Annotated in this window: 53 protein-coding genes and 6 pseudogenes; 38 read left to right on the top strand and 21 right to left on the bottom strand. The window is 68.5% G+C overall.

Features of this window, described 5'->3' with window-relative positions:
* Positions 1-830 precede the first annotated feature (830 nt).
* From ACZ5VD_RS41860 to ACZ5VD_RS41800, 13 genes and pseudogenes are all read left to right on the top strand, one after another.
* Entirely contained in the window at positions 831-1,463 is a 633-nt protein-coding gene (locus tag ACZ5VD_RS41860) for a hypothetical protein (protein ID WP_468685721.1), read from the top strand.
* Positions 1,464-1,597: 134 nt separating this feature from the next.
* The gene (locus ACZ5VD_RS41855; protein ID WP_468685715.1) at positions 1,598-1,885 is read left to right on the top strand and encodes a transposase; all 288 of its coding nucleotides are present in this window, start codon (positions 1,598-1,600) and stop codon (positions 1,883-1,885) included.
* A 2-nt stretch (positions 1,886-1,887) separates the two neighbouring features.
* Positions 1,888-2,793, top strand: a complete 906-nt coding sequence (locus ACZ5VD_RS41850; protein WP_468685713.1) for an IS3 family transposase — start codon at positions 1,888-1,890, stop codon at positions 2,791-2,793.
* Positions 2,794-2,960: 167 nt separating this feature from the next.
* Positions 2,961-3,254 (top strand): annotated as a pseudogene (locus tag ACZ5VD_RS41845) (transposase); the annotation flags it as partial.
* A gap of 835 nt (positions 3,255-4,089) precedes the next feature.
* Positions 4,090-5,592, top strand: coding sequence for a DUF1996 domain-containing protein (locus ACZ5VD_RS41840; protein ID WP_468685712.1), 1,503 nt, complete (start codon positions 4,090-4,092; stop codon positions 5,590-5,592).
* Positions 5,593-5,866: 274 nt separating this feature from the next.
* A pseudogene (locus ACZ5VD_RS41835) lies at positions 5,867-7,000 on the top strand (molybdopterin-dependent oxidoreductase); the annotation flags it as partial.
* Between the two features lie 170 nt (positions 7,001-7,170).
* Positions 7,171-8,361, top strand: a complete 1,191-nt coding sequence (locus ACZ5VD_RS41830) for an RNA-guided endonuclease InsQ/TnpB family protein (protein ID WP_468685710.1) — start codon at positions 7,171-7,173, stop codon at positions 8,359-8,361.
* A gap of 38 nt (positions 8,362-8,399) precedes the next feature.
* The gene (locus ACZ5VD_RS41825; RefSeq protein WP_468555261.1) at positions 8,400-8,819 is read left to right on the top strand and encodes a hypothetical protein; all 420 of its coding nucleotides are present in this window, start codon (positions 8,400-8,402) and stop codon (positions 8,817-8,819) included.
* 82 nt (positions 8,820-8,901) lie between these two features.
* Positions 8,902-9,525 (top strand): hypothetical protein, encoded by a 624-nt coding sequence (locus ACZ5VD_RS41820; RefSeq protein WP_468555260.1) that lies wholly within the window; start codon positions 8,902-8,904, stop codon positions 9,523-9,525.
* Between the two features lie 53 nt (positions 9,526-9,578).
* Positions 9,579-10,262: pseudogene (locus ACZ5VD_RS41815) on the top strand (NAD-dependent epimerase/dehydratase family protein); the annotation flags it as partial.
* Positions 10,156-10,605 carry a hypothetical protein gene (locus tag ACZ5VD_RS41810; protein ID WP_468685724.1) on the top strand — a complete coding sequence of 150 codons (450 nt, stop codon included), beginning with the start codon at positions 10,156-10,158 and terminating at the stop codon, positions 10,603-10,605. The pseudogene ACZ5VD_RS41815 and the gene ACZ5VD_RS41810, both read left to right, overlap by 107 nt.
* Positions 10,602-10,733, top strand: a complete 132-nt coding sequence (locus ACZ5VD_RS41805) for a hypothetical protein (protein WP_468685722.1) — start codon at positions 10,602-10,604, stop codon at positions 10,731-10,733. The genes ACZ5VD_RS41810 and ACZ5VD_RS41805 overlap by 4 nt, the downstream gene beginning before the upstream one ends.
* Positions 10,734-10,868: 135 nt before the next feature.
* Positions 10,869-11,441, top strand: a complete 573-nt coding sequence (locus ACZ5VD_RS41800; RefSeq protein ID WP_468685708.1) for a DM13 domain-containing protein — start codon at positions 10,869-10,871, stop codon at positions 11,439-11,441.
* 11 nt (positions 11,442-11,452) lie between these two features.
* Here ACZ5VD_RS41800 and ACZ5VD_RS41795 read toward each other — a convergent pair.
* The 3 genes and pseudogenes from ACZ5VD_RS41795 to ACZ5VD_RS41785 all read right to left on the bottom strand — a co-directional run.
* Positions 11,453-11,749, bottom strand: a pseudogene (locus ACZ5VD_RS41795) (redoxin domain-containing protein); the annotation flags it as partial.
* 87 nt (positions 11,750-11,836) lie between these two features.
* Positions 11,837-11,983 (bottom strand): DUF317 domain-containing protein, encoded by a 147-nt coding sequence (locus ACZ5VD_RS41790; RefSeq protein WP_468685706.1) that lies wholly within the window; start codon positions 11,981-11,983, stop codon positions 11,837-11,839.
* A 94-nt stretch (positions 11,984-12,077) separates the two neighbouring features.
* Positions 12,078-12,377, bottom strand: a pseudogene (locus ACZ5VD_RS41785) (MFS transporter); the annotation flags it as partial.
* A 103-nt stretch (positions 12,378-12,480) separates the two neighbouring features.
* Between ACZ5VD_RS41785 and ACZ5VD_RS41780 the strand changes: the two are divergent.
* Entirely contained in the window at positions 12,481-13,137 is a 657-nt protein-coding gene (locus ACZ5VD_RS41780; RefSeq protein WP_468685704.1) for a lipoprotein, read from the top strand.
* A 322-nt stretch (positions 13,138-13,459) separates the two neighbouring features.
* Here ACZ5VD_RS41780 and ACZ5VD_RS41775 read toward each other — a convergent pair whose 3' ends face one another.
* A complete protein-coding gene (locus tag ACZ5VD_RS41775; protein ID WP_468685703.1) occupies positions 13,460-14,782 on the bottom strand; it encodes a protein kinase domain-containing protein in 1,323 nt (440 codons plus the stop codon).
* 75 nt (positions 14,783-14,857) lie between these two features.
* Positions 14,858-15,469, bottom strand: a complete 612-nt coding sequence (locus ACZ5VD_RS41770; RefSeq protein WP_468685701.1) for a hypothetical protein — start codon at positions 15,467-15,469, stop codon at positions 14,858-14,860.
* A gap of 336 nt (positions 15,470-15,805) precedes the next feature.
* On the opposite strand from ACZ5VD_RS41770, the gene ACZ5VD_RS41765 reads away from it, so the two are divergent.
* The 7 genes and pseudogenes from ACZ5VD_RS41765 (at position 15,806) to ACZ5VD_RS41735 (ending at position 22,180) form a co-directional block, all read left to right on the top strand.
* Positions 15,806-16,300, top strand: coding sequence for an SDR family NAD(P)-dependent oxidoreductase (locus tag ACZ5VD_RS41765; RefSeq protein ID WP_468685699.1), 495 nt, complete (start codon positions 15,806-15,808; stop codon positions 16,298-16,300).
* A gap of 79 nt (positions 16,301-16,379) precedes the next feature.
* Positions 16,380-17,203 (top strand): annotated as a pseudogene (locus ACZ5VD_RS41760) (ISAs1 family transposase); the annotation flags it as partial.
* 325 nt (positions 17,204-17,528) lie between these two features.
* Positions 17,529-18,458, top strand: coding sequence for a hypothetical protein (locus ACZ5VD_RS41755; RefSeq protein WP_468685698.1), 930 nt, complete (start codon positions 17,529-17,531; stop codon positions 18,456-18,458).
* Positions 18,459-18,518: 60 nt separating this feature from the next.
* Positions 18,519-18,986, top strand: coding sequence for a hypothetical protein (locus ACZ5VD_RS41750; RefSeq protein ID WP_468685696.1), 468 nt, complete (start codon positions 18,519-18,521; stop codon positions 18,984-18,986).
* A 193-nt stretch (positions 18,987-19,179) separates the two neighbouring features.
* Positions 19,180-19,749 carry an SMI1/KNR4 family protein gene (locus ACZ5VD_RS41745; RefSeq protein WP_468685694.1) on the top strand — a complete coding sequence of 190 codons (570 nt, stop codon included), beginning with the start codon at positions 19,180-19,182 and terminating at the stop codon, positions 19,747-19,749.
* Positions 19,750-20,322: 573 nt separating this feature from the next.
* Positions 20,323-20,508 (top strand): hypothetical protein, encoded by a 186-nt coding sequence (locus tag ACZ5VD_RS41740; RefSeq protein WP_468554582.1) that lies wholly within the window; start codon positions 20,323-20,325, stop codon positions 20,506-20,508.
* A 337-nt stretch (positions 20,509-20,845) separates the two neighbouring features.
* On the top strand, positions 20,846-22,180 hold the full coding sequence (locus tag ACZ5VD_RS41735) for an aminotransferase class I/II-fold pyridoxal phosphate-dependent enzyme (protein ID WP_468685693.1): 1,335 nt from the start codon (positions 20,846-20,848) through the stop codon (positions 22,178-22,180).
* Between the two features lie 77 nt (positions 22,181-22,257).
* Here ACZ5VD_RS41735 and ACZ5VD_RS41730 read toward each other — a convergent pair whose 3' ends face one another.
* The 6 genes from ACZ5VD_RS41730 to ACZ5VD_RS41705 form a co-directional block, all read right to left on the bottom strand.
* Positions 22,258-24,213 (bottom strand): APC family permease, encoded by a 1,956-nt coding sequence (locus ACZ5VD_RS41730; protein ID WP_468685691.1) that lies wholly within the window; start codon positions 24,211-24,213, stop codon positions 22,258-22,260.
* A gap of 401 nt (positions 24,214-24,614) precedes the next feature.
* Positions 24,615-24,692, bottom strand: a complete 78-nt coding sequence (locus ACZ5VD_RS41725; RefSeq protein ID WP_412775406.1) for a 50S ribosomal protein bL37 — start codon at positions 24,690-24,692, stop codon at positions 24,615-24,617.
* A 31-nt stretch (positions 24,693-24,723) separates the two neighbouring features.
* Positions 24,724-25,542 (bottom strand): SDR family NAD(P)-dependent oxidoreductase, encoded by an 819-nt coding sequence (locus tag ACZ5VD_RS41720; RefSeq protein WP_468685689.1) that lies wholly within the window; start codon positions 25,540-25,542, stop codon positions 24,724-24,726.
* A 321-nt stretch (positions 25,543-25,863) separates the two neighbouring features.
* The gene (locus ACZ5VD_RS41715) at positions 25,864-25,992 is read right to left on the bottom strand and encodes a hypothetical protein (RefSeq protein ID WP_468554586.1); all 129 of its coding nucleotides are present in this window, start codon (positions 25,990-25,992) and stop codon (positions 25,864-25,866) included.
* 20 nt (positions 25,993-26,012) lie between these two features.
* Positions 26,013-26,759 carry a cation:proton antiporter domain-containing protein gene (locus ACZ5VD_RS41710; protein WP_468685687.1) on the bottom strand — a complete coding sequence of 249 codons (747 nt, stop codon included), beginning with the start codon at positions 26,757-26,759 and terminating at the stop codon, positions 26,013-26,015.
* Positions 26,657-26,974: a cation:proton antiporter domain-containing protein gene (locus tag ACZ5VD_RS41705; RefSeq protein ID WP_468685684.1), complete on the bottom strand. Its 318-nt coding sequence runs from the start codon at positions 26,972-26,974 to the stop codon at positions 26,657-26,659. The genes ACZ5VD_RS41710 and ACZ5VD_RS41705 overlap by 103 nt, the downstream gene beginning before the upstream one ends.
* Before the next feature lie 299 nt (positions 26,975-27,273).
* Between ACZ5VD_RS41705 and ACZ5VD_RS41700 the strand changes: the two genes are divergently transcribed.
* Together ACZ5VD_RS41700 and ACZ5VD_RS41695 are read left to right on the top strand one after the other, a co-directional pair.
* On the top strand, positions 27,274-29,775 hold the full coding sequence (locus ACZ5VD_RS41700) for an ATP-binding protein (RefSeq protein WP_468685682.1): 2,502 nt from the start codon (positions 27,274-27,276) through the stop codon (positions 29,773-29,775).
* Positions 29,776-29,843: 68 nt separating this feature from the next.
* Positions 29,844-30,593, top strand: coding sequence for a DUF4118 domain-containing protein (locus ACZ5VD_RS41695; protein WP_468554590.1), 750 nt, complete (start codon positions 29,844-29,846; stop codon positions 30,591-30,593).
* Between the two features lie 74 nt (positions 30,594-30,667).
* On the opposite strand, the gene ACZ5VD_RS41690 is transcribed toward ACZ5VD_RS41695, so the two are convergent.
* Positions 30,668-31,225 (bottom strand): hypothetical protein, encoded by a 558-nt coding sequence (locus tag ACZ5VD_RS41690; protein WP_468554591.1) that lies wholly within the window; start codon positions 31,223-31,225, stop codon positions 30,668-30,670.
* Positions 31,226-31,514: 289 nt separating this feature from the next.
* On the opposite strand from ACZ5VD_RS41690, the gene ACZ5VD_RS41685 reads away from it, so the two are divergent.
* From ACZ5VD_RS41685 to ACZ5VD_RS41655, 7 genes are all read left to right on the top strand, one after another.
* Complete coding sequence (locus ACZ5VD_RS41685) at positions 31,515-33,353, top strand: APC family permease (RefSeq protein WP_468685680.1); 1,839 nt, start codon at positions 31,515-31,517, stop codon at positions 33,351-33,353.
* Positions 33,354-33,647: 294 nt separating this feature from the next.
* On the top strand, positions 33,648-33,737 hold the full coding sequence (gene kdpF, locus ACZ5VD_RS41680; protein WP_018566520.1) for a K(+)-transporting ATPase subunit F: 90 nt from the start codon (positions 33,648-33,650) through the stop codon (positions 33,735-33,737).
* A gap of 7 nt (positions 33,738-33,744) precedes the next feature.
* Positions 33,745-35,409, top strand: coding sequence for a potassium-transporting ATPase subunit KdpA (kdpA, locus tag ACZ5VD_RS41675; RefSeq protein WP_468685678.1), 1,665 nt, complete (start codon positions 33,745-33,747; stop codon positions 35,407-35,409).
* Positions 35,406-37,541 carry a potassium-transporting ATPase subunit KdpB gene (kdpB, locus tag ACZ5VD_RS41670; RefSeq protein WP_468685676.1) on the top strand — a complete coding sequence of 712 codons (2,136 nt, stop codon included), beginning with the start codon at positions 35,406-35,408 and terminating at the stop codon, positions 37,539-37,541. Before kdpA ends, kdpB begins: the two co-directional genes overlap by 4 nt.
* Before the next feature lie 4 nt (positions 37,542-37,545).
* Positions 37,546-38,214, top strand: a complete 669-nt coding sequence (locus ACZ5VD_RS41665; RefSeq protein WP_468685675.1) for a potassium-transporting ATPase subunit C — start codon at positions 37,546-37,548, stop codon at positions 38,212-38,214.
* A 124-nt stretch (positions 38,215-38,338) separates the two neighbouring features.
* A complete protein-coding gene (locus ACZ5VD_RS41660) occupies positions 38,339-39,022 on the top strand; it encodes a response regulator (RefSeq protein WP_468554596.1) in 684 nt (227 codons plus the stop codon).
* A 91-nt stretch (positions 39,023-39,113) separates the two neighbouring features.
* Complete coding sequence (locus tag ACZ5VD_RS41655) at positions 39,114-41,660, top strand: DUF4118 domain-containing protein (protein ID WP_468554597.1); 2,547 nt, start codon at positions 39,114-39,116, stop codon at positions 41,658-41,660.
* Between the two features lie 83 nt (positions 41,661-41,743).
* On the opposite strand, the gene lysA is transcribed toward ACZ5VD_RS41655, so the two are convergent.
* The 5 genes from lysA to ACZ5VD_RS41630 all read right to left on the bottom strand — a co-directional run bounded on the left by lysA (position 41,744) and on the right by ACZ5VD_RS41630 (position 45,033).
* On the bottom strand, positions 41,744-43,120 hold the full coding sequence (gene lysA, locus ACZ5VD_RS41650) for a diaminopimelate decarboxylase (RefSeq protein ID WP_468554598.1): 1,377 nt from the start codon (positions 43,118-43,120) through the stop codon (positions 41,744-41,746).
* 13 nt (positions 43,121-43,133) lie between these two features.
* The gene (locus ACZ5VD_RS41645; protein ID WP_468685673.1) at positions 43,134-43,550 is read right to left on the bottom strand and encodes an SAV_915 family protein; all 417 of its coding nucleotides are present in this window, start codon (positions 43,548-43,550) and stop codon (positions 43,134-43,136) included.
* A gap of 475 nt (positions 43,551-44,025) precedes the next feature.
* Positions 44,026-44,352 carry a DUF1048 domain-containing protein gene (locus ACZ5VD_RS41640; RefSeq protein WP_468554600.1) on the bottom strand — a complete coding sequence of 109 codons (327 nt, stop codon included), beginning with the start codon at positions 44,350-44,352 and terminating at the stop codon, positions 44,026-44,028.
* 1 nt (position 44,353) lies between these two features.
* Positions 44,354-44,710 carry a DUF1048 domain-containing protein gene (locus ACZ5VD_RS41635; RefSeq protein ID WP_468554601.1) on the bottom strand — a complete coding sequence of 119 codons (357 nt, stop codon included), beginning with the start codon at positions 44,708-44,710 and terminating at the stop codon, positions 44,354-44,356.
* Positions 44,707-45,033, bottom strand: coding sequence for a PadR family transcriptional regulator (locus ACZ5VD_RS41630; RefSeq protein ID WP_468685671.1), 327 nt, complete (start codon positions 45,031-45,033; stop codon positions 44,707-44,709). The genes ACZ5VD_RS41635 and ACZ5VD_RS41630 overlap by 4 nt, the downstream gene beginning before the upstream one ends.
* 491 nt (positions 45,034-45,524) lie before the next feature.
* On the opposite strand from ACZ5VD_RS41630, the gene ACZ5VD_RS41625 reads away from it, so the two are divergent.
* Genes ACZ5VD_RS41625 through ACZ5VD_RS41615 form a run of 3 tightly spaced genes read left to right on the top strand, consistent with a single transcriptional unit; the run spans position 45,525 to position 49,427 of the window.
* A complete protein-coding gene (locus ACZ5VD_RS41625) occupies positions 45,525-47,291 on the top strand; it encodes an ABC transporter permease (RefSeq protein ID WP_468685669.1) in 1,767 nt (588 codons plus the stop codon).
* 34 nt (positions 47,292-47,325) lie between these two features.
* Positions 47,326-48,744: an ABC transporter ATP-binding protein gene (locus ACZ5VD_RS41620; protein ID WP_468685667.1), complete on the top strand. Its 1,419-nt coding sequence runs from the start codon at positions 47,326-47,328 to the stop codon at positions 48,742-48,744.
* Entirely contained in the window at positions 48,741-49,427 is a 687-nt protein-coding gene (locus ACZ5VD_RS41615; protein ID WP_468685665.1) for an MgtC/SapB family protein, read from the top strand. Before ACZ5VD_RS41620 ends, ACZ5VD_RS41615 begins: the two co-directional genes overlap by 4 nt.
* A gap of 11 nt (positions 49,428-49,438) precedes the next feature.
* Here the strand turns inward: ACZ5VD_RS41615 and ACZ5VD_RS41610 are convergent, their stop codons facing one another.
* Positions 49,439-49,846: an ArsR/SmtB family transcription factor gene (locus tag ACZ5VD_RS41610; protein WP_468554606.1), complete on the bottom strand. Its 408-nt coding sequence runs from the start codon at positions 49,844-49,846 to the stop codon at positions 49,439-49,441.
* Between the two features lie 56 nt (positions 49,847-49,902).
* Here ACZ5VD_RS41610 and ACZ5VD_RS41605 point away from each other — a divergent pair, with 56 nt between their 5' ends.
* Positions 49,903-51,216 carry a magnesium and cobalt transport protein CorA gene (locus tag ACZ5VD_RS41605; protein ID WP_468685664.1) on the top strand — a complete coding sequence of 438 codons (1,314 nt, stop codon included), beginning with the start codon at positions 49,903-49,905 and terminating at the stop codon, positions 51,214-51,216.
* An 81-nt stretch (positions 51,217-51,297) separates the two neighbouring features.
* Here ACZ5VD_RS41605 and ACZ5VD_RS41600 read toward each other — a convergent pair whose 3' ends face one another.
* The gene (locus ACZ5VD_RS41600) at positions 51,298-52,203 is read right to left on the bottom strand and encodes a hypothetical protein (RefSeq protein WP_468685662.1); all 906 of its coding nucleotides are present in this window, start codon (positions 52,201-52,203) and stop codon (positions 51,298-51,300) included.
* Positions 52,204-52,555: 352 nt separating this feature from the next.
* Between ACZ5VD_RS41600 and ACZ5VD_RS41595 the strand changes: the two genes are divergently transcribed.
* Positions 52,556-53,326 carry a transcriptional regulator gene (locus tag ACZ5VD_RS41595; protein WP_468685660.1) on the top strand — a complete coding sequence of 257 codons (771 nt, stop codon included), beginning with the start codon at positions 52,556-52,558 and terminating at the stop codon, positions 53,324-53,326.
* Positions 53,327-53,358: 32 nt separating this feature from the next.
* Positions 53,359-53,613, top strand: coding sequence for an ArsR/SmtB family transcription factor (locus tag ACZ5VD_RS41590; protein WP_468685658.1), 255 nt, complete (start codon positions 53,359-53,361; stop codon positions 53,611-53,613).
* Positions 53,614-54,039: 426 nt separating this feature from the next.
* Here the strand turns inward: ACZ5VD_RS41590 and ACZ5VD_RS41585 are convergent, their stop codons facing one another.
* A complete protein-coding gene (locus ACZ5VD_RS41585) occupies positions 54,040-54,528 on the bottom strand; it encodes a helix-turn-helix domain-containing protein (protein ID WP_468685657.1) in 489 nt (162 codons plus the stop codon).
* Between the two features lie 116 nt (positions 54,529-54,644).
* Positions 54,645-55,109 (bottom strand): hypothetical protein, encoded by a 465-nt coding sequence (locus ACZ5VD_RS41580; protein ID WP_468685655.1) that lies wholly within the window; start codon positions 55,107-55,109, stop codon positions 54,645-54,647.
* Between the two features lie 483 nt (positions 55,110-55,592).
* On the opposite strand from ACZ5VD_RS41580, the gene ACZ5VD_RS41575 reads away from it, so the two are divergent.
* Positions 55,593-55,814 carry a hypothetical protein gene (locus ACZ5VD_RS41575; RefSeq protein WP_468685653.1) on the top strand — a complete coding sequence of 74 codons (222 nt, stop codon included), beginning with the start codon at positions 55,593-55,595 and terminating at the stop codon, positions 55,812-55,814.
* 127 nt (positions 55,815-55,941) lie between these two features.
* On the top strand, positions 55,942-56,476 hold a 535-nt coding region (locus ACZ5VD_RS41570; protein ID WP_468685652.1), incomplete at its 3' end, for a tyrosine-type recombinase/integrase.

Here is a 56,476-nt window from a genome sequence, read left to right as displayed (position 1 = left end):
GTAATATCACTGATAGGCGCTATGTCGGCGCTCGCACTGTCAACCGCACAACCAGCGTCCGCTAGTGCGGCTGACGCGGCACGTCCAGGTAGTGTTCTGGCTGTGGTGTGCGGCTACAACGACGATGTTAACGGTCGTGCAATCTTCCGAAACTGTGGATGGAACACCCTCCACATTCGGACTGTCGCCTGGCTCGGCAGCGAGAGCTGGCAGTGTGTTCCGCCGTATCAGGATCACGACCTCGGCCCGTCATGGTTCATCTCGAGTTCCGAAATCGTCGGAGTCTGCTGATAGTCGGGTTAAGGTTAAGGGCTTTATAGTCCTCGCCGTAACAACCCGATCTGGATTTACGAGCCGCAACGGAGAAGGGCGATTCCGCTGTTCGGGGCCAACGGCATCGCACTGGAGTGAGTGTAGGCACTGGGGCACTGTGGTGGCCCGGGCAGCGGAGGTCCTCGGGCCCGCACAGCGGGCCCGAGGACCTGTCCGGCAGCAGTCAGGCTGCCGCCCACTCCATCCCGAGGCCGGCCAGTGCGGCGACCTTGTCAGCGGTCAGCTTGACCCGGCGGCTTTAGTGTCATGCACCTGAAATGACGGCCTGAAGTCTGTTCCTGGTTTTCAGTTGATGGCGGAGCGATCTTGGTGAGGTAGTCGGCGAGGGAGTTGAGGATCTCGTCGGCAGACTTGGTCCAGGTGAAGGTGTCGGCATACACCCGTATCTGCTCAGGACGGTACAACCGAAGGTGCTCAGCTTGGCCACGACGAGAGGCCCGGCGAAATCCGGAGGCGCTTCGGGCGAGGGATGCGGAACACTTCGCCGGGTGATCGTCATGCAGCCCGTCCTGGAGATCTACACCCCTGACGGCTTCGACCTCTGGCCCATCGCGGAGATCGAGCCGCTCAGCTTCCTGCCTCTCAGCGGTGATCTCTCACCCGCCGAGGTCGGGACGGCGGTGATGCGCGTCGCGGGCTGCAATGACATCGACCCCGAGGGCGACCGCCCGCCTCGTCCGGCCGACGCGCTCAGCTCATTCCTTCACGGACTGCTGACCTTCGAGTGCCTCTTCGCGGCTGGCGGCCTGCGGGTCACCGACAGCTCCACAGGCGTCACCTTCGCACCCGGCTGCTGCGACGGCCTGGACGACTGGCGCGACTGGCACCAGTTCGTTGACGACGGCACCCTGCTCGGCTTCGGTCACGAGCCCGTTTCACCGGTTGCGGAGCGTGCGGGCGACACAATCCGGCTCACCGTCAACGCCGAACAGAGCAACAGCCCGCTGATCGAACTGTCCGACACCGAGCTCCGCCAGCTGCTCGCTGGTGCCGAACGCGACCTGGCCGACTTCCTCGAACTGGCAGCAGACTGGGCCTCCGAACACCTGTCGGCCCACTGCGCTCCCGTCACAGCCGCCCTCGCCCGCGTTCTCGATCTTCCCAGGCCGGCCATACCGGCGGAGCCGTAGTACGGCGGCCCGGCCGTTCGCCAATGCCACAGGCCTGGGGGCTGTCATCGTGTGCGATGCGGTGAGCACGTTCGCGTGTACCTGTCCCTCCCCTCGTAGCGTGAAGACCTTGACTGCAGGGGAAGTTGGGAGTCATGGCGGAGAAGCGACGGAAGTTCGATCCGGAGTTCCGTGAGGGGGCCGTACGGATCGTCACGGAGACCGGCCAGACGATCGCCGAGGTCGCCGAAGACCTGGGGATCAACGAGACCACCCTGGCGAGCTGGGTCTCCCGCGCCCGTCGGGCAGGGACCGCACCGGCCGGCGGGAGCGACGAGCTGGAGCGGTTGCGGCGGGAGGATGCCCAGCTCAAGCGGGACAACAAAGAGCTGGGCATGGAGCGTGATGTCCTCAAACGCTGCATGGTCCTGTGGGTGAAGTAGCCGTGGCGGACCCGACTCAAGTGGTCGGGGTGATCAGCGGCTTCAGGACCGAGCACGGCATTTCGCACCGCGTCTCCTGTCGCGCCCTGGGCGTGAGCGAGTCGTGGTTCTACAAACACCGCACCCAGCAGCCCACCCGGCGTGAGCTGCGCAGACAGCATCTGATCGAAGCGGTGAAGGAGGAGTTCGACACGTCCGGCGGCACCTACGGCTCGCCGAAGATCTGGATCAGGCTGGTGAGGCAGGGCTGGCGGGTCTCGGTGAACACCATGGCGAAAATCTTGGCCGAGCTGGGCCTGGTCGCGCGGAAGGTGCGCAGACGGCGGGGGCTGACCCGGCCGGGCAGACGGCCGGCCGCCCCGGACTTCGTGCGCCGCGACTTCACCGCCGAGGCACCTGACCTGGTCTGGTGCGGGGACATGACGGAGATCGAAACCGGTGAGGGCAAGCTGTACCTGGCCTCAGTCATCGACCTGTTCTCCCGCCGCCTGCTCGGGTATGTGATGGGTGCCCGTCACGACGCCGAACTGGTCGTCGCCGCCCTGCACATGGCCGCGACGACCCGGGGCGGCGACGTGCGCGGCGTCATTTTCCACACGGACCGTGGGAGCGAGTACGCCTCGCGGAGGTTCAGGCGGGCCTGCCGCCGGTTGGGCGTTTTCCAGTCCATGGGCCGTGTCGGATCGTGTTTCGACAACGCCGTCAGCGAGGCGTTCAACAGCGTGCTCAAGGTCGAGTACGTCCACCGGCACGCCTTCGCCACCCGCGCCGAAGCCCGGATCAGGATCGCGACCTGGATCACCGACTTCTACAACACCCGTCGGCTACACAGCGTGTGCGGTTTCAAAAGCCCGATCGACTACGAACGTAACTACCAGGCCAGCCTCACCGAGGAACTGGCTGCATAGGAAGGTCTCCACGTTCGGAGGGGATTGACACGGATGTCACGTCTGCCCAGTGCATGTCGCCATGACTTGCAGTGAAGACCTTGGCCTCGGTCGGCACGGTTCCGTCGCTGACCCAGTTCAGACGGCGGGTCACCAGATCCTGCCGGACTGAGACACGGTCCGTTGTGCGGTTGAACAGCGAGGCGTCCTTCGCCGCGCCTGTGCGGGGTCAGTCCCGTCGAGCGTTCTTCGGGACGCCGGCAGTTTCGTCGTCTCAACCGCGGCGGCGACCGTCAGGCCAACGCCGAGCCCGACCGCATCGTGTTCACCCGTCTGCGGGTCGACCCGCGCACTCAGGACTACTACGAGCGCCGGATCGAGGAGGGCAAGACCCGGCGCGAAACGTCCGTTGCCTCAAACCCTATGCGGCCCGCGAGGTCTTCTACCTGGTCAAACAGCTACAACCAGCACCCCGCTCATAGGGGCTGTGATACGGCGGAGCCCTGTTGGGAACCATCCCGACGGGGCTGCTGCGCTGAGCCGTGAGACGACGAAGTCCCACCGGAACGTTCCGGTGGGACTTCGTCGTCGCGCCTGTCAATGCCCCTGCTTCGGCCTGGGCCTTGCTGCCGGAGCTCGGCGCGTGGCTGCGGGCCGTGATCGAAAGTTTGCCGGAGGCGATCGTCGCCGGTCTGCCCGTCGGTGCCGCCGAGGGCCTAGCCAGGTGCCACACCCGGCGTCCCGCGGGCGGCTGGTCGGCATGTCGTGGATGCGCGCGTACGGCACCATCGCCCTGGTCAGCGCCGCACGAGTCCTGTCTGGGAGGAGAGGGTGCGGTGTTGTAGGAGGAGCGCTGCGAGGTGGGTCGGGAGAGCCACCGCCAGGCCCGCCTGTGCGGCGTCGGAAGACCGGGAGGCGGGCAGTGCCCCGACGCGCGAATCTTACGAGAGCCTGACGAGGCACCCCGAGTTCTCTCATCGCGCCTGTCTCATCCGTAACTCTGGTGACGAAGTCGCAGTGGGGCGGCGGCGCTTGCGGCTTCCGAGGAGCCCTCAGTGCTCACGGTAGTTCGCGGGCGGCGTCCACGAGGCCTGCCGAGGCGGCTTTGCCCCTGTCGGGGCCGGCCGGGGGCCCCTCGCCGGCCCAGCCGGGAGGCGCTTGTGACTTCGTGTGCAGCACCCCCGTAGTGCCTGGCTGTCGTTCAGAGAGGTGCGGAGGGGCCCAGAACCGCGAACGACATCGGCATCGAACACGCAGCTGCGGTGAGCGGAAACGGCACTGAAGCGGCGCACGACCCAGAGATCTCAGAGGAATCCCATGCGACATAACACGCGCAAACGATCGAAGGCGACCCGACGGGCCATCGTCGCCGTGGCGGCGACCGCCCTGGGGGCAGGAGGACTGGTGGCGGCGAACGTGTACGCCTCGGCCGGCGAGAGCGGGAGTGCCAACACGACCAAGAGCTCGCCCCAGGGTCGACCGAATCAGGCCATGGGCGCGGGGGCCGCCACGATCGACTGCCCTGATGTCGGTGCCGAGTTGCGGCAGGTTCCTGGCCAGGCACGGGCTGAGGTCGACAGGGAACTCGCGCTGCTGGACCAGCAGGTGGCGGATGCCTACCAGCGGCTTCAGAACTCGAGCCGGGCCATACAACAGGACAGCAACTTCGCCAACAACGCGATCATGGTCCCGCTCAAGGACAAGCGGACGGCGACCATCGACCGCATCGCCATCGCCATCGGCCGTACAGCCGACCGGCCGCAGGGCCTGGAGCCCCTGGCCGCATGCACCCTCCGTGCCACCGGAGACCTGGACGACACCGGCAACGGAGAGGGCGGCGACAATCAGGACGGCCAGGGCCAGGGGAACGGGCAAGAGGAGCCCGCCGACAACGGGCAGGCCGGGAACGGTCCGGTTGCCGCCGACTTCGTGGACATCACCACCGTCCAGCCCAACGTCAGCAGCCCCCAGCGGCAACAGAACGCCTCGCTCGGCAAGTTCACCACCGAGTGTGGAGTGAACGCGAACAAGCTGTACAACAGCGACAACATCATCGTCGCGCCCGGTGTGGACAACGGGGCGCATCACACGCACGACTATGTCGGCAACCAGGCGAACGACGCCTTCGCTGACAACGAGGACTTCGCGGTGGGCGATACCACCTGCCAAAACCAGGGTGACAGGTCGTCGTACTACTGGCCGGTCCTCCGCCTTCAGGACGGCACCCAGGAGTTCGACGCCGGCCAGCCGGGCGGTGGTGCCGAGGGCAATACGGGCAAGATTCTCACGGCCTCGCAGGTCACCCTGGAGTACGTGGGCAACGCGAGCAGCAAAGTCGTGGCAATGCCCAAATTCCTGCGGATCATCACCGGCGACGCCAAGGCGTTCACCAACGGAACGGCCAACGCCAACGCCGCATGGAGCTGCACGGGCTTCGAGGACCGGCAGCTGACGGAGAAGTACCCGATCTGTCCCGAGGGCAGCAAGCTGGTCCGGACGTCCACGTTCCAGAGCTGCTGGGACGGCCAGAACATCGACAGCGCCAACCACCGCGCGCACGTCGCCTTCGCCGACCCGAGCACCGGTGCTTGCCCGAAGGGCTTCCAGGCCATTCCACAGCTGGTGCAGCGCCTGGTGTACGACGTGGACCCGCCGAGCCTGAACGACAACGGCCGGTCGAGCGCCTTCTACGCGGTGGACGGCTTCCCGGAGCAGATGCACAAGCCGATCACCGACCACGGAGACTTCGTCAACGTCTTCGACGAGCAGCTGATGAACACCATGGTCGAGTGCATCAACACCGGCCGCGAATGCCAGTGACGGTGATGCACTGAGCCACTGCTCGGGCCTGTCTGCGGCGACCACCTTGCGCAGGCGGGCCCGCTCGTCGGCCAGTTGACCCGCGGCTCGACGGTTGAGCCGACGCGGGCAGCGTTGCGACTGGCTCGATGTGCGTCGTACCGGGGGCGGTGTTCGCGACCGTCTGTGGGGCCGTTTTCCCGTTGACTGCCGGGCTTGCCGCCGGGAATACGTCCGTGTTCTGTAAGGGGCTCGGGCGTTCCGAAGGGGCCTGGCGACGGGTGAGATGAGGTGTATGGAACAGCGCTTCTCTCTGCCGGTTTTCAGGGGCAGGCTGCACGATGCCCGGACGGCGGTCTCGATCGGACGCTGGCTCGGCCTCGCGTTCGTGGTGTGCTTCGTCACCGGCCTGATCAGTCACGTGATGCAGCATCCGCCGGGGTGGCTGGCCGACGGCCAGCCGAGTCGCCCGGCGTGGGGCTACCGGTTCACGCAGGGGCTGCACGTCGCGTCCGGCATCGCGGCGATTCCACTGCTGCTGGCCAAGTTATGGACGGTGTATCCGCGACTGTTCGCCTGGCCGGCGTTGCGTTCGGTGAGGCACGCGCTGGAGCGGCTGTCGGTGGCCGTCCTGGTGGCCGCGTCCGTCTTCGAAGTGGCCACCGGCCTGCTGAACACCGCACAGTGGTACCCGTGGCCGTTCTCCTTCGTGCCGGTGCACTACGCCGTGGCCTGGCTGCTGGCAGGGGCGCTGGTACTGCACATCGCGGTCAAGGCGCCCGAGATCCAGGCGCACTGGAGCCGACGGTCGTCAGGGACACTGGCCCTGCCGGAGGAGGACGGGGCCAACCGGCGTTCGCTGCTGACCGCGGTGGCCGCGGCGGTGGGGGCGGTCACCGTGACCACGGTGGGCCAGTCCTTCACGCCGCTGAAGGACCTCGCTCTGCTCGCGCCCCGCCATCCGGACCACGGCCCACAGGATCTGCCGGTGAACCGCACCGCCGCCGCGGCCGGGGTCGGACTGATTCCGGCCGGGCATTACCGCCTGACGGTCGCCGGACCGCGGCCGTACACGCTGACGCTGGAGGAGCTGCGTGCCCTGCCACAGCACGAGGTGGAGCTGCCGATCGCCTGCGTGGAGGGGTGGAGCAAGTCGGCGCACTGGACGGGCGTGCGGGTCGTGGACCTGCTGGAGCGGGCGGGCGCCCCGACGCACGCGCGGGTGCGGGTGGTGTCGTTGCAGACCCGGGGCGGCTACCGGATCTCGGAGTTGGGGCGCCGGCACGCCCGCGACCCGCTGACCCTGCTCGCGCTGTGCCTGAACGGGCAGGAGCTTTCCCCCGATCACGGTTACCCGGTGCGCCTGATCGCCCCGAACCGGCCCGGGGTGCTGCAGACGAAGTGGGTCGGCCGACTGGAGGTGCTGTCATCGTGGCGTTTCTTCGTGGATGCCCCCGGCTTCAGCCGGGGGAGGAAACGAAGCTTCTGCGGAGCAGGGCAGGAAAAGCGGGTCCGCCCCCGGGGGCGGACCCGCGTTGGCCGGTTACCGGCCACCGGCCAACACCCGTTGCCTGTATGGAAGCTGATAGCTTGTGGGGTATGGCGCGGCAGGTCAAGCGGGCGTTCAAGTACCGCTTCTACCCCACCGACGGACAGGCGGCTGAGCTGTCGCGGACGTTCGGCTGCGTCCGCCTCGTCTACAACAAGGCGCTGGAGGAACGCACCCGCGCCTGGCACACCGAGCAGCGCCGGATCTCTTACGCGCAGTCTTCTGCCGCGCTCACGCAGTGGAAGAAGACTGAGGAATTCGCCTTCCTCACCGAGGTGTCCTCGGTCCCGCTCCAGCAGGCCCTGCGGCACTTGCAGACGGCGTTCGCCAGCTTTTTCGCCAAGCGGGCGAAGTATCCGCGTTTCAAGAGCCGGAAGAAGTCTGGTGCGTCGGCCGAGTACACCCGTTCCGCCTTCACCTGGCGTAAGGGGTGTCTGACGCTGGCGAGGATGCCGGGGTCGCTGGACATCCGCTGGTCGCGTCCACTGCCCGGGGGAACACAGCCGTCCACGGTGACGGTCTCCCGTGATGCGGCGGGGCGGTGGTTCGTGTCCCTGCTGTGCGAGGACCGCATCACCCCGGCGCCCGCCACCACGGCGGCAGTGGGCCTGGATGCCGGAATCACTTCCCTGGTGACCTTGTCCACGGGCGAGAAGATCACCAACCCGGAGCATGAGCGGCGTGACCGCGAGCGCCTGGCCCGCGCCCAACGGGAGCTGTCCCGTAAAGCCAAAGGCTCGGCGAACCGGGAGAAAGCCCGGCGTCGTGTCGCCAGGATCCATGCGCGGATCACTGACCGGCGCCGTGATTTCCTGCACAAGCTGTCGACTCGTCTTGTCCGTGAGAACCAAACGGTCGTGATCGAGGACCTCTCCGTCCGCAACCTGCTCAAGAACCACAGCCTGGCCCGCGCCATCTCTGATGCCTCCTGGAGAGAACTGCGCTCCCTGCTGGAATACAAGTGCGCCTGGTACGGGCGTGAACTCGTGGTGATCGACCGCTGGTTCCCCAGCTCGAAGCTGTGCGGGGTGTGCGGCAGGGTTGCGGCGAAGTTGGCGTTGGACGTCCGTACCTGGACGTGTGAGTGCGGTGCTGTGCATGACCGTGATGTGAATGCGGCACGCAACATTCTGGCCGTCGGGCTGACGGTGTCTGTCTGTGGAGCCGGCGTAAGACCTCAACGGAGCACTCCGGGCGGGCAGTCGGCGGTGAAGCAGAAACCCCTACAGCGCGAGCCGTAGGAATCCCCCTCCTTCAGGAGGGGGAGGAAGTCAAGAGGGTGAGCGTGATGCGGGTGCTGACCGGCGCGGCCGGTGTGACGCTGATGGGCGGCGGAGCGTCCCTGCTCCTGGACGTGCGCGACCTGCCGGGTGTGCTGGTCTGGCTGGGCGGGGCCGTGGTGCTGCACGATGTGGTGGTCGCGCCGCTGGTGCTGCTGGTCGGGCTGGTGGCTGTGCGCGGTGGCGTCCGCGGGGCGGTGCGCGGGGCGCTGCTGGTCGCCGGTGCCCTGACGGCGGTGGCGCTGCCGGTGCTGCTGCGCCCGGGGAAGTCAGCCAACTCATCGGTGCTGCCGCTGGATTATCCGCGTAACTGGCTGCTGGCGCTGGTGGCCGTGGCGACGGTGACCGTCCTCTTGCTCGCCGTGCGGGAGACACGTCGCATCCGGCGGCGGTCACCTGCTCAAGTCCCTCCCTGCTGAAGCCTGTTGCACCGTCTTACGGGTGTCTTACGCGTCGTCGGCAGTGGCGGTGCAGGGCGTGACAGGCTCGTAGGGTGGCGCGATGCGAACCCTTCGTATGACGGCTCTGGTGACCGCGCCGCCCCTGCTGCTGGCCGTGGCCGGCCTGACGCATCCGCGCCATCTGACGGCGGCGACGGCCGACCACTGGGCCGGGCTGCACATTGTCCTGTTGCCCGCCTTCCCCCTTCTGGTGCTCGGCCTGCTGGTCCCGCTGTGGGGCAGGCCGAGGCGGGATGTGGAAGGTGCCCTGACCGTTCTCGCATGGGCCGGCTGTTTTGGCTACGCCGCCTACTACACCGGACTGGACGCGGTGGCCGGCATAGGCGCCGGGACGGCGGCGGGCACGGGCGTGCGCGGGGTGGTGGGGCGGCTTTTCGCGACCGGCGATGAGCTGGGCCGGGCAGGGGTGTACGCGCTGGCGGTCGCGGCGCTCGCCACGGGCCTGGTGCTGTTGCACCGCCACGGTGTGCGTGTGCTGCCCGGTGTCGTGGTGGTGCTGGGGGCGTGCTGGTCGTTCGCCGACAGCCACATCTTCTGGCCGCGGGGCGTGTTGACCATGCTCGGCTTCGCCGTGGGATTCGGCCTGCTGATGGTGGCGTCCGGGACCGGTGGCGTCAGGCAGTCGCGGGCGCGGGCCACGGCGGGAAGCCTTACGAACTCCTGACGGATCCCCGCCGCGGGATCCGGGCATGGGCGCGCGGCCGTAGCGTCGGCCGCATGTTGATCCTGGTCACCGGAGGTGTGGGCTTCATCGGCTCGCACATCGCCACCGCCCTTGCCGGCGCCGGGCACGAGGTGCGCGTGCTCGACTCGCTGCTGTCCGCCGCCCACCGCACGGCTCCGTCCATTCCGGACGGGGTGGACTGGCGGCACGCCGACGTCCGCGACCGGCGAGCGGTCGCTGACGCTCTGAGGGGTGTGGACGCCGTCTGCCACCAGGCCGCGATGGTCGGGCTGGGCAAGGACTTCGCCGACGCTCCCGACTACGTGGGCTGCAACGACCTGGGCACGGCGGTGCTCCTGGCCGGGATGGCGCAGGCAGGAGTGGGCCGACTGGTGCTGGCGAGTTCGATGGTGGTGTACGGAGAGGGACGGTACGAGTGCTTCCGGCACGGTGTCGTGCGGCCGGGGCCGCGCAGGGTGGCGGACCTGGCCGAGGGCCACTTCGAACCACCGTGCCCGGAGTGCGGTGACCCGCTCTCTCCGGGACTGGTGGCCGAGGAGGCGCCGGCAGACCCGCGCAATGTGTACGCGGCCACCAAGATCGCCCAGGAGCGTCTCTGTTCTCGGCTACTTGCCCGCCTACCTCCACGAGGAGGGCTACGCACCAGGCCACGTACGGCGCTTCACCCTGCTGTTGCCGGACGCCACCGCCGGAATGGTCGTGGTCGTGCTCCTCGCACTGACCGCCCTGTACGTCTGGCTGCGCGGCGACCCCGCCCGCCCCTGGCGCGGCGCCCTGCTGCTGACCGGCGTGACCCTGCTGCTGGTCTTGCCCGGCTACCCCTGGTACTCGCTGCTCGTCGTCGCTCTCGTCGCCCTGGACGGCCGCTGGGAATGGCTGGCCGTCACCATCGCCGGCACCATCCTGTACCTCGCGGGACGCCTGCTGCCCGGCTTTCCCCTTCAGGCATGGGCCTACGGCGCCGCCGCTCTGACCGTGGCCGTCGGAGCCTGCCTGCGCTCCGACCGGATACGCCGGATGGTGCGGCGCCGGCGCGAGTGGCTGCCGATCGCCGTGTGAGGTGCACCGCCCACCGCGGACTGGCGGCCCTGCTCAAACGGGCCGGAGGCGTTCCGGCCCACGGCAACCAGCGCACCCAGTGGGACGCCGGCTGCCGGGCGGGGGCGGACAACCCCGAGCACCGCTGAGCAGGAATCCCTCTGTTCTCGATCCCCGTCGTTGATAGTGCGACGTAAGGATTCCGTCATCAGCTGCGGGCTGCGGGATGGCCGTCAGTCTCCGTTGAATGGGAGAGAACGGAAAATCTCAGGAGGCGAGCGGGGATGGAGCGCGTGCGAAAGACCTTGACAGGGCCGTTGGCCATCGTGGTGCTGGTGGTGGCGGTCGGTGCAGCCGGCTTCGGGCTGTACTGGTTCCAGCCATGGAAGCTGTGGCAGGACGAGACCGTCCGAGAGGCCCTGCCCGAGGTGGCGGAGACCTCCGCGCCTCCTGCCCTGGCGCCGTCCGACGAGCCCTCCGCGCCGCCCTCTCCGGCCACCGGCCCGCAGATGCTGGCCAGTGGTGAGCTGATCAGCCATGAGCACGCGACATCAGGCACGGTGAAGCTCGTGCGGCTGGCCGACGGCTCCCATGTCGTCCGGCTGGAGAACCTCGACACCAGCAACGGGCCGGACCTGCGTGTCTGGCTGACCGACGCGCCGGTGAAGCAGGGGAGGGCCGGGTGGCATGTGTTCGACGACGGGAAGTACGTCAGCCTCGGCAAGCTGAAGGGCAACAAAGGAAGTCAGAACTACGCCCTCCCCCCTGACGTGAATCCGTCGGGTTACACCAGCGTGAGCATCTGGTGCGACCGATTCGACGTGTCATTCGGCGCCGCCGAGCTCGCCCGCGGCTGACAGCGGCACAGTCATAGCCGGGCCGGGACCCAGCCCAGGGCATCGAGGGCGGCCAGGACATCGGTGGGTTCGGCGCGCCTGGTGTAGTCGGCGTCGACGAAGGCCCAGCGGATGACGTCCTCCCGGTCGATGACATAGGTGGCGGGCAGCGGCAGGGTTCGGGCGTAGCCACCGTTGACGCGCTTGAGGTCGAAGCCGAGCCGGTCGTAGACGGCTGCGAGGTCGTCGGGGAGGTCGAAGGCGAGGCCGTATTGCTTGGCGGTTTCGGAGCCGACGTCGCTGAGGATTCTGAAGGCGAGCTGGTGCTTCGGTTCGTCCATCGGATCCAGCGTCCGTCGACGGTGTGCGTCCAGCCGGCGTCTGTGAGGGGTTTGGTGGCGGCGGTGACGGTCTTGTCAGTGATGGGGCTGCCGAGGGGGGGTGTCCCAGCCGTCACCAATTGCGAAGTGGGTCACCAGGGTCTGGAGTATGGGGGCGGGGGTGGTGTCAGTCGCGGTGAGGTGCCACATGCGTGCAGAGACGGGTGTCTCGTAGGCGGCCACGGTCCAGGCGGTGTCGCGGGGGTGGGCGTCGTGGACTGGCTCGATGCGCAGGGTCTGCGCTCGGGCAGGTGGAGCGCGGTCGCCAGGTGTCTGGCGGGGTGGCGAGCAGGGAGCCGGCGATGCCGTCGGCGGTGGTGGCGACGATGACGGTGGAGGTGGCGCGGGCGCGCTGGTGGGGCGCGGCGAGGTCGGCTCCGGCTTACCGGGCTTGGAAGTTGGACGTGGTGCCGGCGCCGTAGAGGAAGAGGAAGAGGGAGACGAAGAGCAGTGCGGGGCTGTCGAGGGCGGCCGCAACGACGACGCCTGCGCCGCCGAGCGCGCCGGTGAGATATCCGGCGGCCAGTCCGGGGCGACGGCCGAGGCGCTGGGAGAGGCGTCCGATAACGACGGCGGCGCCGGGTCACTCCGGAATCCCTAGCGAACCCGGAACGGTTCAGGCCGAACCCTTGAAAAACCAAGGTGTTGACGCGCGGCGCCGTGGGATACGTTGACCGCGCTTGCTGGACAACACAAGAGTGGAGCTGGGCATTTTGCGGAATCTGTTGCCGAGAGCGGTTGCCACGGCGCTGGTGATCGCCGTGGTGAGCGGTTGCACGTCATCAGCAGGCAACGAAACCGACGGGAAGAGGAGTTCGGGGCTGCCGAAGGCCGGCGCCTCGACCGCGGCCAAAGGGACAACCGGCAGGACGATCGGCGCGGCACGCACGCCATGCGCGTCGATGCCTGTCTCGTTCAACATCGACGTCGGCTGGAAGCCCGACGCCGTGGAGGACGCCATCCTGCGGCAGGGTGGCGTTACGGCGGTCTGTGAGGTCGACGCGAAGCCGGCAGGGCACCTCGGGTTCCTTCGTGTCTGGACCGGGGCCGGCAGGGCCGAAACGTCACGCGCGGCACTCAAGGCATTCGTGGCGGACTCGGGCGACAAACCTTCGAAGATGGTCTACACCGACGTCAAGGCCGGCGGGCTTGAGGCCACCGAAGTCTCATACGAGGTGTACAGCGAGCTCATGGAGGAGGGGAGGAAGCAGCGGGCGTTCGCCGTCATCGCCGCGGGCAGCGTGGTCGTGGTGAATATCGGCGGCCTGGACAGTGGGGAGCACGATGCCATGCTCCCTGCGTACGAGCTGGCGAAGAGGACTCTGAAGGCCGGCTGAGCAGGCGCAGCGACGGTGTCTGCTGCCTGTATTCCTGGACTGTGTCGTCGTCGTTGCGGCCGCAGGTGATCAAGGCTTGTGGCTCGCTCCGGTTCAGCGGTGATGTCGGTTCGGGAGCTGAGTCACTGGGCGTCGGTAGTCGACACCAGCAGGCGCATTCTCGTCATCGTCACTTGTTATCCGGCCAGTTCCTTGAGAGGCCGCAGCGTCGACCTGGCCAAACGGTTCGTTCAGGACGGCTTCGGGGGCGCGTACCGCTCCACGAACTGCTGCACCTTTTCCACGTAGCCGCGTTGAACTGCCGGGATTCCACCGGCCTCGTTCACCGTGCTCGCGGACGTGCGGTAGGCAGCTGCCAGCACCAGCGCAGGGTCGTCGTGGAAGTCGCCCCGGAGGCGAAGGGGGGAAGCCAGCACAGCATCCTCCCGACTGCGGGAATAGCCACTGCGGGTGAGAAGGCCGCGTCCGGTGGGCTGTTGGGGGAGTGGAACTGGGGCACGCGAGGGGTCCAGCGAGCGATGCCGAATTCGTCCTTGGCCGGATCGCTGAGGGCAGGATCGAAGTTGCTCTCGACCTTGAGCATGGCGGCAATCAGGGCCGGGCTGACGCCTGCTGTATCGCGTGCCGTACCTGCTTGCGCGATCAGCTTGCGGTACTTCGACGGTATGCCTGTTCCGGTGCTCAGCAGGTCGGGTCGGTATGCCGTGGGGCTCGGTGACGACGCCGGGCCGCGATCCGGTCCTGATTCGGCAGCGAGGATCGCGGCCGTCGCTAGGACGGCGGCGGTGGTCAGTCCAGCGACCCCGAGTAGTAGTCGTTTTGGCAGAGCCCGCCGAGCGGCCGCGCCCTCGACCCACTTCTCGCGCTCGCCCGTTCCCGTCGTCAGCGCCGTAATGCGTGCGAGCAATGAGGGAGCGTCGTGCCGGGCACGTCGCTCGTGGTCTGGTTGGAGGCAGTCCTCGATGAGATCGCGCCAGCCGTCGGAGATGCTGTGGGCGAGTTTTATTTCGCCGGCCCCCGAGGCGTAGGCGGCTGCCGCTGTGGCGCGGGCAGACCCGGTGGAGCCGGGGAAAGGCATCCGACCGGACAGCACTTGGTGGGCCGTAATGCCGAAGGCCCAGATGTGTGCTGTAGTGCGAACGGCGGTGCCGTGCTCGCCCAGCCCTTCGGTCCAGCGCTCGGGCGGGACATAGTCAGGGGAGCCGGCAGGAGGCAGATAGGCGTGAGTGCCGTCGAGTTCAGCAGCAAGACCGAAGTCGGCGAGTTTCGCTGAGCCGTCCTCCATGACCAGTACGTTCTGGGGTTTCAGATCCCCGTGCACCCAGCCTGCACCGTGCCTGTGCGCCAAGCCTTCGCAGATCTGCTCAAGCAGGTCTGCGCCGTTGTCCAGTGGAGCAGTTCCGCAACGGTGTGGCAGATTCGCCAAAGAGTCAGCCGCACGTTCCATGACAACAGGGACAGCTCCGTCGAGCCGTGGGCGTGCGGGGGCATCGATGACCAGCGACTGGAATGTGCGGATCAGCCGTGCGTGTCTGAGGGACCCGTGGACGCGCAACTCCCTGCTGACCATGTCCTCCAGGTGTTGGAGGTGACGAGTGGTCAGGGTGCCGGTGGGGAGGAACTTCAGAGCGGCCGACCGCCGCAACTCGGGCGCGGCTCTGTCAGGCTGCCGGGTGCGTTCAGCGCCGCACTGAGTGGGCTTTGGTCGGTCGACCGTGCGCTACCGGAGAAGGTGTGGGCGGTTTCTCTCCAATCGGCGCAGGCCGACTGCATAGCGTAGCCAGGCGACCCCCACGACGAACGGGAATGCCAGTCCGCATGCGGCCTGCACGATCCCCAGCGCGATGCCGAGAGGCCCGTAGTCGTCGAGGTCGAGCTCGAAGCCGAGTACGGGTAGCCAGAAGAGTCCGACGAAAGCGGCCCAGGCGTGCACCATCCACGCTCGGGTGGCGATGCGACGGGCAGCCCGAGCTTGTTGGAGGTGGCCGTACCCGTAGACCAGCCATACGACGCCCAGCCCGCCGACTGTCAACCACATGGATTCTTCTGTCCAGGCATCAGACCGACCGAACGCAAGGGTGCCGCTCACCGCCGCGGTGAACTGCAACAGGCCACCCGCCGCGAACGCCCGGGCGGCTTGCGGTCCTTCGACCCGAGCAAGGGCCCTGCCCATCACCAGTGAGAACAGAGCGTTAACCAGGGCAGCACTTCCGAGGAAGATGACAAGGCCGATGAACAGGTGCACCTGGTCATCGGAAGACGAGGTGGAGATTCCGTCACCTACCAGGGCGGCGGCAGTGGGCAGCAGCAGCAGCCACAGGACGCCGTTCACCATTACCAGGCGAGGCAGGACGCCGAGCTGCCTGCTCGCTGGAGTTGTCGGCGGCACGGGAGCTTGCGCAGCTGGGGATCCCCCACTGACGTGCATGGATGTCTGCCTTCCCGGGGCGGCTCGTAGCGCCTTAGCCCAGGCGGCATCCTAGGGCGGGCCGGGCCACTACGCACCCTGAGCGCAGCGAGGTTGACACAAGAGAGGACACGTGTATTCAGGCCCGTGGGATCGTCCGGCCCGCGCCTGGGGACGTGCGGAGGGCAAGGCAGTTGCGCCACCCGATGGTGTCCTGGTCCCGCTCGCGGGTCCGCGTACCCTGTGACGCCATAGGGTCCCTTGAGGACTCCGAGCTGCCAGGACCTCCTCGACCCGGCCGAACTCCCGGTCGCCGAGGACCACGTCACCGCCAACCTGCTCGGCACGATCCGGATGACGTACGCCTTCCTGCCGCTGCTGGTGGGCAAGGACGACGCGGTCGTCATGAACGTCACCTCGGCGCTTGCGTTCGTCCCGTATCGGAGCACCCCGACCTACAGCGCGACCAAGGCCGCGCTGCACTCCTTCTCCGAGAGCCTGCGCATCCAGGTCGGTGGTGGCGACGCAGGCATCCAGGTGATCGAGGTCGTCCCGCCGGGCGTGCGCACGACTCTGCTGGGCCAGCAGGACAGCGACCAATCCATGCCGTTGGACGACTTCCTCACCGAGACCCTCGACCTGCTGCGCGAGCAGCCCGACGCGACAGAGCGTTTCGTCGAGCGCGCCAGGTTCATCCGCGACGCGCAGGCCAACGGCTCCTACGACGACGTCCTCGCAATGATCAGCGGCAGCTGACCGACCTGTTGTTTCCGACGGGAAACAACAACACGCGAGTCCGTCGCCTTGCGGGTGTTTCACGGCTGGCCGATTCCTTGATCAGGTGATGCCCGACGATGGAATCGAGCGCGAACAGCGCCGAGCGCATCGGGCGGCTACCTGTGCCGAGCCAGTGCGGCCCAGGCGCCGGGCGATCGCGGTGGACGGCAAATGCCTGCGCGGCGTGAAGCGACCGGATGGCAGCCGGGTCTTCGTGCTGTCCGCGGTCCGCGGTCCGCGACGGCGACGGCGACGGCGTCACGCTCGCCTCGAGCGAGGTCGGCGCGAAGACCAAACGAGAGCCCCGAGTTCGCACCCTGCTCGATCAGATCGACGACACGGATCTCGTGGAGAGCGCCGTCACCGCCGATGCCCTCCACGTCCAACGCGACCACACCACCTATTCGCACGTCCATGCCCTGGCCCTGGAAGGACATTCCCGTGGTCCACCGCGACGATATGCGAGGGCACGGCCGCAACGGGGAACGGATCGTCCAGGTCGTCACCGTCGCGGGCCTGCTCTTTCCGTACGCCGTCCAGGTCCTGCGGATCAAGCGCCGTCGCCGTCTCTACGGCGCGAAGAAGTGGTCCAGCGAGACCGTCTACGCCATCACCGACTTGGCCGCCGAAGAGGCGAACGCAGCCGCGATCGCGTCCTGAGCTCGCGGGCACTGGACGGTGGAAAGCACCGTCCGCCGGGTCCGAGATGCTGTCTCGAATAGGACAAATCCCAGCTCAGAACCTGCAACGTGCCCGCCGTACTCGCTGCCGTCCGTGAGCTGATCCGCAGCGCACTCAAGCTCGCCGGATACATCAACACCGCCACCGGACGCCGAGCCCATACCGACCGCCCGCGTCCTCACTCTCTACGGCATCACATGATCAAATCGGACGGGGCCGGGCAAACGCCGGGGCTCTGGCACCACACGTGCCCGCCGCCTCGCGCGAATTCCGGTGTGCGATGGCCGCTCCTTGTGGGGCGAACGACCGGCACACTCAGTGACCGGGCCGGGCTACTGTGCCCGTGGCTGGGGCTGACACCGACCATGACGGGCGGGCGCCACCTCACTTTCGCATTCCCGTTCATGCCCTGGACGGCAGACATCGGCAAGGCCATTTGATCAGTCAGGGGCGACGGAACCACCGACCACAGCGGAAGTCTCTTGAGTACGGCACTCGCGCCAAACACGGGAAGGGCGGACCTCGGATGAGGCAAAAGATCCCCATTGCTGTCGCCGCCGTGGTGGCCGGCTGCTTTATAGCCGGCTGCGACGTCACATCGCCTGACCGGTCGCATTCCGCCGATCCGGGGCAGGGGAAGGCAGCAACTGTTGCCGATGCGGAACTCCGGGATCTCACCGTCGAGGACGAGATCGAGGTGGAGCGCGCCGAGCAGAGACTTGTCAAGGCGTGCATGGCAGAACAGGGTTTCCCCTACTGGGAGTTCCCGGTGCCCGGCGTCGATGAGCGCAGAGCGGGCCGCTATGTGACGGACGACGTCAGGTGGGCCAAGAAGTACGGGTACGGCCGCCTCTTCGGTGAGAAGGCGAAGGAAGTTCGTTTGACGCACCCGACCGTCACCTACCAGAACAAACTGGCCAAGGAGGAACGGGCCGCCTACTCGAAGGCGCTGGACGGCGACTGGCGTGACGCGATGACAGTCGAACTTCCCGGTGGCACGGGCACCATTGAGACCCCTCGCGGAGGGTGCTCCAACGAAGCACGAAAGCAACTCTACGGTGACCCCGAGACCTGGTTCACCGTCCGTAGGACCATCACCGGCCTGATGCCGCTCTACGTGCCCGACGTCATGAAGGACAAGCGCTTCACGGAGTCCCTCGAGAAGTGGTCGCGCTGCATGGAGAAAGCCGGCCGGCCCTTTGACAACCCGGACAAGCTCCGCGCGAAGCGGGATGCTCTTACCGAGGGGATGCCGTCCACAGAGGCTAACAAATTCGACACGGAACTGGCCGTCATCGATGCGACCTGCGCCAAGGAGACATCCCTGGGTGAGATCGCACGCTCACTCGAAATCACCTATCTGGAAAAGGTGCTGGAGCGGTACGGCAAGGAAAATGCTGAATATCGAAAGATGCGCCTGAACGCCTTGATGCAGGCCAGGAAGACCCTTTCCTGAACAGAACTTCCACAGACTCGAATCTGCGGATTAAAAAAGAAAAATCAAAGGAGACTTGCCATGCGCAAACTGCCCTCACTCGCAGCCATCGCGACTCTGGCCGGCGTCGCGGTTGTCGCTCCCGCCCCCGGCGCTTCGGCTGCCCCCTCGTGCTCCGACAACTACCGCAGTGCTGAGGCCGGCTATATGTACGCCTACAATGGTGCCTACTGCGAAGGGCTTCTCGGCCGCGCCGTCGGGGACGACAGGGACTGGGGCGACAGCGCCAGCAGCTTCCAGGGAAGCGACGACAATAGGGCCGGCTCCATCCTGAACAAGGGTGAGTATTCAGTGGTGAAGTTCATGCAGTTCCCTCGCTCCTTCGACGGCTTCAACCCGCACGTCTGTCTTACTCGCTCCGAGGGCTACGCTTCGAACCTCAGCGACGACTACTGGATGGAAGACAGTTCCCACCACGGGAGCGTCAACAACGACATCAGCGCTCACCAGTGGGTCGGCCTGGACTCCTGTTCGGCCTTCGCGAAGTAACCCACACCCCAGGGCTTCGGCATAGTCGGTTGATGCCCGGTTGCTGACGTCTCGTCGTGTCGGGTGGAGTCCGATGCAGAACAGGCACGGACGTCCGTGATCATGGAGCTCTCTGCGCTCTGTAACCTTGGACTCCCCGTGCCTGCCGACGCGACGCAGCCGTATAAGGCGTCCACGCAGAGAGTAGTGGGGAATGAGTGTGGTGGAGAGCTGGTCCCGCGTGATGAGTCTTCTTCGGGAGCACGCCCCGGCCGATCATGCGGATCTGCCCGGGCCGGCCACGGAAAAGATGCTCGCGGCCGCCGAGGAACGGATGGGCATCGCGCTTCCGCGGGACCTGCGGGCGTGGCTGCTGCAGAACAATCTGGATCTTCCTGAGGAAGATGTGGACGACGATGTGCAATCTTGCGGTTTCGCCGGGTTTCCGGACGAGGGAAGCTTCTTTCTGGGCATCCGGGCGATGGAGAGGCTCTACGCGAACCGCTACATGCCCGGTGGGGTCAACCCTCCGGATCAGCCGGACAATCCGTTCTGGCGCAATGAGTGGATCCCGTTTCTGTCGGACCGGGACGGCTGGATGGGGAAGTTCATGGACGTGCGGGACGGGCGTGTCGGCAGGTGGTTCGTGGGTGACATCACGATCACGGGCGAGTACCCATCACTGGCTCACTATTTCGACTCCGTGGCAGAGATGCTGACGAAGGTCGCCGATGGAAGCCATCCAATCTGCTCGGTCGCTGAAGGACGACTTGTCTGGTCGTGAAGCCAAAGCACCCCCCGGTTGTTCCGGGGGAGGCAGAGCTTCAGCGTTGTCCGGCCTCACCGTTTTGATCATGTGAGGCCGAGGAGGGCGAGAGTCCGGGTTTGGTCCCGGGCTGCTCGTCGGGGTCCGGAGGCGATGTTCCGGGCGCCGGCCAGGCGAAGGGCTCCGATCGTAAGGTTCCTGTTGCAGGTGGCCATTGCTCTGGGTGCGTTCTCGGTCCGCACCTGGGAGGCGTCCTCGGCGAACGTGACGTCCCTGACGTGGTGCAGGGGTCAAGGCCCGCACACTGAACAGACAACGGAGCCCCCTCGGACCGTGACCTCGACACTCACAGTCCGCGCAGGGCTCCGTTCCCCATGTCAACCCACCCGACCAGACGCAACAGCCTTAACTTCCCGGTCTTGGCCTAAAGGTCGTGCCGGTCCGGGGAATTCGACGCACGCCGCTTCCGCCCGAACCTGGTCGTGGACACCCTGGGAGGGCCGGGTTTCCCGGAGGATGCCTGGCTGGGGTCACGACTGCGGGTGGGGGAGGCAGGCCCTGTTCCGGGTCGTGATGCCCACTCCGCGCTGCGTGATACTTACCCTCGGTCACGACCAACTGCCGCCGGACCTCGGCATCATGCGCGCGGTCGCCCGCGACCACCGCATACCGGTCTTCTACCTGGGCCGGCTCTCGTGCCTCGGCGTGTACCTGGATGTTCTGGAAGCAGGGACGGTCAGAGTGGGCGACCTGATCTCATTGCAGGAGACTCACTGACCAGCTGCCGGAGCCAGGTTCCTCGCCGCCAGGACGGGCTCCTCGTGTTCGACGGCAAGGGTGCTCACGAAAGTGAGACCGCACCACCTGGTGGGACACCAGCTGGGTGTGGGCTGCGCTGGCGCGCTCCCGAGGACGAGAGGCGAGCCCTCCCCGTGGGGCCTCCGCGCCGACATCCGCGTAAGGAGGTCGACAGGAGGTCGACAAGACATCCAGCGAGACGATCAAGAAGGCGTCAGGGAACGGTTTGCGGCGTTCGCGCCGCCGTAGCGTCGTGAACGGTCCGGCTGCTCCGTGCTCCGGGCTGTACGTCTGTCCGAAGGAAACAGTGAGCAACATGACGACAACCACGCCCGGCGCCCCCACAACCGCTGCGGTCGACAGGAACATCGATGCCCGCGAGAAGGACATCATGCGCTTCCGCACCGTGTCCGGGCCCGACCTGACCACCCGCAACGACGCGTACCTCGCCTGGCAGCAGGATCGTGAACAGGCGGAGCTGTGGCCCTACTTCCGCCGCTACGACACCTCCCTCACCCCGCGCGCTACCGCCGTCTCGGACCGCGGCGTGGTCACACGCGGCCCCAACTTCGGTGGCCAGGACTATCTCTCGCTCACCACGCACCCCGCGGTCCACGAGGCCGCCCACCAGGCGCTGCGCGACTACGGTCCGATCACCGCCGGGTCACCCGCCCTGGTTGGCGCGAACCCGCCGAGCAAGGCGCTGGAGGCAGGCCTCGCCGAGGCGCTGCGTACCGAGCACGTCATGCTCTTCCCCACCGGCTGGGCCGCAGGTTTCGGCACGATCCGCTCCCTGATGCACCGCCGTGACCACATCCTGCTGGACAAGCTCTCGCACGACTCGCTGCGCCAGGGCGCCGCAGCCAGCGGGGCCACCGTCGAGTTCTTCCGGCACCTCGACAACGGGGCCGTCCGCCGACACCTCAGTGGCATCCGGGCCACCGACACGAAGAACGCCGTCCTGGTGGTGACGGAGGGCGTGTTCTCAATGGACTCCGACACCCCGCACCTGGCGGAACTCGTCGTGCTCTGCCGCGAGTTCGACGCCAAACTGCTGGTGGACGTGGCGCACGACTTCGGGGCGATGGGCGAAGGCGGTGGCGGCCAGCCTGAGGTGTACGGGGTGCTGGGGCAGGTGGACTTCGTCGTCGGCGCGTTCTCCAAGTCCTTCGCCACCACGGGCGGCTTCATGGCCACCAACTCGGCATCGGCGCGCGAGTTCGTCCGGATGTTCGGCGGACCGCAGACCTTCTCCAGCGCGATCACCCCGGTGCAGACCGCGGTCGCCCTGGCCGCCCTCGACATCATCCGGTCGCCGGAGGGCGTTCGGCGACGGGAAGCCGTCACCCGCAACGCCGCCCGGCTGCGCGACGGCCTGACGGCCCGGGGGCTGGAGGTCATGGGTGACGTGATCTGTCCCGTCGTCCCCGTCCTCATCGGTCACACCGCCGCCGGACGGATCGCCTCCGGGCTCATCGCGAGGGCCGGGCTGATAGCCCACCTCGTCGAACAGCCCGCGGTCGCCTCCGACGCGGCCCGCTTCCGTATGCAGGTCATGGCGGAGCACGCCGACGCCGACATCGACGCCGCGGTCGACATCCTCGACACCTGCATCCGGCAGGCGCGTGAGGTTCTGGACACGACGCGCTGACGGGGCTGTTCCGGCGCTCGGCGACCTCCACCGAACAGGTGGGCCAGCCGCCGAGCGCCGAGGGCCGGACCCGGCGGTCAGCCCACGTGCACCCGCGGTCGCCGGGCCCGGTCCGGTTCGGCCTCGCGCAGGACCTCTCGGGTGACCGGGGCGACCTCGCCCTGGCCGAAGAGGAAGAAGCGCAGGAAGTTGGCGAAGGGGCTGCCCTCGGTCCACTCGAAGTAGATGTGCGGGATGCAGCCGGTGGTGTCGCGGACGTGCAGGACGAGGGCGGCCAGGGCGTTGGGAATGGAGGACGACTGCAGGGTGAGGACGCGGTAGCGGCCGTGCAGGACCTCGCCCCGTACGGTCAGGTCCGCCTCGAACTCGGAGGGGTCCAGGACGGTGACCTCGACGAAAACGAAGTCCTCCTGGGCGGGGACGTCGTTGTCGTGGCGGATCTGCTCGATCTTCTCGCGGTACTCGGCGATGTCGCGGTTGTCGGGCTCGTTGGCGATGAACCGGATCCGGCGGCTGGCGATGTCCCGTACGAACCGCTGGGCCATGTCGTCCAAGGTCACGCTGGTGACGCGGAGTTCGAAGGCACGGGCGAGGCGCGAGAGGAGGGAGACGAGGATGATGCCGGCGATGAAGCAGGCGCCGATCTTCACGCCGTCCGGACGCTCGATGACATTCGCGACGGTGACGTAGAGGAACACCACCGAGATCACGGTGAAGCCGATCGTCCAGTTGCGCTGGCCGGCCTTGCGGGCGGCGATGGTCACGGCGATCGCGGCGGAGCTGATGAGGACCAGGACGCCGGTGGCGTAGGCGCCGCCCTGGGCGTCGACGTCGGCGTCGAAGATCCAGGTGACCAGGAAGCCGATCAGGGTGAAGACGATGACCATGGGGCGGACGGCGCGGGCCCAGTGCGGGGCCATGCCGTACCGGGGCAGGTAGCGGGGCATCAGGTTGAGCAGCCCGGCCATCGCGGAGGCGCCAGCGAACCACAGGATGGCGATGGTGGACACGTCGTAGACTGTGCCGAAGGTGTTGCCCAGGTACTCGTGCGCCAGATACGCGAGCGCGCGTCCGTTGGCCTCGCCGCCCGACTCGAACTCCTTCTCCGGGATCAGCAGCGTGGTGATGAAGCTGGTCGCGATCAGGAACACGCTCATGATGAGCGCGGCCGTGGTCAGCAGCTTCTTCGTGCCGCGGATACGGCCCTTCGGGTTCTCCTCGGTGTCCTCGGGATCGCCCTCGACGTGCGGCATGACGGCCACACCGGTCTCGAAGCCGGACAGTCCGAGCGCCAGCTTCGGGAAGACCAGCAGCGCCACACCCACCATGGCGAAGACGTTTCCGTGCTCGGCGGTCAGGGCGGTGGACCAGTCGCTGATCACATGCCCCTCGGTGGCCACGTGCCAGAGCCCGGTCATCACGACCACGACGTTGAGCGCCAGATAGAGGCCCACCAGCGCCACGGCGGCACCGATCGCCTCCAGGAAGCCCTTGAGGAACACCGCGCCGAGCAGGGCGACAAGGATCATGGTGATCAGCACCTGCCTGTCATGCAGCGCATCGGCCAGATGCGGGTTCTCCACCAGGTGGGTGGAGGCGTCGGCGGCCGACAGAGTGATGGTGATCAGGAAGTCGGTGGCAGCGAAACCGAGCAAGGTAAGGACGAACAGCTTGCCCTTCCAGAAGGTCAGCAGCCGCTCCAGCATGGCGATCGAGCCCTCGCCGTGCGGGCTCTCCTCGGCGACCCGCCGGTACACCGGCAGAGCGCCCGCCAGGGTGACGACGACCAGCACGATGGTGGCCACGGGCGACAGCAGCCCGGCGGCGAGAGCCGCGATGCCCGGCTGGTATCCGAGCGTGGAGAAGTAGTCGACGCCGGTCAGGCACATCACCCGCCACCAGCGCTGGCCCTTGTGCACGGGCTCCGGCTTGGCGGGCCGCGGCGCCGCCTGCCGGCCCTTGCCCATGTCTGACAGGCCCTCCAGCATCCAGGCGCGCAGACGACTGGGAGGAGGGTGTTCGGTGGTGGCCATCGGCGTACTCCTGATGTCCGGCTCGGCGTGCGGTTCCGGCCATCACACGGACGGCGGCATCAGCGTATGCAGAGAGTGACGCGCAGGCCCACGGATGAGTCCGCTGAGGGCGTCAAGCTTCCGTTAAGAGGGGCGGTGTGACCATGGGTGGCACGCCAAGGTGACGACGTCCCGGCTTCGGGGAGCGGCCTGGGCCATTCGGGGGACATTGCGGGCCGCAGGTCGGCCGCGGACACCCAGCGTCATCGCGTACGCCCGTTTCACGGGCCCGGGGGCCTTGCGCATGCCTTTCTGTTCGATCACCGACACCTCTGCGCGTCGCTGAGGGGACAGGGAAGGGCGGGCGGGGACGGCGCGGCCGTATGGCCGGCCCTGTATCTCCGCCCGTCCTTCCGGTCGGGTCAGCGCCGGCCGGGCCTGTGGCCGTGGTTCGACTTCTTCTTGCGGCGGGCCCTCTTCTTCCGGGCGCGCTTCGACATGTGCATCAATTCCTTTTCGTACGGGGAGAGTTCAAGCAGCGCGGCCGACGAGCAGGTCGGCCAGTTTGCTGAGACGCCTCACCGTGCGGTCCTCCGCTGCGGCCGGTGCCGGGGCGACCCGCTCGCCGCGGTCGTAGTACGCGCCGTTGACGATCTCGACCGCCGGGTCGCACAGGCGGACCACGGATGCCGCTCCCTCGGCCGGCGTGACGCCCTCGTGGGAGTAGAGCCGGAGCAGCGCCGTGTCGCAGACGCCCGGGTGCACCGAGACCGCTGTGACACGCGGGTCGGCCGCGAACACCGTGAGCGCGAGCTGGGACTGGGCGTACGCGGCGAGCCTGGAGTAGCGGCGGGCGCGGTTCGGGTCGCTCCACTGGATGGACCCGGTGCGGTGCAGCGACGAGGAGACGTTGACGACTCGGCCGCCGGGGGAGTTGGTGAGTGCCGGTTCCAGCAGGCACGTCAGCAGGTAGTGGGCGAGGAAGTTGACCTGGAAGGCGATCTCGTTCCCGTCGGCCGTGACGGTGTGCCGCTCGGGCGCCGCCATGCCCGCGTTGTTGACGAGGACGTCGAGGTGCGGGTGGTCGAGGACGATGTGGTCGGCCAGGGTCTCGACCTCGTCGAGGTGGGTGAAGTCGGCTGCGTACGTGTGCAGTTGGGTGGCGTCGATACCCGCTGTGGCGACGAGCAGGTCGGCGGCGGCACGCGCCTCCTCGGCGATGCGGCCGTGCAGCAGCACGCTGGCGCCGCGCTCGGCGAGCTGCCGGGCCGTCTCCAGGCCGATGCCGCAGGTGGCGCCGGTGACGAGGACGATACGGCCGGAGAGAGGGGAAAGGGTGGCGTCAGACATGGTCCATCCAGGAGTGCGCGTACGGAGTCACGTACGGGTTCGGGTCCCCGTACGACTGGCGTACGGGCATGAGAAAGGGCGCCGGACAGGTGTCGCGGCGCCCCAGGGGCTACGGAAGTCGCGTCAGCGGACGGCGGACGCGGGCGTTTCCGGGCAGCGGGGCACATGACGGGACGCCCGATGGGGCGGCCGGTCAATGAGGAGCCACTCGCTGTTCATGCTGTCGATGGAACCCGTGCGAGCCGTCCCGGACAAGCCCAGCTGGCCATCCCTTACGCGCCCCTGACGTGCGTGGACGGTTCCTTGACGGGGTCTTGCTCCTTACCCCGGTCCGGGCACCCGCGATATCAGCAGGTCGATGAGCTTGATGCCCAGGAAGGGGAGTAGCGGCCCGCCGAGCCCGTACAGCATGAGGTTGCGGCGGAGCAGGTCGCCCGTGGCCGAGGGCAACGCTCGTGAGCCATGCGTCTCTAGGTGTCCGTCAGCCGTGTCTCCTCCAGGTCCAGGGAGCGTTGCAGCCGACGGCGGGTCGTGTCGCTGATGCGGTGGTCGTGGTACAGGCGCTGGAGTTCAGCCTCCTCGACCGTGATGAGGTCGCGGCGGAGCTGGCGGTAGGTGAGGTCGGCGGATTCCGTCGGCGCGCCGTCGCCGTCTACCTGGGTGAGGCGGTCGCGGGCGGCGTCGAGACGGGCCGTGAGCCCGCGGCGGAGGCGGTCGAGGACGACGTCCGGGACCGCCTCCAGCTCGGAGATCTCGTCCAGGCGGCCGGGACCCGCGTTCGCCAGGCTGCAGCGGGCCTCGGCCTCCTCGCGTTCCGTGTGGTCGGGTTCGAGGGCGATGCCGGAGCGGCGTACGACCGGGGCGAGGGTGAAGCCCTGGACGACGAGGGTCACCACGACGACCGAGGTGGTCAGTACCAGGACGAGAGGGCGTTCCGTGAGCGCGGAGCCGTCGTCCGTCGTGACGGGGATGGACAGCGCGGCCGCCAGCGGGACCACGCCCCGGGTGCCCGCCCAGGTGAGCACCATCGGCACCCGCCGGTTCATGCGCTGGATGCCGCCCTTGCGCTGGACCACCGCGGACAGGGGGGCCAGCCACAGCATGCGCATGGCGATCAGCGTGGCGGCGACGGCGAGCGCGTACAGGGGCCAGGCTCTGTCGTCGTCGGACAGGGCCCGCACCTGGGCGGGCAGTGCGAGTCCGACAGCTCGCGCCACGACAGTTCCTCGGCGCTCGCGTACAGCAGCGGGGGCAGGACGACCAGGCCGATGATCTCGAGGTCGATCCCGATCTCGGGCGTGCCGGGCAGCAGGGCGACGGTGAGGCCGGCGACCACGAGGAGGGAGGGGGCCGGGATTCGCCACCGGCGGGCGAAGGTCGCCACCAGGGTGGCGAGTACGACGAGAGCCAGGACCGTTCCTACGCTGCGCATGCCGTCCCCTTGGCCGAGATGAGGAGACTTTGTGGCTCCCCGCCGACCAGACTTCCCGGCACACCTCCTTCACCCTATCGGGCCATCGCCCGTCAAGGCGGTGTCAACGTCCTCGTGACCGGCGCCAAGGATGCGTCAAGGAACGCGCCGAGGACCTCGGACAAGCGCTTCGGTAGGGGCAGTAACCCCTTCCCCCCGGGGAGTTGATCGCCAGTGAGCGGAGCACGTCGGCTGCGATGAGTGACGTACGGACCAATACCAGTGAGGTACGGACCGGCAGAGGTGAGGTACCGGCGGGTGTGGGTGACGTACGCCCCGGACGCCTCAAGGTCTACCTCGGTGCCGCCCCGGGGGTGGGGAAGACCTATCGCGTGCTCGACGAGGCGCGGCGCAGAGCGGCACGCGGCGCGGATGTCGTGGTGGGGTTCGTCGAGTGCCACGGGCGGCCCGGCACGGAGGGGATGGTCGACGGGCTGGAAGTCGTCGAGCGGGCCTCCTGCGTCTACCGCGGCGGGGAGTTTGAGGAGATGGACCTCGCCGCGGTCCTCGCGCGCCGCCCGCAGGTCGCGATCGTCGACGAGTTCGCCCACAGCAACGTCCCCGGCGGCGGCCGCAACCCCAAGCGCTGGCAGGACATCGAGGAACTGCTCGCGGCGGGGATCGATGTCATCAGCGCCCTCAACATCCAGCATCTCGCATCCCTCAACGACGTCGTCGAGAAGATCACCAGGGTGCCGCAGCACGAGACGGTGCCTGACGAGGCCGTACGACGGGCCCATCAGGTGGAGCTGGTGGACATCCCGCCCGAAGGGCTGCGTCGCAGGATGGCGCATGGCAACATCTACGCCCCCGAGAAGGTCGACGCGGCCCTCGCCAACTACTTCCGCCCTGGGAACCTGACGGCGTTGCGACAGCTCGCCCTGCTCTGGGTCGCCGACCGCGTGGACGAGGCCCTTCAGTCGTACCGCTCCGAGCACGGCATCGGCGGGGTGTGGGAGACCCGGGAGCGAGTGGCCGTGGCCCTGACGGGCGGACCGGAGGGCGACACACTGATCCGCCGGGCCGCCCGGATCGCCGACAGGTCGGCCGGCGGTGATCTCCTCGCCGTCCACGTCACGCGCAGCGACGGCCTCGCCGCCGGCACCTCGCATGCTTCCCTGGCCCGGCAGCGGCGGCTGATCGAGGACCTCGGCGGCAGCTACCACTCCGTGGTCGGAGACGACGTCGCCAGCGCCCTGGTGGAGTTCGCGCGCGCGGAGAACGCCACCCAGCTCGTCCTCGGCACCAGCCGCCGTGGCCGTCTCGAACGCTTCGTCACCGGACGCGGCACCGGCGAGACGGTGGTCGAGCTCTCCGGCGACATCGACGTCCACAAGGTCACGCACGAGCGGGCGGGGCGCGGCACGCTGCTGCCCTCCCGGCGCCGGACCCTGTCGACCGTACGGCGCACAGCGGGCCCGGTCGCCGGACTGCTGCTGCCCGTGGCGCTCACCTTCCTGCTGGACCTGGACATCGCCAGGGACAATCTCAACCTCACCAGCGAGGCCCTGCTCTACCTGCTCACCGTGGTGGGGGTTGCCTGCATAGGCGGGGTCATGTCGGCGGTGATCGCGTCGCTGACGGCGTCGGTGCTGCTCAACTACTGGTTCATCCCGCCCGTCGGACAGTTCACGCTCGACGATCCGAACGCGTTCGTCGCCCTGTCCGTCTTCGCGGTGGTGGCCGCCGTGGTCGCCGCCGTCGTGGACCGCTCTCTACGCCTGTCCCGGCGCTCCGCCCGCGCCACCGCCGAGGCCGAGACGATGTCCTCGCTCGCGGGCACCATCGTGCGCGGCGGCGCGACGATACCCGCGCTGGTGGAACGCACCCGCGAGACCTTCGGCATGACCTCGGCGGAGCTGGCGGACGAGCCGCCCGGAGAGGACGGCGTGACGGCCGTACCCGCGGGCCCCGGCGCCTTCCTGGTCCTGCGGGGCCGCACCCTCCCGTCCTCCGAGCGGCGGGTCCTGGCCGCCTTCGCCGCGCACGTGGGGTCGGCGGTCGAGCGGGCCCGCCTCGCGGAGGCCGCCGCCGAGGTCGAGCCGGTCAAGGCCGCCGACCGGATGCGTACGGCACTGCTGCGGGCCGTCGGCCACGACCTGCGCACCCCGCTGGCCGCCGGCTGGGCCGCCGTCACCTCGCTGCGCAGTCGCGACGTGGAGTTCTCGCCCGAGGACCGGGACGAACTCCTCGCCACCGCCGACGAGTCCATGGCCCGGCTGAACCGTCTGATCGAGAACCTCCTCGACCTCAGCCGCCTCCAGGCCGGCGCCCTCCCTCTGGACCTGCGCGCCACCACTCTGGAAGAGGTACTCCCGGCCGCGCTCGCCGACACCCCCGAGGTCGAGGTGGCGGACCTGGAGGAGGTCCCGGTGATGCTGGCCGACCCGCCGCTGCTGGAGCGGGTGATCGCCAACCTGGTCGGCAACGCCGCCCGCCACAGTCCGGCGGGGCGCAAGGTGCTGCTGACCGCGAGCGCCCACGCCGGCCGGGTGGAGGTCCGGGTCGTCGACCGGGGCCCCGGCCTTCCACCGACCGACCGCGACCGACTCTTCGAGCCGTTCCAGCGCCTGGGCGACACCGACAACACGACGGGGCTCGGCCTGGGCCTGGCACTCTCGCGGGGCCTGGCGGAGGCCATGGACGGCACCCTCACCCCGGAGGACACTCCCGGCGGCGGCCTGACCATGGTGCTGTCCCTGCCCTTGGCCGAGCGGGCGGAGCATCACAGTGGTACGCAGACCGTAGGAGGCGGCGTATGAGCTCCGGAAGCGGCGTACGAGGGCATGGGCCCTCAGGCGCTGTGGTGAACGCAGGAGGAGACGGTGTGATGACCGGTTATCCGCTCCGGGACAGGCTCGCCCTCGCGGCGGGGCTCGTGGGACCGTTCCTGGTGGCACTCGCACTCGTGCCCTTCCGTACCGATCTGTCCCGCACCAACGCCGCGCTGATTCTCGTCGTGGCCGTCGTCGCGGTGGCCGCTCTTGGGAGCCGGGTGGCCGGCGTGCTCGCCGCGCTGTCGGCGACGGCCTGGTACGACTTCTTTCTCACCCGCCCGTACCAGACCTTCGACATCAACGCCTCCGGCGACATCGAGACGGCGGTGCTTCTGCTGATCGTCGGCCTGATCGTGTCCCAGCTCGCGGCCCGTGCCCGCCGCCTGGAAGTGATCACGGTGACGGATGCCGACCACCTCCGGCGCATCCACGAGACCGCCGCACTCGTCCAGTCGGCCAACTCCGCGGACACAGTGGTCGACCACGTCAGGGGCCAGCTGACCGAATTGCTCGGCCTGCGCGCCTGCCGCTTCGAGTACGGCACCCTCATGGGCCGGCCGCCCCGCCTGGAGCAGGACGGGAACATCACGGTCGGCCGCCGGCGCTGGGACGTCGACGCCGGCGGCTGGCCGGACGGCGAGATCGAACTGCGCACGTACGGCAACGGCCACTACCTCGGCCGTTTCATGCTCACTCCTGGCCAGGGTCCTGTCCCGCCGCTGCAGGCCCGCCTCGTCGTGGTCACCCTTGCCGACCAGACGGGCGCTGCCCTGGACACGGCAGGGCCGGTTCAGGACGGCTGACGCCTGGGCAGGCAGACCGACGGCAGGACATCAGGGAAACCGGCGGCTCCGGAGCCGCTCCGGCGGCGACGGGCTCAGTCCAGCCCAGAGATCCTGAACACCGTCAGGGCCGTCGCACGGTCGATCTGCTCGGACAGCCGACGCAGCGCTGTCACCCCGCAGAGCAGTGACCCGCGGGCTGCCGACTTGTGGGCGTCCTCGTGCAGCTGGCGCCACAGCTCAGGATTGTTCATCAGAACCTGGGGATCGATCTCGACCCGGCCGCCGAACTCGTCCCGCAGGACGAGTCGCTGGGAGACGCCGTCCAGGCAGCGCACCGACACCAACCGGTCGGTGCGGACCCGCCGCTCGCGCAGCAGCGCGCGCGAGGACAGCCAGCCCTGGCCCGCGGCGACCCTGGGCGGGAAGAGGATCACGAACAGGAGCGCGGCGAGACCGGCCCACAGCCCGCACCGTACGGTCGCGAGGCTGCCGTCGCCCCAGTCGATCAGCAGGAGAAGAGCGAGAAGCATGGTCGAACACTGGACCGCGCCGCGTAGCTCCCCGGCCCAGCGGCGGTCGTACGTCACTTCCGCGGCGGGCTGTGCGTGTGAGTGGACCGAGTCGTCCCGCGCGTCATGGCTGCGTCCCATAGGACCGACGGTAGGCATCCGGGGGGCCGGGATCCCGCCCTTTGACGCGACGCTGACGGGTGCCCTGCTCCTCCTTGACGCCCGCAGCGATGCTGGCCGAGGGGCGGGACATCACCGCGACGGAAGTCGCGCGGGTCACATGGCCGTCAAGGCAGCGTCAAGGTTGGGGGCTTCGGCGCGAAGAAGGCGCAAGGAGCGGTCCCACACGGCGGGAATCGGACAGAGCCTGGGCACACCCGCGCATCGCCTCCCCGCGTGCGCGGGCCCTTCGTCCAAGGAGCACGCGTCCATGTCTGTCCTGACCATCGAGCCGGGCGAGGCCCCCGCCACCGAGGAACCGCCCGATACCGGCGAACGGCACCGGCTGACCGCTGTCACCGGCCTGGCCGCTCTCTCGCTGGACGCGATGGCATCGGTGGCGTACGGCCCCGAGGCGATCGTCTTGGTGCTGGCCGCCGCCGGCGCGCGCGGGCTCGGGTTCACGCTGCCGGTGACGCTGGCGATCGCCGGGCTGCTGGCGGTGCTGGTCGCCTCGTACCGGCAGGTCATCGCGGCCTTCCCGGATGGCGGGGGTTCGTACGCCGTGGCGAAGACGCACCTCGGGGCGCGCACCAGCCTGGTGGCCGCCGCCTCCCTGGTCCTGGACTACGTACTCAATGTCGCCGTCGCCGTGACTGCCGGTGTCGCCGCCCTGACCTCGGCGTTTCCCTCCCTGTACGGTGACCGGCTGGTGCTGTGCCTCGTGGTCCTGGTGCTGATCACCGCGGTGAACCTGCGCGGGATCGTGGAGTCGGCGAAGGCGTTCATCGTGCCGACCGCCGTGTTCGTCGTCTCGATTCTGATCCTGATCGCGGTCGGGCTGTTCCGGTCGGCGCCCGTCAGTACGGCCACCGCGGCCGGGCATGCCTCCGTCCTCGCGGACAACGCCACCACCGTCGGGGCCCTGCTCCTGCTGAAAGCTTTCGCCTCGGGCTGTTCGGCGCTCACCGGTGTGGAGGCCCTCGCCAACGCTGTGCCGTCCTTCCGGGTGCCACGGGTCAAGCGGGCGCAGCGTGCGGAGGTGGCGCTGGGTGCCGTGCTAGGGGTGATGCTGATCGGGCTGTCGGTGCTGATCTCGCGCTTCCACCTTCAGCCGGTCGAGGGCGTCACCGTCCTGGCTCAGCTCGCGGACGCCTCGCTCGGGCACAACTGGGCTTTCTACGTCATCCAGTTCGCGACGATGATCCTGCTGGCTCTGTCCGCGAACACCTCGTTCGGCGGTCTCCCGGTGCTGCTGAAGCTGCTCGCCCGGGACAACTACCTGCCGCACGTCTTCGCGCTGAAGGCGGACCGCCAGGTCCACCGGCACGGCGTACTGGCGCTCGCCCTGATCTCCGCCGCGCTGCTGGTTTTCTCCGGCGGTGACACCAACACCCTCGTGCCGCTGTTCGCCATCGGTGTCTTCGTCGGCTTCACGATCGCCCAGGTTGGCATGGTCCGGCACTGGCGCGGGGAGCGTGGGGGAGGTTGGCGGGGCAAGGCGCTGCTGAACGGCTTCGGTGCCGTCCTGACGGGCGTGTCGGCCGTGGTCGTGACGGCGACGAAGTTCGAGGAGGGCGCCTGGCTGGTCGTGATCGCCCTGCCGCTGCTGGTCGCCGCCTTCACGGCCGTGCACCGCGCCTACGGCCGGATCGGCGAACGGCTGGGCCTGGGCAGGATCCCCGAGCCGCCGCACCGTGACCGTTCCGTGGTGATCGTGCCCGTGTCGAACCTGTCCCGGCTGACCTGCGAGGCCATCAACGCCGCCGCCTCCCTCGGCGACGAGGTGCGCGCGGTCACCGTCTGCCACTCCGACCCCGAGGACCGTGCCCACGCGGCCGCCCTGGCCCGCGACTGGGCGCGCTGGGACCCCGGGGTGCCGCTGATCCCGCTCACCTCCGAGCGCCGCTCCCTGGGCCGCCCGATCGCCGTCTACGTGGGCGAGACGGCCGCTGCCGAGCCCGGTGCCCGAGTGACCGTGCTGATCGCCGAGGTCGAGCCGGACCGACTGTGGCAGCGGCTGCTGCAGAACCAGCGCGGCGCCGTGGTCGCCCACGCCGTGCGCAAGGACACGGACGCGGTGATCTGCCGACTGCGATTCCGTATCTGATCCGTCGCCCCATGGCCCGCACCTCACGGTCGTGGCCGACGGCACGTTCAGGCGCCCGGGGGATTGGTTGCCGCAGATGGATCAGCCCGCCGTAAGAGTTCCGTCAAAGACGCACGAACCTGCGTATGGGAGGCGTCAACGACAGCCGAATCCGGCCAGACAGGCGCTTTCCTCTAACAGTCCGCTCGATCCGAACCTCATCTAGGAGCTCACGATGGCCGATCTGGCCTTCGTCGTCATCACGATCGCGGTGTTCGCGCTGGTGGCTCTCGCCGGCAAGGGGGTGACGAAGCTGTGACCGCCGAGAACGTCGTCGGCCTGATCGTGGCCGTCGCCCTGCTGGGTTATCTCGTCCTCGCCCTGATCTTCCCGGAGAGGTTCTGAGACACAGATGGGTCCCGTACTTGCCGGCGTTCTCCAGCTGCTCGCTCTGATAGCGGCACTGGCGCTCGCCTACGTCCCTCTCGGCGACTACATGGCCAAGGTCTACTCCTCCGACAAACACTGGCGCGTCGAGAAGTGGATCTACAAGGGCATCGGCGCCAACCCGAACACCGAGATGCGCTGGCGCGCGTACCTGCGCGGTGTCCTCGCCTTCTCAGCCGTTTCGGTCCTCTTCCTCTACGCGTTGCAGCGGCTGCAGGGTGTGCTGCCCGGGTCGCTCGGCTTCTCCTCGATCGACCCGGACCAGGCGTTCAACACCGCCGTGTCCTTCGTGACCAACACCAACTGGCAGTCGTACTACGGCGAGCAGGCCATGGGCCACGTCGTGCAGACCGGTGGTCTGGCGGTGCAGAACTTCGTCTCGGCGGCCGTCGGCATCGCCGTCGCCGTGGCGCTGGTGCGTGGCTTCGCACGCTCCCGGACCGGTGAGCTGGGCAACTTCTGGGCCGACCTGGTACGCGGTGTCGTACGCATCCTGGTGCCGTTCTCGCTGATCGCGGCGATCGTGCTCGTTGCGTGCGGCGTCATCCAGAACTTCTCCGGGATCCACGAGGTCGGCCAATTCATGGGCGGGTCCCAGCAGTGGAACGGGGGTGCCGTCGCCTCGCAGGAGGCCGTCAAGGAGATCGGCACCAACGGCGGTGGTTACTTCAACGCCAACTCGGCGCATCCCTTTGAGAACCCGACGCCGTTCACCAACCTGTTCGAGATCTTCCTGCTGCTGGTGATCCCGTTCTCGCTGACCCGCACCTTCGGCCGCATGGTCGGCAGCCTGAAGCAGGGCTACGCGATCCTCGCCACCATGGCGACCATCTGGGTCGGTTTCGTCGCGCTGATGATGTGGACGGAGTTCGCTCACCACGGCCCGGCGTTCGACATTGCCGGGGGTGCGATGGAGGGCAAGGAGACCCGTATCGGTGTCGGCGCCTCGTCGATCTTCGCGGTGTCGACCACGCTGACCTCGACGGGCGCGGTGGACTCCTTCCACTCCTCGTTCACCGGTCTCGGCGGCGGCATCACGATCCTGGGCATGCAGCTGGGTGAGATCGCGCCCGGCGGTACCGGCTCCGGCCTCTACGGCATGCTGATCATGGCGGTCATCGCGGTGTTCATCGCCGGACTGATGGTCGGCCGTACGCCCGAGTACCTGGGCAAGAAGATCGGCATCCGGGAAATCAAGTTCGCGGCCTGCTACATCCTGATCACCCCGGCTCTAGTCCTCGTCTTCACCGCTGCGGCGATGGCGCTGCCCACCCCGGGCAACTCGATGACCAACAGTGGGGCGCACGGCTTCTCCGAGATTCTGTACGCCTACACCTCCGCGTCGAACAACAACGGCTCGGCCTTCGCCGGGCTGAACGCGGACACCCAGTGGTTCAACACGACCCTGGGCCTGGCGATGGTCCTGGGCCGTTTCCTGCCGATGGTGTTCGTCCTCGCGCTGGCCGGTTCGCTTGCCGAGCAGAAGCCGGTGCCGGCGAGCGCGGGCACTCTGCGGACCGAAAAGCCGCTGTTCACCGGGTTGTTGGTGGGCGCGATCCTGATCATCACCGGTCTGACCTACTTCCCGGCGCTCGCGCTGGGGCCGCTGGCCGAGGGGCTGGCGTCATGACCACCCGCATAGAGAAGCAAGAGGACTCGATGTCCACAGTCACTCCGACCCGGGCGCCGCACAGTGATGTGCCGACCGGCCACAAGGACGAAGGACGCGTCGGTGTGGGTCTGTTCGACCCGAAGCTGCTGCTGAAGGCGCTGCCGGACGCGGTCCGCAAGCTCGATCCGCGGGTGATGGTCAAGTCGCCCGTGATGTTCGTGGTGTTGGTCGGTTCCGTCCTGACCACGGTGTTCTCCTTCAAGGACCCGGGTGACTGGTTCGGCTGGACGATCAGCGCCTGGCTCTGGCTGACCGTGATCTTCGCCAACCTGGCGGAGGCGGTCGCCGAGGGGCGCGGCAAGGCCCAGGCGGACACGCTGAGGAAGGCCAAGACCGACACGATCGCGCGGCGGCTGGCCTCGGACGGCAAGTCCGAGGAGCAGGTGCCCGGCACCGAGCTGCGCATCGGCGACCTGGTCGTCTGCGAGGCCGGCGACATCATCCCCGGCGACGGTGACGTCGTCGAGGGCGTCGCGTCGGTGGACGAGTCTGCGATCACCGGCGAGTCGGCTCCCGTGATCCGTGAGTCCGGCGGCGACCGCAGCGCTGTCACCGGCGGTACGAAGGTCCTCTCCGACCGGATCGTCGTCAAGATCACGACGAAGCCCGGCGAGACCTTCATCGACCGCATGATCGCCCTGGTCGAGGGCGCCGCCCGGCAGAAGACACCCAACGAGATCGCGCTGAACATCCTGCTGGCCTCGCTGACGATCGTCTTCCTGCTGGCCGTGGCGACCCTGCCGCCGTTCGCGGACTACGCGGGCACGCATCTGACGATGGTCGTGCTGGTGGCCCTGTTGGTCTGCCTCATCCCGACCACGATCGGCGCGCTCCTGTCGGCGATCGGCATCGCGGGCATGGACCGGCTGGTGCAGCGCAACGTGCTCGCCATGTCGGGGCGTGCCGTCGAGGCCGCCGGTGACGTCTCGACCCTGCTGCTCGACAAGACGGGCACCATCACGCTCGGCAACCGCCAGGCGTCCGAGTTCGTGCCGGTGAGCGGGACGACGGAGGCCCAGGTCGCCGATGCCGCCCAGCTGTCCTCGCTGGCCGACGAGACGCCCGAGGGACGCTCCATCGTCGTCCTGGCGAAGGAGAAGTACGGGCTGCGCGAGCGCCACCAGGGCGAGCTGGCCGGTGCCGAGTGGATCGCCTTCACCGCCCAGACCCGGATGTCGGGCGTGGACATCGACGGCAGGAAGATCCGCAAGGGCGCTGCCGGATCGGTCGTCGCCTGGGTGAAGGAGCAGGGGGGTGCGGTGTCCGAGGACGCCGGCGCGCTCACCGACCGGATCTCCGAGGCCGGAGGCACCCCGCTGCTCGTGGCCGTTGACGACACCGACGGGGCACGGGTGTTGGGCGTCATCCACCTCAAGGACGTCGTCAAGGAGGGTATGCGCGAGCGGTTCGATGAACTGCGCCGCATGGGGATCAAGACGGTCATGATCACGGGTGACAACCCGCTGACCGCCAAGGCCATCGCAGAGGAGGCGGGTGTCGACGACTTCCTAGCGGAGGCCACGCCCGAGGACAAGATGGCGCTGATCAAGCGGGAGCAGGCCGGCGGCAAGCTGGTCGCGATGACCGGTGACGGCACCAACGACGCCCCGGCCCTCGCGCAGGCGGACGTCGGCGTGGCGATGAACACCGGCACGTCGGCCGCCAAGGAGGCCGGCAACATGGTCGACCTGGACTCCAACCCCACCAAGCTGATCGAGATCGTCGAGATCGGAAAGCAACTCCTCATCACTCGGGGCGCGTTGACGACGTTCTCCATCGCCAACGACGTCGCGAAGTACTTCGCGATCATCCCGGCCCTGTTCGCAGCGGTCTATCCGGGCCTGGACAAGCTCAACATCATGGGTCTGTCCTCGCCGGACTCCGCGATCCTGTCGGCCGTCATCTTCAACGCGCTGATCATCATCGCGCTGGTGCCGCTCGCGCTGCGCGGCGTGCAGTACAAGCCGATGAGCGCCGACAAGATGCTCCGCCGCAACCTCGCGATCTACGGCATCGGCGGCCTGATCGCCCCCTTCATCGGCATCAAGATCATCGACCTGATCATCTCCCTCATCCCCGGAATCGGCTGATCCCATGAACAACTCGGTTACCAACACCGCCCGGTTGCTCTGGGCCGGCCTGCGCGCGCTCCTCGTGCTCACCGTGGTGACGGGCGTCATCTACCCCCTGGCCGTCACCGGTGTCGCCCAGGCCCTGTTCAATGACAAGGCGAACGGCTCGGAGATCAAGTCGGAGGGGAAGGTCGTCGGCTCGTCGCTCATCGGGCAGTCGTACAACCTGCCGTTGAAGAAAGGCGAGGAGACCCCGGCCCCCGACCTGAAGTGGTTCCAGGGGCGGCCGCAGAACGGCCTCGGCAGCAACAGCGTCAACACCCAGTACAAGCTGATCCTCTCAGGGGCGACCAACCGCTCCGGCGACAACAAGGACCTCATCGACTGGGTGACCGCCGCCAAGGCCGCCGTCATCAAGGACAACTCGGTGGGCGGCTACACGGTCAAGCCCACCGACGTACCCGCCGACGCGGTCACGTCCTCCGGCTCCGGCCTCGACCCGGACATCTCCCCGCAGTACGCCGACATCCAGGTCCACCGGATCGCCGAGCAGAACGGACTGACCGTCCCTCAGGTGCAGAAACTGGTCGACGACCACACCGGCGGCCGCACCCTCGGCTTCATCGGCGAGCCGCGGGTCAACGTCCTCGAACTCAACATCGCGCTCAAGGAACTCGTGGCGAAGAGCTGATGGCCTTACGCGCACCACGCGGGAGTTGGCAGACCGGACGACACTCCGATTCGTCAACTCCCGCAGCCATGAAGCTTGTTCCGCACGGCTCCGGCCCTCCGCACGACAGGAAAGGCGTACACCGATGACCCGGGTTCTGGTGGTGGAGGACGACCCTCAGCTCGTCCGGGCTCTGGTGATCAACCTGCAGGCCCGCCAGTACGGAGTGGACCCGGCGCCCGACGGCGCCACCGCGCTCCGCCTCGCCGCCGCTCGCCAGCCCGACGTGGTCCTCCTCGATCTGGGCCTGCCCGACATGGACGGCGTGGACGTCATCAAGGCTCTGCGCGGCTGGACCCGCGTACCGATCCTGGTCCTGTCCGCCCGCCGGGCCTCCGACGAGAAGGTGGCCGCTCTGGACGCGGGCGCCGACGACTACGTCACCAAGCCGTTCAGCATGGACGAACTGCTGGCCCGGCTCCGCGCGGCCGTCCGCCGCACCGAGTCGCCGCCGCTCGCTCCCGAAACCGTCCTGGTGACGACGGACGACTTCACCATCGACCTGCTTGCCAAGAAGGCCACCCGGGACGGACACGACATACGACTCACTCCGACCGAGTGGCACCTGCTGGAGATCCTGGTCACCAACCCCGGCCGGCTGGTCACGCAGAAGCACCTGCTCCAGGAGGTCTGGGGGGTCACACAGAGCAACAAGACCAACTATCTACGGGTCTACATGGCCCAACTGCGCCGCAAGCTTGAGTCGGACCCCTCTCACCCCCGCTATCTCATCACCGAGCCCGGCATGGGATACCGCTTCGAAGGCTGAAGTGGGCGCGGTCACCACGGACCGGCCCCGCACTTCACCGCCCCCCCGGCACCTGTACCGGCCCCGCCCGCAGAGACGAAGAGACGAGAAGATGGCACGCGGCAAGCTTCGGATTTACCTCGGTGCGGCACCGGGCGTCGGCAAGACCTACGCGATGCTGTCCGAGGCGCACCGTCGCGTCGAGCGGGGCACGGACTGCGTGGTCGCCTTCGTGGAGCACCACCACCGGCCGCGCACCGAGGTGATGCTGCACGGCCTGGAACAGATCCCGCGCAGGGAACTGGAGTACCGAGGAACCGTCTTCACCGAGATGGACGTGGACGCGGTGCTCGCCCGGAACCCCCGGGTGGCCCTCGTCGACGAGCTGCCCCACACCAACATCCCCGGCTCGCGCAACACCAAGCGCTGGCAGGACGTCGAGGAACTCCTCGCGGCCGGCATCGACGTGATCTCGACCGTCAACATCCAGCACCTGGAGTCGCTGGGCGACGTCGTCGAGTCCATCACCGGCATCCGGCAGCAGGAGACCGTACCGGACGAGGTCGTACGACGGGCCGACCAGATCGAGTTGGTCGACATGTCCCCAGTGGCACTGCGCCGGCGTATGGCACACGGCAACATCTACAAGCCGGACAAGGTCGACGCGGCCCTGTCGAACTACTTCCGCCCGGGCAACCTGACCGCGCTGCGCGAGCTGGCGCTGCTGTGGGTCGCCGACCGGGTGGACGAGTACCTGAACGAGTACCGCAGTGAGCACCAGGTGTCGAAGATCTGGGGCTCCCGCGAGCGGATCGTCGTCGGGCTGACCGGTGGGCCCGAGGGGCGGACGCTGATCCGGCGGGCCGCGCGGCTCGCGGAGAAGGGCGCCGGCGGCGAGGTCATGGCCGTCTACATCGCCCGCAGCGACGGCCTGACCTCCGCGTCACCGAAGGAACTGGCCGTCCAGCGCACCCTCGTGGAGGACCTGGGCGGCACCTTCCACCACGTCATCGGGGAGAACATATCGACGGCGCTCCTGGACTTCGCGCGCGGTGTGAACGCCACACAGATCGTCCTCGGGGTGTCGCGCCGCAGGGGCTGGCAGTACGTCTTCGGCCCGGGCGTCGGCGCGACGGTGGCCCGTGAGTCGGGGCCCGACCTCGACGTCCACCTGATCACGCACGACGAGGCTGGCAAGGGGCGCGGACTGCCCGTCGCCCGGAGCGCGCGGCTCGGCCGGTCCCGGGTCATCTGGGGCTGGCTGGTCGGCGTGGCCGGACCGGCCCTCCTGACGCTGCTGCTCACCGGCGTCACGCCTTCTGTCGGCCTGGCCAACGACATGCTGCTGTTCCTGACGCTGACGGTGGCCGCGGCCCTGCTCGGCGGGCTCTACCCGGCGCTGGCCTCGGCGGTGGTGGGATCCCTGCTGCTGAACTGGTTCTTCACCCCGCCCGTCCACACCCTGACGATCGCCGACCCCAAGAACATCGTCGCCATCGCCATCTTCGTCGGCGTCGCCGTGTCGGTGGCCTCCGTGGTGGACCTCGCCGCCCGCCGCACGCATCAGGCGGCGCGGCTGCGCGCCGAGTCGGAGATCCTCTCCGTGCTGGCGGGCAGTGTGCTGCGCGGGGAGAACAGCCTGGAGTCGCTGCTGGAGCGGGTCCGGGAGACCTTCGGGATGGATTCGGTCGCCCTGCTGGAGCGGGCCAGTGACGTCGATCCGTGGACCTGCGCGGGCAGCGTGGGCACGCGAACGGCGGTCGCACGCCCGGAGGACGCGGACGTCGACATGCCGGTCAGCGACCGGATGGCGCTGGCGCTCTCGGGGCGGGTACTGCCGGCCGAGGACCAGCGGGTGCTCGCCGCGTTCGCCGCACAGGCCGCGGTGGTCCTGGATCGCCGGCGGCTCCAGTCCGAGGCCGACCAGTCGCGTGCGCTGGCCGAGGGCAACCGGATCCGCACGGCGCTGCTCGCCGCCGTCAGCCATGACCTCCGTACACCCCTGGCGGGGATAAAGGCCGCCGTCACCTCGCTCAGATCCGATGACGTGGCGTGGTCCGAGGAGGATCAGGCGGAGCTGCTCGAAGGCATCGAGGAGGGCGCGGACCGTCTCGACAACCTCGTGGGCAATCTGCTGGACATGTCCCGGCTGCAGACCGGCACGGTCACCACGTTGATCCGCGAGATCGACCTCGACGAGGTGGTGCCGATGGCACTGGGCGGCGTACCCGAGGACAGCGTGGAGCTGGACGTCCCGGAGACGCTGCCGATGGTCGCCGTCGATCCCGGGCTGCTGGAGCGCTCGGTCGCCAACCTGGTCGAGAACGCGGTGAAGTACAGCCCCACCGAGGATCGGGTCCTGGTGTCGGCGTCCGCGATGGCCGACCGCGTGGAGATCCGTGTGGTGGACCGTGGCCCGGGCGTACCGGACGACGCCAAGGACCGCATCTTTGAGCCGTTCCAGCGGTACGGGGACGCGCCGCGCGGGGCCGGGGTGGGCCTGGGCCTGGCGGTGGCGCGCGGCTTCGCGGAGGCGATGGGCGGCACCCTCGCCGCAGAGGACACCCCCGGCGGCGGCCTCACCATGGTTCTGTCCCTGCCGGCAGCGTCCGGCATTCACCCGGTCCGCCCCGAGCTTCCGGCGACCACCACTTCCTGAGTGTCCCTGATCCCGGGTTATTCCGATCGCTGCCCCACCGCCGAGGGGGAGTCCGGCGGAGGGGCAGGGGAGAGGACCGGTGCTTACAGGCCGATGTCCCGGCGGCTCATGTCGTCGAGCGACTCACGGCGGACGAGCACGCGTGCGATCCCGTCCGCCACCGCGACGACCGGAGGCCGGCCGACCAGGTTGTACGCGGAGGCCATCGAGAGGTGGTAGGCGCCTGCCGCCGGTACGGCGAGGAGGTCGCCGGGGTGTACGTCATCCGGCAGTGCCACCTCGTCCGCGAGGACGTCGCCCGCCTCGCAGTGCCGGCCCACGACGGTGACGTAGCGCGGCGGGGCGGCGGAGTGGCGGCCGATGAGCCGGGGCGCGTACCGCACTCCGTACAGTGCGGGCCTGGGGTTGTCGCTCATGCCGCCGTCGACGGCGACGAAGACGCGCTGCCCGGTGCGCTTGACCGCGAGGACCCGGTAGACGACGACGCCTGCGGGGCCGACGATCGCCCGGCCGGGTTCCAGGGTGAGCCGGGGCACGGGAAGGCCGGAGCGCGCGCAGCCATCCTCCAGCTCGGCGCGGACCCGGCCGGCCAGGACGCCCACGTCGAGGCTCCGCTCGCCGGGCCGGTAGGCGATGGCGTGTCCGCCGCCGATGTTCAGCTGGGGGAGGGAGAGATGATGCTGGTCCCGGATGCGGGCCATCAGCCCGACCATGCGGCGCACCGCGGTCACGTACGGCTTCACGGAGTCGACCTGCGAGCCGATGTGGCAGTGCAGGCCGACGAGTTCCAGGCGTGGCTGGTCCAGGATCCGGGCGACGGCGTGCTGTGCGGATCCGTCAGTGATCGACAGGCCGAACTTCTGGTCGTCGGTGCCGGTGCGGACCTTCGTGTGCCCACCGGCGGCGATGCCGGGTACGACCCGCACCATGACCTGCTGGCGGGTGCCAACGGGTGTGAGCGCGGCCAGCCGGGCGATCTCCGAGGTACTGTCCACGACGATGCGTCCCACACCCAGCCGCAGGGCGGTGCTCAGGTCATCGGGGCTCTTGGCGTTGCCGTGCATCACGATCTTCTCCGGCGGGAAGCCGGTGGTGACGGCGAGCGCCAGTTCCCCGGCGGAGCAGACGTCCAGGCCCAGCCCCTCCTCCATCACCCAGTGCGCGACCGCGCGACACAGGAACGCCTTCGCCGCGTAGACGATGTCGGCCTCGGGGAACGCGCTGCGGTACATGCGGCAGCGGTCGCGGACCTCCTGCTCGTCGAGGAGGTACACGGGGGTGCCGAAGCGGTCTGCCGCCTCGGCGAGGGAGACACCGCCGACCGAGAGGTCGCCATCGGCCTCGGGGCGTGTGGAGCGGGGCCAGAGCGACAGGCCGTCGGCGCCGCCGAGGAGCCGGGACAGGGACTGGGGGTCCGACGGCAGGGAGGAAGGAAACGACGGGGGAAGGGAAACGGTCATGGCGGGCGCCTCCTCAGCCGATCAGCAGGTTCAGACACGCGACGACGGCAGCGGCACCGGTCACCCGCAGGGCGCCGACGTGCCGGGGATGCCAGCGGCGCCAGGAGTTCTCGCGCTCACGGACCGCTGCCGCGGTGCGGTCGGCCGAGGGGGCGGAGAAGAGCGGGTCGACGGTGAGCGTGGTGATGCCCAGGGGTGCGGCAAGCGCGCGCAGTGCGGGCTCGGAGAGCCTGATGCTCGGCTGGTCCGTGCCCAGCGTGGCGGCGAGCTTCGCCGCAGAGGTGAAGCCGACGGCAGTACGGCCGCCCAGGGGAGTGCGGAAGAACCGGGCCGTACAGCCGGCGGGCCCCGACCGGACGGGGACGAAGAGAAGTCCGGCCGGGACGCGTTCGAAAGGCTCGGGATCCTCGGAAAGGACGACTGCAGACACGATGCTGCTCCTCGAAGTCGAAGAAGACGACATGCGCCGCTCGGTCGGATCGGCCGGGCGCTCCAGTGACGCTATGCCCGCGTGGCGGGGGACCGGCCAGCCGCTGACGGATGCTTGACGGGAAGCCCGGCACTCCTGACGCGACGCTGATGAGTACAGGGCCGTGCGGGTAGCCGGAAACCCGGTCACGTCAGAACATGCCGTTCGTCGGCTTGCGGGCGGCGAACGGCAGCCACCGGCTCAGCCGGCGGTGTGCCGAGGCCGGATCCTGCTCCGCGGCGAGGGCGGCACGACGAGAACCGGGCAGGCGGCGCGTGCGACGCAGTACCGGTCGGCCGAGGGGAACAACATGTGTCTCAGTCAGTCCCGCCGCCCCGCCCCGATCACCAGAACGACCCCCGCCCGGTCGGCTGCCTCCACCAGTACGCGCCCGGGTGCGCATGCCGGCCATGCCCGCCGACATAGGGCGGCGGGGTCACTTCCTGGCCGTTCCGGGTTCCCCGCTGATGGATTCCTGGTAGACGTCCGCATAGGTGGGAGAGTCGTTGACTAGGCCGTCGCAGAACGCGGCGACGTCGTTGCCGATGAGTTCCAGGACCCCCTTGCCTGCGGCGACGCCTTCCTCGAAGAAGTCGACGATTCCGGGGAGCAGGGGCCCGTCGGGCAGGTCGACCGGCCCGACCTTGAACAGGTACCTCTGCATCTCCTTGTAGACGATCCGGTAGTCCTGCGGAAGTGCCTTGACCCGGGCCGTGTGCGCCCGCCACTGCTTCTTGCCCTCGATGATGTCCTGGATGCCCACGTCAGCCTCCCAGCCGGCTCAGTTTCCTTGCGACGTTCCTGTTCAACTGCTCGCGCCACCGGTCGCGGTAGGTCCGCGCTCCATCTCCACCGGCGAGCGCCGTGCAGAAGCCCCGGATGTCGTCGCCGAGCACCTCGTGGACGCTTTGCCCGTCCGCCGCTGTTTCTTCGAGCAGCCCCAGGGCGGCGTCGAGGATCGGCATCAGGTTGCGGCCGGTGAAGTCCCCATGGGGAAAGAGGTGGGCCTTGATCTGTTCCCACGCCGCCCGGTAGTCGTCCGGCAGGGCCTCGGCCCGGGCCTCGAACGCCTTCCATTCCCTGGTGAGATCGCTACCTGTGATGGTCTCCCAGAAGTTCATCTCCCGCCCTCCTTGAGCTTGTCGATGCGTGATGAGACGTACTGCCATTTCGTCCAGAACTTCGCGAGTTCCTCGCGTCCGGTGTCGTTGAGCGCGTAGAACTTGCGCGGCGGACCGACCCCGGACGGTCGTTTCGTCACCTGGACGAGGCCGTTCCTCTCCAGCCGCATCAGGATGGTGTACACCGTCCCCTCGATGACGTCGGCGAAGCCGAGCTCGTTGAGCTGACGGGTGATGGCGTACCCATAGGTTTCCTCGCTGCCGATGATTTCGAGCACGCACCCTTCGAGCGTGCCCTTCAGCATCTCCGTCAGGTCGTCCATCGCGATTCCTCCTCAGCTCCATCAGTACTGCGTGATACCGAGTACCGCTATACGGTACCACCGAGTAGCGGAGGTTGGCACTGCCTCCTCCGGGCGGGGGAGTGGTGGTGAAGTGGTCCGGGTCGTCGAAGTCGGCAGTGTGCGGCCGGAGGTCGCGAGGCATATTTGCGTAATGACGCAACAAGGGGCACACTCCTGAGGTCGGAACCTGTGTGCGTGCTGGGCATGCCGCAGGGCGGAGCCACATCGCGGATCGGAGGCAGCCATGGGTGCCGACCCTCCCAGTCCGCGCTGCCTCCTGGGCAATCGCTGACTTCTGAGTTCTCGCGCCGGAACAGGTCCTCACCGCATCGAGCGGCGACGGCCACGGCGGCGCGCTTCCCCTTCTTCGACTTTCCCATGCTGGCCGGGTGAGCCCTGCCCCGCCGTCGGCGCTGCCGCCACGGCCGGGTCGTGGCGGCCTGCCCAGAATGTGGGTGGAGGTCTTCGTGATGTCGTTCCCTACGGACAACGAGACGGGCGCCAAGCCCGTCGACACCGCGCTGCGCACGCCCTTCGCGGCACGGCTGTCCCAGTTCTCCTGGGTGGACGTGGCGGTCGCCGCCGCCGTGCTCGTCCTGCTGTACGTGGTGCTGCGCGTGGGCCACGGAACCACCGTCGCCTTCAACACCCACGCGAACGTGAAGGTCGACACCGATCCCTCGCGACTGCCGTACGACGCGGCGCGCTCGCTGCTGCGGATGTTCGCCGCGCTGGCCCTGTCGGTCCTGTTCACCTTCGTCTACGCCTACGCCGCCGCCAAGAGCCGCCGCCTGGAACGGATCCTGATCCCGGCGCTGGACATCCTCCAGTCCGTGCCCGTCCTGGCCTTCCTGACCGTGGCGGTGACCGGGTTCATCGCCCTGTTCCCCGGCTCGATGCTGGGCCTGGAGTGCGCGTCGATCTTCGCGATCTTCACCTCCCAGGCGTGGAACATGACCTTCGGCTTCTACTACTCCCTGACCTCGTTGCCGCGCGAACTCGACGCGTTGTCACGGTCGTTCCGCTTCACCAGGTGGATGCGGTTCTGGAAGGTGGAAGTGCCCGCCGGGATGATCGGCCTGGTCTGGAACGGCATGATGAGCTTCGGCGGCGGCTGGTTCTTCCTCGTCGCCTCCGAGGCGATCAGTGTCAACAACCAGGACTACACGCTGCCGGGCGTCGGCAGTTACGCCGGAGCCGCCATCACCGACGGAGACCTCGGCAAGGTCGGCTGGGCCATCCTCACCATGGCGATCATGGTGATCGGCGTGAACTTCCTGTTCTGGCGGCCCCTGACCGCGTGGGCGGAGAAGTTCAAGAACGAGCAGTCCGAAGCGAGCGAGGTCCAGCGCTCGTACGTCCTCGACTTCCTGCGGCGCTCGCACTGGCCGCGGCTGCTCGGCCGTGTGCTGCGCCCGGTGGGCCGTGTGCTGAGCCGGGCGGGGCGCGTCCTGGGCACCGACGACCGGCCGCTGTCCGTCGGCCCGTCCCGGCAGCGTGCCGGCGACATCACCTTCGCCGTCGTCGCGGGCGGCCTGATCCTCTGGGGCCTGCTCGACCTGGGCCGCTACCTCTACGACCGGACCGGCCTCGGCGTCTTCGGTGAACCGCTGCTCCTGGGCCTCGCCACCCTCACCCGAGTGATGGTGCTGGTCACCCTCGCCACCCTGGTCTGGGTGCCGATCGGCGTGAAGATCGGCTTCTCGCCGCGCCTGACCCGCATCGCCCAGCCGGTCGTCCAGGTACTGGCGTCCTTCCCGGCCAACTTCCTCTTCCCGCTGGTCACCTGGTTCCTGCTGAAGACCGGCCTGTCCATCGACATCGGCGGCACGCTGCTGATGGCACTCGGCGCCCAGTGGTACATCCTCTTCAACTCCATCGCGGGCGCCATGGCCATCCCGACCGACCTGCGCGAGGCCATGGACGACCTCGGAGTCGTTGGATGGCAGCGCTGGAAGCGGCTGATCATCCCGGGGATCTTCCCCTCGTACGTCACCGGCGGGATCACCGCGTCGGGCGGCGCCTGGAACGCCTCGATCGTCTCCGAGATCGTCACCTTCGGCGGTACCACGCTCACGGCGACGGGGCTGGGCGCGTACATCGCCAAGGCCACGGAGACCGGCGACTATCCGCACCTGATCGCCGGAGTGGCGGTGATGAGCCTGTACGTCGTCGGCATCAACCGCCTGCTGTGGCGACGCCTGTACCGGCTGGCCGAGGCCCGCTACTCCCTCTGAACTTCTCTGTCTTCCAAGCGACTTGGAGCACGTCATGGTGCTGAACTCCCTGCGCGGCCTGCGCGCACCCCGCAACACCCCGCCCACCGACCGGACCCGCGCCGCGGACGGCGACGTCCTGCTGGAGACCGTCGGACTGACCAAGTCCTACGCGGGCGCCGACGGCGAGCTGCCCGTCCTGTCCGGTATCGACCTCCAGGCGCGGGCCGGTGAAGTCGTCGCGCTGCTGGGCAAGTCGGGCTCGGGCAAGTCGACGCTGCTGCGCTGCCTGGCCGGTCTGGTGCCGGTCAGTTCCGGCACTGTCGCCTACAAGGGCGCCCCGCTGACTGGCGCCAACCCGGGTACGGCCATGGTGTTCCAGACCTTCGCGCTGCTGCCCTGGCTGACCGTGCAGCAGAACGTCGAACTCGGCCTGGAGGCCAAGGGGGTCGGCGCCGCCGAACGGGCGGATGCGGCCCGGCAGGCCATCGACCTGATCGGTCTGGACGGCTTCGAGTCCGCCTACCCCAAGGAGCTCTCCGGCGGCATGCGCCAACGCGTCGGCTTCGCGCGGGCGTTGGTCGTGGAGCCGGACGTGCTGATGATGGACGAGCCGTTCTCCGCCCTCGACGTCCTGACGGCGGAGAACCTGCGCGGTGAGCTGATGGAGCTGTGGGAGTCCGGGCAGTTCCCGACCCGGGCGATCGTGCTGGTCACGCACAACATCGAGGAGGCCGTGCTGATGGCCGACCGGATCGTCGTCCTCGGCTCCCGCCCCTACGGCACCATCCGCGAGGTCTTCGAGGTCGGCCTGGACCGTCCCCGTGACCGGAATTCGGCCGCCTTCGAGGACCTCATCGACCGCGTGTACCGGACGATGACCGGTCGGCACAAGGAGGGCCGCACACCTGGCCGGGTCGAGCCGGTGGACGCCGTCGAGCTGGAGAAGTGCACCCCGGCCAACACCCCGCTGCCCACCGCGAGCGTGGACGGCCTCTCCGGTCTGGCGGAGATGATCGCCCACCGCGACGGACGCGCCGACCTCGCCGACCTGGTCGACGACCTGGGCCTGGAGGTCGACGACGTACTGCCCCTCGTCGACGCCCTCGACCTGCTCGGGTTCGCCGTCGTCCACGGCGACGACCTGCTGCTCACCGACGCCGGAACCGCCTTCGCCGGCGCCGACGTGCAGAAGTCCAAGACCATCTTCGCGGAGGCCGCGCAGGGCGCCCCGCTGGTCAGGCTGATCATCAGCAGCCTGCGCCAGAACCCCGACGGGACCCTGCGCGCCGGGTTCTTCCGCGACGTGCTGGCCCACCACTTCACCAGCGAGCAGGTCACCCGCCAGCTGGAGACGGCCACCGACTGGGGCCGCTACGGCGAGCTGTACTCCTACGACGCCGAGCCTCAGGAGTACCGCCTCGACGACGCCGACGCCGACCCCGACGCCGTACGGGAGGGACAGGTCCGGTGAACACGCTGCACTTCGCCGTCGGCCTCGGCTCGGGTCTGGCCGCCGGCGCGTTGATCGGCATCGAGCGGCAGTGGCGCCAGCGGATGGCCGGGCTGCGGACGAACACCCTGGTGGCCACCGGTTCCGCCCTGTTCGTGCTGCTGTCCAGTTCCTTCGGTACGGGCGATCCCAGCCGGGCCGCCGCCCAGGTGGTCTCCGGCATCGGCTTTCTCGGCGCGGGCGTCATCATGCGTGACGGCGTGAACGTCTCCGGCATCAACACGGCGGCCACGTTGTGGTGTTCGGCCGCGGTGGGGTCCCTGGCCGGGGCCGGACTGCCCGGTTACGCGCTCGCCGGGGCGGCAGCGATCGTCGCCGTCAACACCGCCGTACGCGGACTTGCCCAGCGACTGGACCGCCAGCCCGGATCAGGCGACGAGGTTCCGACCCCGTACTGCGTGGAAGCTGTGGTCGACGCCCGCGACGAGGCACACGTCCGCACCCTGCTCGTGCAGTCGCTGGCAGGCTCCGACAGCCGCCTGCACGCGGTCGCCTCCACCGGCCACGGGGGAGACGGGCAGGTCCGGATACGCGCCGAGATCACCTCCGAGGGTGCCGACAGCACCCCGGTGGAGAGCGCGGTCGCCCGCATCAGCATGGAACCGGCCGTCGTCTCCGCTCTGTGGCGACGGACGCCCGTATGACGACGGCGGCTTCAGTGCTCCGTGACCGGACGGTGCCGTGCCCGTGCCGCCGCAGGGCGTTCCTGCGCGACCGCCTCGGGCACCGCGCCCGCCTCGGCCGCGGCGTCCAGGGCCTCGGCGGCGTCACCGGCCAGCACCGCGCTCTCCAGCAGTCCCCGTACCTGGCGCCCGGCGGCCCGGTAGTAGATCCGCGTGCCCTCACGACGAGAGGTGACCAGCCCGGCCGCGCGCAGTTTCGCGAGGTGCTGGGAGGTGGCCGCGACATGCGCGCCGATCAGCTCCGCCAGTCGGCTGACCGGCAACTCCCGCTCGCTCAGCGCCCACAGCAGCCGGTAGCGCGACGGATCGGCGACCGCCTTGAGCACCGCCACCGACCGCTCGGCCCGCTCCTCGTCCCATGACGCTACTTGCGCTTCCATGCAAATATGCTAACCGGTGGCCCGGACGACATCCGCGCCCCGTAAGGAGGTGAGCCATGACGGTCCACGACACGCCCTCCCAGTCCGTGTCCGTCGTCGACTGCGCCCTGTACGAGTACGGGCGCCGCCGACCAGGGCACCTCCCGCTCGACCAGGCGATGGACGCCGCCCGCACCACCCCCGGCGCCTTCGTCTGGACCGGTCTGCACGCCCCTACGGCCGAGCAGCTCCAGGCCGTCGCCAGCGCGTTCGCCCTGCATCCGCTGGCCGTCGAGGACGCCCTCGAAGCCCACCAGCGCCCCAAGCTCGAACGCTACGACGACACCCTCTTCCTCGTCCTGCACACCGCCGTCTATCTCGAACACGACAGACTGACCCCCACCACCGACATCGTCGGCACCGGCGAGATCATGGCCTTCGTCGGCCGCGACTTCATCGTCGTCGTCCGCCACGATCCCTCCGAGCCGCTCACCGGCGTCCGCCGTCGCATGGAGGCCGACCCCGAGCGCCTCGCCCATGGCCCCGTGGCCGTCCTGCACGCCATCGCCGACACGGTCGTCGACCAGTACCTCGACGTCGTCACCGCGCTGGAGGCCGACGCCGAGGAGGTCGAGAACGACGCCTTCTCCCCGGACGCAGGCCACGACATCGGCCGCATCTACCAGCTCAAACGCGAACTCGTCGAACTCAAGCGAACCGTCGCGCCGCTCGCCCGGCCGCTGCGCGACCTCGCCGAACGCCGCGTGCCCGGCGTGGACAAGGAACTGGCCGCCTACTTCCGCGACGTCGCCGACCACCTCACCCAGGCCAGTGACCGCTTGGAGCGGCGCCAGGTTCCTCCTCTGCCTGTCTGCCTGTCTGCCTGTCTGCCTGCCGGGATACGGCACCCCCTCCGGTCATCTGATCCAGCTGCCCGCCGCGCATCCGGAGGCGGTGACCCACTGGTGAGACCCGATGCGGTCGTTCACGGTCTGGCTCGACCTGTTGTAGAAGTAGTGGGCCGTGAGGTCGTAGGCCCAGAGGTCTCCCGGGGCGAGGCAGACGTAGCCGTTCTGATACTGGTAGTCCTTGTCGTAGTAGAAGGCCACGACGTCCCTGCCCCCGAAAAACCCGCTGTTCATCACAGAGGACGCCAATATGTTGGCGGGTGCGGTGAACGGGCCGGCGCTGTCGCCCCAACTGCGATCGTCTCCCGGTGTCACGCCGAGAAGCACTCCGCTGCAGCCGGGGTGCTCCCAAGCCCTCACATTGCCGTCACGGCCCGGCCATTCCTGCAGACAGCGGTACTCCTGTGTCGCGGCCGCGGCAGAGGTGGTCGGTGCCACGAGTCCGCAGGATGCCAGGGCGATGACGACGGCGGCTGTGCCTGATCTGCGCATGAAGTACTCCTTGGTGTCCGCCTCTGGGTGAGGCATGCGGTTCCACGGATGAGCCGTTGAGGTGATGGGTGGTCAGGCCCGGGGGCCGACGATCTTCTTGGCGCCGTCCAGCGCCCGGTGCTGCAACCGGTTGTACGTGTCGAGGGCTTCGCCGTAGAGGTCGCGCAGCTGGGCAACATAGTGGCTCTCGCGCTCCTCACCAATGGAGCCAAGGCCGGTGTCCCGGGCACAGGTGGCGTCGGCCACGGCGAGCTTCAGCTCGGCCTCGAACACCTCGGGCTCAGCCGTCCGGTCGGACTGCGCGACCGCTGACTGGCGGGAGGCCCCCGGGTCCTTGTAGGCGTAGCCCGCCCGTTTCATACACCGCGACCAGGCGTTCTGCGCTGCCGAGAACCGCTGGTCGGCCAGTATCCGGGGCACGTAGAGAGACCGGAGATGTCCGGTGACCTTCTGTGCACGGAACCAGGCCCGGGGATCCCCGTACAACTTCGTCTCGGACTCGGCAAGACAGCCGCCCGTCCGCTTGCGCAAGGTACCGCCACCGGGGATCTCGACTGCGATCACCGGCGCGTCGATCCCCTCGTCCAGAGCCTCGTCATAGGCCTTGCGGCGCTGCTCGGACAGGCTCTTGCGGTAGGCCAGGTTGGGGTTGGCAGCCCGGGAGGCCGCCTCCTTGGCCAGAATGCGGCTGCCATATCCGTACTTGCGGGCCCAGTTGACATCGTCCAGCACATAGCCGAGCGTGCGGCTTTCCTCCAGGCTGAGCCGCTGAGCCTCCCAGAACTCGAAGCCCTGTCGTCTCATGCACGCGCCGATCAATCGCTGCTGTGCGTCCGAGATCCGCAACTGTTCCGCATCGCTCAGTTGCCGGCCCAGTCCGGCCGACGGAGATGCCGTGCTCTGCTCGGGGTGCTGGGCACTGCCGCAACCGGTCATGACGACCGACATAAGAAGCAGGCTGATCGCGGCCTTACGCATGACGTCCTCTCGCGTTGGGTGTGAACGGAACCGAGAGCGAGGGGGAGGGAAAGAAGTGGGGGAGGGTGAGGGCTGGAGGGAGAGCGAAGCGGTCCGCCGCGCGTCAACCCCTGTGTCTCACTGCGTACATGGGTGGCGGCTTTGGTGGGCCGACATCCAGTGCGAACGGGACTCGTACCGACAGCCTGATTCATTCATGAGTGAACGCGCCACGACTTTCAGCGCTCTCCGAAAGAGACACGTCAACATCGCGCACCCGCATTCCGGTCACACAAATCACCCAGACCGGATGTTGCGGGCGCCGTCCAGGCGCCCGCCCGCGGGCGGCATCCAAGAAACAGGGGGAACGTCCGTGCTGCGTATCCACTTCACCACTGAGGACATGGGCAACACGTGCCTGGCCACCGAGCCGGACGTACTGTGGGAGGTGCTGTTGAGCCTGCACGTGCTGCAGAAGCGGCCTGGCGCCAAGGAATTCGGCCTTTGGCGCGACGCCGCCCGCGACAGGCTCCTCGGCGGTACGGCAGACCTGTCACGCATGCTGTGCGAGCTGGCGCCGCCCGTCGGCTACTCAGCGGACTTCCTCACCCCTACGGTGGGCATCGCCTGTCTGGAAGAAGCTGTCGACATCCTGCTCTCCACCCCGCGGACCCAACTGCGCGCGGATCTCGGTGACCTGGCCCCTCGGCGAACCCCAGCCACGTGGCTGGGTGCGCTGGCCGACGGCGACCAGACAGTCCTCAGGGCACTGGGGGAAGCCGTCCGGCGCTATCACCGGATCACGCTGGCACCCTACTGGCGCTCCATCCACGCCCAGATGGAGGCCGATCGCGCCACCCGTCTACAGGCTCTGTCCACGGGAGGTGTCGCACAGTTACTCACCCATTTGCACCCGCTGGCCCGCTGGCAGCCGCCCGTACTCGAACTCCCCTACCCCGTGGACCAGGACCTCGTCCTCAACGGCAGAGGGCTGCTGCTCCTGCCGTCGTTCTTCTGCTTTGGCACCCCCATCACACTCAAGAATCCCGAGGCAACCCCCGTACTGGTGTATTCCGTCGTGCGCTGTCCTGGCTGGGCGACAACGGGCGGCACCGCCCACGACAAACCGGTCCGCCGCCCCTGACGGCGCTGCTGGGCCGCACCAGAGCGACGGTCATGCTGTTACTCGTTCACGCGCACACCACCGGTGAGTTGGCCCGTCGCGCAGACATCTCGCCGGCATCGGCCAGCCAGCATGCCACCGTGCTGCGCCAAGCCGGACTGATCTCCACCCGCAGACAGGGCAACGCCGTGCAGCACACGCTCTCCCCCCTCGGCGCCGAACTCCTCAACGCACACCGCACACCCGCTGACCTCACCCCCACGCCGTTCCAGGCACATCCGATGCGCCGAAGCGGGGGCACTGCCTGATGGCTTTGTTCACTTTCAGCAGCAGCGTTTGTCGGCATGTTTGGGAGGCACTGGGTGATCTGAGCGACTGTTGTCGTTCCGATCTTGAGCAGTGTTGGTCGAACGGGAGTCTCGTTCAGGTGATCGCGGCGAGCGCCGGGTATGGAGAACAGGGCCCCTTGGTAGCTGGATGGGTGCCTACGCCAACAAGCTGAAGTCGCTCCGGCTGCTGCGTGACAGACCCGCCCGGTGACGGGGACCGGTCGGGCTCGGGATCTGCCGGGCAATCTTGATTTCTCCGGGGCGGTTGGGCCGCAAGGCGACCCGACGCAAGCCCCGTCGAGAGGCTCGCGGAAGAACGCCGGCAGTTTCACCGTCTTCCGCGACGCCCATTCACCACTGCGCGTCAGGTGACCTGGGAGTCCACGAGAGTGGTTTCTGGCCAGCTCAGCTTTGCGTGCCGCGGAAGCCGAGGGGGCTCTTGCCCGTGTGCCGGTGGAAGAACTTGCTGAAGTTGGTGGCGCTGGAGAAGCCGAGCTGGGCGGCGATCCGGGCGGCGGACTGGCCGCTGTGGGCAAGCAGCCGCTTGGCCTCCAGCAGGACGCGGCGGTCGATGAACTCCTTGGCGGTGACTCCGTCGGCCGCGAGCGTGGCGCGGGAGAGCGTGCGCGCCGAGCAGCCGAGGGCGTGGGCGTAGTCCTCGACGCGACGGACAATGGCGAAGTCGCGGTCCACCGCGGCATGGAACCGCACATACGGCTCGCCCGGGTCGGTGGCCGGGCTGCCCGGGGCCTGGATGTGCGCGGCGCTCAGGACGAGCGCGCCGCCGCACGGCGCGAGCCCGGCCGCGCTGCGCGACCGGGCCCTGAAGCGGTCTGTGGTGTTCTCGACTTTCTGCTGAGCGTCCCGCCGAACCGGGCGGCTGTCATCACCCACACGGGTGGCGCCCGCTTACACCGCGGCGGCCTCCTTCTCCTGCTGTTCGGAGAAGACGCCGAGGGAAACACGTCCGCCCCGCATCCCTCAGTGTGGGACGGACCATCGGATGTGGGTCAGCAGTCGCGGCTCGTCGCCGAGTTGGGATGCCAGGTCTCCGAGCCGGAGCTCGCGCCCCTCCAGTAGAACGTTGCCACCGCGCGGAAACTATTCGGTGGCCCGCTGCACGGGTCGATGGTGCTGGTGCCGGCCAGGTCGCTGACGGCATGCCAACTGTCGTTATCGTCTGCTTGGCGCACCGTCACCCAGCCAGTGGAGGACATGTAGCGCTGGAGCCTCACGTTGTTGACCTTGACCCCGTAGTTGCCGCCACCGCTGGCGTCGGTGATCTTCGCCCGTGCCCGGAAGGTGTCCGCATCCGCGTCCCACCAGATCATGGTGCAGCGCTTGACCTGGGTGCCGTGGCAATCCCATGTGCCTGATGCGGATGCCGACGATGGAGTGAGGACGATCGACGCGCCGAGCGTCGCGGCGACCAACGCGCCGGTGGTGCCGACTCGGCGTACACGCTTGACCCCCATGAGAGCCCTTCCTGAGTTTCCAGACACCAAGGCGGCAGGTTCGCTCGCCTCGCATCTGATACCGGATGCCCCTGCCGGCTCCGTACGACGGGCACAGTAGCCCGGCCAGGTCGCTGAGCGTGTCGGTCGTTTGCCCCACAAGGGAGCCGTACTCCCATTCTCGTGGCCCGCCCGGAGCGGGCAAAAACAATTACATAGCATCTGAAAATCTGTCAATAAACTTTAAATGTGCGCAAATTGGACTCATTCGCTTGGATCCGCGCCCGCGTACGTGAGGGGAAAATTCACCCGCGTGGTCAACTCGGCAGCGAGTAGCGTCCTTGGTCATGTACAGCGATCTCGACGCCGATGAGGCGTGGGAGCGGCTGCGGGCCAGCCGCTCCAATCCATCGGTCGGAGGCGACACCGGCTCCCGCCGCGAAGCGCTTGACCTCTCTGTTCTTCGCCTCCGCGCTTGCGCTGGGAGGTCTCACGGGTGCTGGCATGCTGGCACCCACGGCTGCGTCTGCCGAGCCCGTCTGCGGCGGCTCCATCGACGACTGGAGGAACCTCGACGCGGCGACCACCTACAAGGGCACCCCCACCACTGACCGCACCGGCACGACAGCGGAGCGCACCGTTTCCCTGGAGAGTGACACCGTGTGGGTTCCCGGCCAGACGGACACGATGGCGTACACCGTCGCGGACGGGAAGGTGAGCTGGTAGAAGGGCGACGAGCACGGCGGTACGACCTTCACCCTCGGCTCGCCGGAATGCGCTGAGCCTGAGGTGTCTTCCAAGCGTGGGTCTGAGTTGGTCATTCGCAAGATCGGCGGACCCAGGGGTTCCGGGTATGGCTGTGAGCTTGTCGCCGTTGTATGGCTCAAAGAGCTTGGCCGCCCGGAGCCCCGCGACGACTCGACCGCTAATTGGGATACGTGACTCGATCTTCCCGTATGCGTTCCGGCACACGTTCTGCCAGCGCTACGCGGACGCCGGAGTCCTGCAGCACGTCCTCCAGGCACTTATGGATCACAAATCGGCAGACACCACGGCGGCGTACTTCCAGGTGTCGAAGAAGATGAAACGGGAAGCGGTGGACACCCTTCGGGTCCTGACGGTGGACCGGCACGGCAACCCCGCGCCAATGGGCTCAGCAGACGCCTACGAGATGCGGGCAGCCGCGGTGCCGTGGGGCAACTGCGTCGAGCCGTCGAACGTCAAGGCAGGAGGCAACGCCTGCCCGATCCGCTTCCAGTGCCCCGGGTGTGCTTCCTACCGCCCCGACCCGTCCCATCCCTTGTTCTTCGCAGGGAATCCCGGCCTTCAGGCCGGGCGGGAATGTGATCCTCGGTTTGGAGGCGCGAAGCGCCGGAGATCACTGCGTC

It is taken from the genome of Streptomyces sp. NPDC032822 (genome assembly GCF_055578825.1).
This window is presented reverse-complemented; position numbering and strand designations above follow the sequence as displayed.

Excerpts from the sequence above, each read along its gene's own strand:
- ACZ5VD_RS41690 (WP_468554591.1), bottom strand. The coding sequence starts at position 31,225 with ATGGGACGCAGCCATGACGCGCGGGACGACTCGGTCCACTCACACGCA.
- ACZ5VD_RS41830 (WP_468685710.1), top strand. The coding sequence starts at position 7,171 with ATGGCGCGGCAGGTCAAGCGGGCGTTCAAGTACCGCTTCTACCCCACC.
- kdpA (WP_468685678.1), top strand. The coding sequence starts at position 33,745 with ATGGGTCCCGTACTTGCCGGCGTTCTCCAGCTGCTCGCTCTGATAGCG.
- ACZ5VD_RS41720 (WP_468685689.1), bottom strand. The coding sequence starts at position 25,542 with ATGTCTGACGCCACCCTTTCCCCTCTCTCCGGCCGTATCGTCCTCGTC.
- ACZ5VD_RS41600 (WP_468685662.1), bottom strand. The coding sequence starts at position 52,203 with ATGCGTAAGGCCGCGATCAGCCTGCTTCTTATGTCGGTCGTCATGACC.
- ACZ5VD_RS41590 (WP_468685658.1), top strand. The coding sequence starts at position 53,359 with ATGCTGTTACTCGTTCACGCGCACACCACCGGTGAGTTGGCCCGTCGC.
- ACZ5VD_RS41635 (WP_468554601.1), bottom strand. The coding sequence starts at position 44,710 with ATGAACTTCTGGGAGACCATCACAGGTAGCGATCTCACCAGGGAATGG.
- ACZ5VD_RS41575 (WP_468685653.1), top strand. The coding sequence starts at position 55,593 with ATGCTGGCACCCACGGCTGCGTCTGCCGAGCCCGTCTGCGGCGGCTCC.
- ACZ5VD_RS41695 (WP_468554590.1), top strand. The coding sequence starts at position 29,844 with ATGACCGGTTATCCGCTCCGGGACAGGCTCGCCCTCGCGGCGGGGCTC.
- kdpB (WP_468685676.1), top strand. The coding sequence starts at position 35,406 with ATGACCACCCGCATAGAGAAGCAAGAGGACTCGATGTCCACAGTCACT.
- ACZ5VD_RS41630 (WP_468685671.1), bottom strand. The coding sequence starts at position 45,033 with ATGGACGACCTGACGGAGATGCTGAAGGGCACGCTCGAAGGGTGCGTG.
- ACZ5VD_RS41735 (WP_468685693.1), top strand. The coding sequence starts at position 20,846 with ATGACGACAACCACGCCCGGCGCCCCCACAACCGCTGCGGTCGACAGG.
- ACZ5VD_RS41610 (WP_468554606.1), bottom strand. The coding sequence starts at position 49,846 with ATGGAAGCGCAAGTAGCGTCATGGGACGAGGAGCGGGCCGAGCGGTCG.
- ACZ5VD_RS41665 (WP_468685675.1), top strand. The coding sequence starts at position 37,546 with ATGAACAACTCGGTTACCAACACCGCCCGGTTGCTCTGGGCCGGCCTG.
- ACZ5VD_RS41755 (WP_468685698.1), top strand. The coding sequence starts at position 17,529 with ATGAGGCAAAAGATCCCCATTGCTGTCGCCGCCGTGGTGGCCGGCTGC.
- ACZ5VD_RS41655 (WP_468554597.1), top strand. The coding sequence starts at position 39,114 with ATGGCACGCGGCAAGCTTCGGATTTACCTCGGTGCGGCACCGGGCGTC.
- ACZ5VD_RS41860 (WP_468685721.1), top strand. The coding sequence starts at position 831 with ATGCAGCCCGTCCTGGAGATCTACACCCCTGACGGCTTCGACCTCTGG.
- ACZ5VD_RS41685 (WP_468685680.1), top strand. The coding sequence starts at position 31,515 with ATGTCTGTCCTGACCATCGAGCCGGGCGAGGCCCCCGCCACCGAGGAA.
- ACZ5VD_RS41605 (WP_468685664.1), top strand. The coding sequence starts at position 49,903 with ATGACGGTCCACGACACGCCCTCCCAGTCCGTGTCCGTCGTCGACTGC.
- ACZ5VD_RS41725 (WP_412775406.1), bottom strand. The coding sequence starts at position 24,692 with ATGTCGAAGCGCGCCCGGAAGAAGAGGGCCCGCCGCAAGAAGAAGTCG.
- ACZ5VD_RS41620 (WP_468685667.1), top strand. The coding sequence starts at position 47,326 with ATGGTGCTGAACTCCCTGCGCGGCCTGCGCGCACCCCGCAACACCCCG.
- ACZ5VD_RS41625 (WP_468685669.1), top strand. The coding sequence starts at position 45,525 with ATGTCGTTCCCTACGGACAACGAGACGGGCGCCAAGCCCGTCGACACC.
- ACZ5VD_RS41800 (WP_468685708.1), top strand. The coding sequence starts at position 10,869 with ATGGAGCGCGTGCGAAAGACCTTGACAGGGCCGTTGGCCATCGTGGTG.
- ACZ5VD_RS41750 (WP_468685696.1), top strand. The coding sequence starts at position 18,519 with ATGCGCAAACTGCCCTCACTCGCAGCCATCGCGACTCTGGCCGGCGTC.
- ACZ5VD_RS41855 (WP_468685715.1), top strand. The coding sequence starts at position 1,598 with ATGGCGGAGAAGCGACGGAAGTTCGATCCGGAGTTCCGTGAGGGGGCC.
- ACZ5VD_RS41820 (WP_468555260.1), top strand. The coding sequence starts at position 8,902 with ATGCGAACCCTTCGTATGACGGCTCTGGTGACCGCGCCGCCCCTGCTG.
- ACZ5VD_RS41705 (WP_468685684.1), bottom strand. The coding sequence starts at position 26,974 with ATGCGCAGCGTAGGAACGGTCCTGGCTCTCGTCGTACTCGCCACCCTG.
- ACZ5VD_RS41660 (WP_468554596.1), top strand. The coding sequence starts at position 38,339 with ATGACCCGGGTTCTGGTGGTGGAGGACGACCCTCAGCTCGTCCGGGCT.
- ACZ5VD_RS41745 (WP_468685694.1), top strand. The coding sequence starts at position 19,180 with ATGAGTGTGGTGGAGAGCTGGTCCCGCGTGATGAGTCTTCTTCGGGAG.
- ACZ5VD_RS41840 (WP_468685712.1), top strand. The coding sequence starts at position 4,090 with ATGCGACATAACACGCGCAAACGATCGAAGGCGACCCGACGGGCCATC.
- ACZ5VD_RS41580 (WP_468685655.1), bottom strand. The coding sequence starts at position 55,109 with ATGGGGGTCAAGCGTGTACGCCGAGTCGGCACCACCGGCGCGTTGGTC.
- ACZ5VD_RS41730 (WP_468685691.1), bottom strand. The coding sequence starts at position 24,213 with ATGGCCACCACCGAACACCCTCCTCCCAGTCGTCTGCGCGCCTGGATG.
- lysA (WP_468554598.1), bottom strand. The coding sequence starts at position 43,120 with ATGACCGTTTCCCTTCCCCCGTCGTTTCCTTCCTCCCTGCCGTCGGAC.